This is a genomic window from Micromonospora sp. S4605, from assembly GCF_003176715.1.
In the GTDB taxonomy this organism is placed as follows: domain Bacteria; phylum Actinomycetota; class Actinomycetes; order Mycobacteriales; family Micromonosporaceae; genus Micromonospora; species Micromonospora echinaurantiaca.
On the sequence record NZ_QGSW01000234.1, the window covers coordinates 1 to 55,337 of the forward strand.

General features: G+C 74.6%; 52 protein-coding genes and 2 pseudogenes (1 of these 54 running past the window's edge). 18 read left to right on the forward strand and 36 right to left on the reverse strand.

Annotated elements, in window-relative coordinates; all coding sequences use genetic code 11:
- From DLJ47_RS20005 to DLJ47_RS20030, 6 genes and pseudogenes are all read right to left on the reverse strand, one after another.
- Nucleotides 1-228 (reverse strand): annotated as a pseudogene (locus DLJ47_RS20005) (serine/threonine protein kinase); the annotation flags it as partial.
- 336 nt (nt 229-564) lie between these two features.
- A complete protein-coding gene (locus tag DLJ47_RS20010) occupies nt 565-3,045 on the reverse strand; it encodes an ABC transporter permease (protein ID WP_109901579.1) in 2,481 nt (826 codons plus the stop codon).
- Complete coding sequence (locus DLJ47_RS20015) at nt 3,042-3,818, reverse strand: ABC transporter ATP-binding protein (protein ID WP_109901581.1); 777 nt, start codon at nt 3,816-3,818, stop codon at nt 3,042-3,044. Before DLJ47_RS20015 ends, DLJ47_RS20010 begins: the two co-directional genes overlap by 4 nt.
- 147 nt (nt 3,819-3,965) lie before the next feature.
- Nucleotides 3,966-4,631 (reverse strand): response regulator, encoded by a 666-nt coding sequence (locus tag DLJ47_RS20020; protein WP_109901583.1) that lies wholly within the window; start codon nt 4,629-4,631, stop codon nt 3,966-3,968.
- Nucleotides 4,628-5,881, reverse strand: a complete 1,254-nt coding sequence (locus tag DLJ47_RS20025) for a sensor histidine kinase (RefSeq protein ID WP_109901585.1) — start codon at nt 5,879-5,881, stop codon at nt 4,628-4,630. Before DLJ47_RS20025 ends, DLJ47_RS20020 begins: the two co-directional genes overlap by 4 nt.
- Nucleotides 5,882-5,944: 63 nt before the next feature.
- The gene (locus DLJ47_RS20030; RefSeq protein WP_109901587.1) at nt 5,945-6,625 is read right to left on the reverse strand and encodes a DUF305 domain-containing protein; all 681 of its coding nucleotides are present in this window, start codon (nt 6,623-6,625) and stop codon (nt 5,945-5,947) included.
- A 138-nt stretch (nt 6,626-6,763) separates the two neighbouring features.
- Between DLJ47_RS20030 and DLJ47_RS20035 the strand changes: the two genes are divergently transcribed.
- Entirely contained in the window at nt 6,764-8,218 is a 1,455-nt protein-coding gene (locus DLJ47_RS20035) for an LVIVD repeat-containing protein (RefSeq protein ID WP_109901589.1), read from the forward strand.
- A 72-nt stretch (nt 8,219-8,290) separates the two neighbouring features.
- Here the strand turns inward: DLJ47_RS20035 and DLJ47_RS20040 are convergent, their stop codons facing one another.
- Entirely contained in the window at nt 8,291-8,512 is a 222-nt protein-coding gene (locus DLJ47_RS20040; protein ID WP_109901591.1) for a DUF2188 domain-containing protein, read from the reverse strand.
- 103 nt (nt 8,513-8,615) lie between these two features.
- Here DLJ47_RS20040 and DLJ47_RS20045 point away from each other — a divergent pair, with 103 nt between their 5' ends.
- Nucleotides 8,616-9,614: a linear amide C-N hydrolase gene (locus DLJ47_RS20045; RefSeq protein ID WP_109901593.1), complete on the forward strand. Its 999-nt coding sequence runs from the start codon at nt 8,616-8,618 to the stop codon at nt 9,612-9,614.
- A gap of 135 nt (nt 9,615-9,749) precedes the next feature.
- On the opposite strand, the gene DLJ47_RS20050 is transcribed toward DLJ47_RS20045, so the two are convergent.
- Nucleotides 9,750-10,682 (reverse strand): PfkB family carbohydrate kinase, encoded by a 933-nt coding sequence (locus DLJ47_RS20050; RefSeq protein WP_109901595.1) that lies wholly within the window; start codon nt 10,680-10,682, stop codon nt 9,750-9,752.
- A 332-nt stretch (nt 10,683-11,014) separates the two neighbouring features.
- Here DLJ47_RS20050 and DLJ47_RS20055 point away from each other — a divergent pair, with 332 nt between their 5' ends.
- Both DLJ47_RS20055 and DLJ47_RS20060 read left to right on the forward strand, forming a co-directional pair.
- Nucleotides 11,015-11,758 (forward strand): hypothetical protein, encoded by a 744-nt coding sequence (locus tag DLJ47_RS20055; RefSeq protein ID WP_109901597.1) that lies wholly within the window; start codon nt 11,015-11,017, stop codon nt 11,756-11,758.
- The gene (locus DLJ47_RS20060) at nt 11,755-12,099 is read left to right on the forward strand and encodes a winged helix-turn-helix domain-containing protein (protein ID WP_109901599.1); all 345 of its coding nucleotides are present in this window, start codon (nt 11,755-11,757) and stop codon (nt 12,097-12,099) included. Before DLJ47_RS20055 ends, DLJ47_RS20060 begins: the two co-directional genes overlap by 4 nt.
- Before the next feature lie 65 nt (nt 12,100-12,164).
- Here DLJ47_RS20060 and DLJ47_RS20065 read toward each other — a convergent pair whose 3' ends face one another.
- The 5 genes from DLJ47_RS20065 to DLJ47_RS20085 form a co-directional block, all read right to left on the reverse strand.
- Nucleotides 12,165-13,778 carry an asparagine synthetase B family protein gene (locus DLJ47_RS20065; protein ID WP_109901601.1) on the reverse strand — a complete coding sequence of 538 codons (1,614 nt, stop codon included), beginning with the start codon at nt 13,776-13,778 and terminating at the stop codon, nt 12,165-12,167.
- A 3-nt stretch (nt 13,779-13,781) separates the two neighbouring features.
- On the reverse strand, nt 13,782-14,750 hold the full coding sequence (locus tag DLJ47_RS20070; protein WP_109901603.1) for a DUF5715 family protein: 969 nt from the start codon (nt 14,748-14,750) through the stop codon (nt 13,782-13,784).
- Nucleotides 14,751-14,907: 157 nt separating this feature from the next.
- Nucleotides 14,908-15,690 carry an isocitrate lyase/PEP mutase family protein gene (locus tag DLJ47_RS20075; protein ID WP_109901605.1) on the reverse strand — a complete coding sequence of 261 codons (783 nt, stop codon included), beginning with the start codon at nt 15,688-15,690 and terminating at the stop codon, nt 14,908-14,910.
- Entirely contained in the window at nt 15,687-16,703 is a 1,017-nt protein-coding gene (locus DLJ47_RS20080; protein WP_233257914.1) for a cytochrome P450, read from the reverse strand. The genes DLJ47_RS20075 and DLJ47_RS20080 overlap by 4 nt, the downstream gene beginning before the upstream one ends.
- Nucleotides 16,704-16,931: 228 nt before the next feature.
- Nucleotides 16,932-17,672: an ArsR/SmtB family transcription factor gene (locus DLJ47_RS20085; RefSeq protein ID WP_109901609.1), complete on the reverse strand. Its 741-nt coding sequence runs from the start codon at nt 17,670-17,672 to the stop codon at nt 16,932-16,934.
- 130 nt (nt 17,673-17,802) lie between these two features.
- Here DLJ47_RS20085 and DLJ47_RS36985 point away from each other — a divergent pair, with 130 nt between their 5' ends.
- Both DLJ47_RS36985 and DLJ47_RS36990 read left to right on the forward strand, forming a co-directional pair.
- The gene (locus DLJ47_RS36985) at nt 17,803-18,999 is read left to right on the forward strand and encodes a family 43 glycosylhydrolase (RefSeq protein ID WP_233257915.1); all 1,197 of its coding nucleotides are present in this window, start codon (nt 17,803-17,805) and stop codon (nt 18,997-18,999) included.
- Nucleotides 18,906-20,018: a hypothetical protein gene (locus tag DLJ47_RS36990; RefSeq protein WP_233257916.1), complete on the forward strand. Its 1,113-nt coding sequence runs from the start codon at nt 18,906-18,908 to the stop codon at nt 20,016-20,018. Before DLJ47_RS36985 ends, DLJ47_RS36990 begins: the two co-directional genes overlap by 94 nt.
- A 46-nt stretch (nt 20,019-20,064) precedes the next feature.
- On the opposite strand, the gene DLJ47_RS20095 is transcribed toward DLJ47_RS36990, so the two are convergent.
- The 9 genes from DLJ47_RS20095 to DLJ47_RS20135 form a co-directional block, all read right to left on the reverse strand.
- Nucleotides 20,065-21,363, reverse strand: a complete 1,299-nt coding sequence (locus DLJ47_RS20095) for an ABC transporter substrate-binding protein (RefSeq protein WP_109901611.1) — start codon at nt 21,361-21,363, stop codon at nt 20,065-20,067.
- 16 nt (nt 21,364-21,379) lie between these two features.
- Nucleotides 21,380-22,480 (reverse strand): branched-chain amino acid ABC transporter permease, encoded by a 1,101-nt coding sequence (locus DLJ47_RS20100; protein WP_109901613.1) that lies wholly within the window; start codon nt 22,478-22,480, stop codon nt 21,380-21,382.
- Complete coding sequence (locus DLJ47_RS20105) at nt 22,477-23,361, reverse strand: branched-chain amino acid ABC transporter permease (protein WP_109901615.1); 885 nt, start codon at nt 23,359-23,361, stop codon at nt 22,477-22,479. Before DLJ47_RS20105 ends, DLJ47_RS20100 begins: the two co-directional genes overlap by 4 nt.
- The gene (locus DLJ47_RS20110; RefSeq protein ID WP_109901617.1) at nt 23,358-25,250 is read right to left on the reverse strand and encodes an AMP-dependent synthetase/ligase; all 1,893 of its coding nucleotides are present in this window, start codon (nt 25,248-25,250) and stop codon (nt 23,358-23,360) included. Before DLJ47_RS20110 ends, DLJ47_RS20105 begins: the two co-directional genes overlap by 4 nt.
- A complete protein-coding gene (locus tag DLJ47_RS20115) occupies nt 25,247-26,023 on the reverse strand; it encodes an ABC transporter ATP-binding protein (protein ID WP_233257917.1) in 777 nt (258 codons plus the stop codon). Before DLJ47_RS20115 ends, DLJ47_RS20110 begins: the two co-directional genes overlap by 4 nt.
- Nucleotides 26,020-26,811, reverse strand: a complete 792-nt coding sequence (locus DLJ47_RS20120) for an ABC transporter ATP-binding protein (RefSeq protein ID WP_109901621.1) — start codon at nt 26,809-26,811, stop codon at nt 26,020-26,022. The genes DLJ47_RS20115 and DLJ47_RS20120 overlap by 4 nt, the downstream gene beginning before the upstream one ends.
- 194 nt (nt 26,812-27,005) lie before the next feature.
- Complete coding sequence (locus DLJ47_RS20125; protein WP_109901623.1) at nt 27,006-27,527, reverse strand: 2'-5' RNA ligase family protein; 522 nt, start codon at nt 27,525-27,527, stop codon at nt 27,006-27,008.
- Between the two features lie 35 nt (nt 27,528-27,562).
- Complete coding sequence (locus DLJ47_RS20130; RefSeq protein ID WP_109901625.1) at nt 27,563-28,168, reverse strand: response regulator transcription factor; 606 nt, start codon at nt 28,166-28,168, stop codon at nt 27,563-27,565.
- Nucleotides 28,165-29,319: a sensor histidine kinase gene (locus tag DLJ47_RS20135; RefSeq protein ID WP_233257918.1), complete on the reverse strand. Its 1,155-nt coding sequence runs from the start codon at nt 29,317-29,319 to the stop codon at nt 28,165-28,167. Before DLJ47_RS20135 ends, DLJ47_RS20130 begins: the two co-directional genes overlap by 4 nt.
- Nucleotides 29,320-29,452: 133 nt before the next feature.
- Between DLJ47_RS20135 and DLJ47_RS20140 the strand changes: the two genes are divergently transcribed.
- The gene (locus tag DLJ47_RS20140) at nt 29,453-30,310 is read left to right on the forward strand and encodes a DUF6010 family protein (protein WP_233257919.1); all 858 of its coding nucleotides are present in this window, start codon (nt 29,453-29,455) and stop codon (nt 30,308-30,310) included.
- A 102-nt stretch (nt 30,311-30,412) separates the two neighbouring features.
- On the forward strand, nt 30,413-32,209 hold the full coding sequence (locus DLJ47_RS20145; RefSeq protein WP_109901629.1) for a DEAD/DEAH box helicase: 1,797 nt from the start codon (nt 30,413-30,415) through the stop codon (nt 32,207-32,209).
- A 67-nt stretch (nt 32,210-32,276) separates the two neighbouring features.
- Here DLJ47_RS20145 and DLJ47_RS20150 read toward each other — a convergent pair whose 3' ends face one another.
- On the reverse strand, nt 32,277-32,747 hold the full coding sequence (locus DLJ47_RS20150) for a MarR family winged helix-turn-helix transcriptional regulator (protein ID WP_109901631.1): 471 nt from the start codon (nt 32,745-32,747) through the stop codon (nt 32,277-32,279).
- 57 nt (nt 32,748-32,804) lie between these two features.
- Between DLJ47_RS20150 and DLJ47_RS20155 the strand changes: the two genes are divergently transcribed.
- On the forward strand, nt 32,805-33,293 hold the full coding sequence (locus tag DLJ47_RS20155; protein ID WP_109901633.1) for an SgcJ/EcaC family oxidoreductase: 489 nt from the start codon (nt 32,805-32,807) through the stop codon (nt 33,291-33,293).
- Between the two features lie 68 nt (nt 33,294-33,361).
- On the opposite strand, the gene lon is transcribed toward DLJ47_RS20155, so the two are convergent.
- The 5 genes from lon to DLJ47_RS20180 form a co-directional block, all read right to left on the reverse strand.
- Nucleotides 33,362-35,698 (reverse strand): endopeptidase La, encoded by a 2,337-nt coding sequence (lon, locus tag DLJ47_RS20160; protein ID WP_109901635.1) that lies wholly within the window; start codon nt 35,696-35,698, stop codon nt 33,362-33,364.
- Nucleotides 35,699-35,736: 38 nt separating this feature from the next.
- Nucleotides 35,737-36,018, reverse strand: coding sequence for a hypothetical protein (locus tag DLJ47_RS20165; protein WP_109901637.1), 282 nt, complete (start codon nt 36,016-36,018; stop codon nt 35,737-35,739).
- Between the two features lie 52 nt (nt 36,019-36,070).
- Entirely contained in the window at nt 36,071-37,222 is a 1,152-nt protein-coding gene (locus DLJ47_RS20170) for a putative manganese transporter (RefSeq protein WP_109901639.1), read from the reverse strand.
- Nucleotides 37,223-37,292: 70 nt separating this feature from the next.
- Nucleotides 37,293-38,162 (reverse strand): manganese catalase family protein, encoded by an 870-nt coding sequence (locus DLJ47_RS20175; RefSeq protein ID WP_109901641.1) that lies wholly within the window; start codon nt 38,160-38,162, stop codon nt 37,293-37,295.
- 85 nt (nt 38,163-38,247) lie between these two features.
- Nucleotides 38,248-38,973, reverse strand: a complete 726-nt coding sequence (locus DLJ47_RS20180) for a sensor histidine kinase (RefSeq protein ID WP_146228152.1) — start codon at nt 38,971-38,973, stop codon at nt 38,248-38,250.
- 63 nt (nt 38,974-39,036) lie between these two features.
- Here DLJ47_RS20180 and DLJ47_RS20185 point away from each other — a divergent pair, with 63 nt between their 5' ends.
- Both DLJ47_RS20185 and DLJ47_RS20190 read left to right on the forward strand, forming a co-directional pair.
- Nucleotides 39,037-39,678 (forward strand): response regulator transcription factor, encoded by a 642-nt coding sequence (locus tag DLJ47_RS20185; RefSeq protein WP_109901645.1) that lies wholly within the window; start codon nt 39,037-39,039, stop codon nt 39,676-39,678.
- A gap of 137 nt (nt 39,679-39,815) precedes the next feature.
- A complete protein-coding gene (locus tag DLJ47_RS20190) occupies nt 39,816-40,160 on the forward strand; it encodes a histone-like nucleoid-structuring protein Lsr2 (RefSeq protein ID WP_109901647.1) in 345 nt (114 codons plus the stop codon).
- Nucleotides 40,161-40,318: 158 nt separating this feature from the next.
- Here DLJ47_RS20190 and DLJ47_RS36355 read toward each other — a convergent pair whose 3' ends face one another.
- Both DLJ47_RS36355 and DLJ47_RS20205 read right to left on the reverse strand, forming a co-directional pair.
- Entirely contained in the window at nt 40,319-41,608 is a 1,290-nt protein-coding gene (locus DLJ47_RS36355; RefSeq protein WP_199235921.1) for a hypothetical protein, read from the reverse strand.
- Between the two features lie 313 nt (nt 41,609-41,921).
- On the reverse strand, nt 41,922-42,791 hold the full coding sequence (locus tag DLJ47_RS20205; RefSeq protein WP_109901687.1) for a hypothetical protein: 870 nt from the start codon (nt 42,789-42,791) through the stop codon (nt 41,922-41,924).
- A 169-nt stretch (nt 42,792-42,960) separates the two neighbouring features.
- On the opposite strand from DLJ47_RS20205, the gene DLJ47_RS20210 reads away from it, so the two are divergent.
- Complete coding sequence (locus DLJ47_RS20210) at nt 42,961-43,554, forward strand: GNAT family N-acetyltransferase (protein WP_109901649.1); 594 nt, start codon at nt 42,961-42,963, stop codon at nt 43,552-43,554.
- A 51-nt stretch (nt 43,555-43,605) separates the two neighbouring features.
- On the opposite strand, the gene DLJ47_RS20215 is transcribed toward DLJ47_RS20210, so the two are convergent.
- Nucleotides 43,606-44,325, reverse strand: coding sequence for a phytanoyl-CoA dioxygenase family protein (locus tag DLJ47_RS20215; RefSeq protein WP_109901651.1), 720 nt, complete (start codon nt 44,323-44,325; stop codon nt 43,606-43,608).
- A 164-nt stretch (nt 44,326-44,489) separates the two neighbouring features.
- On the opposite strand from DLJ47_RS20215, the gene DLJ47_RS20220 reads away from it, so the two are divergent.
- Nucleotides 44,490-45,218 carry a helical backbone metal receptor gene (locus DLJ47_RS20220; RefSeq protein ID WP_109901653.1) on the forward strand — a complete coding sequence of 243 codons (729 nt, stop codon included), beginning with the start codon at nt 44,490-44,492 and terminating at the stop codon, nt 45,216-45,218.
- A gap of 11 nt (nt 45,219-45,229) precedes the next feature.
- Here the strand turns inward: DLJ47_RS20220 and DLJ47_RS20225 are convergent, their stop codons facing one another.
- A complete protein-coding gene (locus DLJ47_RS20225; RefSeq protein ID WP_199235924.1) occupies nt 45,230-46,114 on the reverse strand; it encodes a TerC family protein in 885 nt (294 codons plus the stop codon).
- Between the two features lie 230 nt (nt 46,115-46,344).
- Nucleotides 46,345-47,040, reverse strand: coding sequence for a CBS domain-containing protein (locus tag DLJ47_RS20230; protein WP_109901657.1), 696 nt, complete (start codon nt 47,038-47,040; stop codon nt 46,345-46,347).
- 214 nt (nt 47,041-47,254) lie between these two features.
- Here DLJ47_RS20230 and DLJ47_RS20235 point away from each other — a divergent pair, with 214 nt between their 5' ends.
- Nucleotides 47,255-47,812, forward strand: a complete 558-nt coding sequence (locus tag DLJ47_RS20235; protein WP_199235922.1) for a DoxX family membrane protein — start codon at nt 47,255-47,257, stop codon at nt 47,810-47,812.
- 249 nt (nt 47,813-48,061) lie between these two features.
- Complete coding sequence (locus DLJ47_RS20240) at nt 48,062-48,454, forward strand: FKBP-type peptidyl-prolyl cis-trans isomerase (RefSeq protein WP_109901661.1); 393 nt, start codon at nt 48,062-48,064, stop codon at nt 48,452-48,454.
- Between the two features lie 60 nt (nt 48,455-48,514).
- Here DLJ47_RS20240 and DLJ47_RS20245 read toward each other — a convergent pair whose 3' ends face one another.
- Nucleotides 48,515-48,865 carry an STAS domain-containing protein gene (locus DLJ47_RS20245; protein ID WP_109901663.1) on the reverse strand — a complete coding sequence of 117 codons (351 nt, stop codon included), beginning with the start codon at nt 48,863-48,865 and terminating at the stop codon, nt 48,515-48,517.
- A 162-nt stretch (nt 48,866-49,027) separates the two neighbouring features.
- Between DLJ47_RS20245 and DLJ47_RS20250 the strand changes: the two genes are divergently transcribed.
- On the forward strand, nt 49,028-50,047 hold the full coding sequence (locus DLJ47_RS20250; protein ID WP_109901665.1) for an SMP-30/gluconolactonase/LRE family protein: 1,020 nt from the start codon (nt 49,028-49,030) through the stop codon (nt 50,045-50,047).
- A 90-nt stretch (nt 50,048-50,137) separates the two neighbouring features.
- Here DLJ47_RS20250 and DLJ47_RS20255 read toward each other — a convergent pair whose 3' ends face one another.
- The gene (locus DLJ47_RS20255; RefSeq protein ID WP_109901667.1) at nt 50,138-51,400 is read right to left on the reverse strand and encodes a L,D-transpeptidase; all 1,263 of its coding nucleotides are present in this window, start codon (nt 51,398-51,400) and stop codon (nt 50,138-50,140) included.
- A 699-nt stretch (nt 51,401-52,099) separates the two neighbouring features.
- Here DLJ47_RS20255 and DLJ47_RS20260 point away from each other — a divergent pair.
- Nucleotides 52,100-53,050, forward strand: a complete 951-nt coding sequence (locus DLJ47_RS20260; protein ID WP_109901669.1) for a sugar phosphate isomerase/epimerase family protein — start codon at nt 52,100-52,102, stop codon at nt 53,048-53,050.
- A gap of 25 nt (nt 53,051-53,075) precedes the next feature.
- On the forward strand, nt 53,076-55,163 hold the full coding sequence (locus tag DLJ47_RS20265) for a PQQ-dependent sugar dehydrogenase (protein WP_109901671.1): 2,088 nt from the start codon (nt 53,076-53,078) through the stop codon (nt 55,161-55,163).
- Nucleotides 55,164-55,230: 67 nt separating this feature from the next.
- On the opposite strand, the pseudogene DLJ47_RS37775 reads toward DLJ47_RS20265, so the two are convergent.
- Nucleotides 55,231-55,337: pseudogene (locus tag DLJ47_RS37775) on the reverse strand (right-handed parallel beta-helix repeat-containing protein) (it continues 1,572 nt past the right edge of the window).

Sequence of the window (55,337 nt, forward strand, 5' to 3'; positions counted from 1 at the left end):
GGGCTGCGCGCTGGGGGTCGGGCTCACCGAGGCCGACGGGCTGCCGGTCGACCCGGCCGGTCGGAACGGCCGGTTCCCCGGGGCGACCGAACTCGCCTCGTCCTGGACCGGCAGCTCGGCCTGGCTCGGCGCGGTCGCCGGCACGGTGGTCGGCATCTCCACGGCCGGCGCGTTGGCCTCCCGGGCCGCGCCCAGCGCCGCGCCGAGCGCGGCGAGCGCGACCAGCACCGCCGCGCCGGCCCCGACCAGGGTGCCCCGCCGCCGGTCGATCCGCCGACGGAGTCACCGGCCTCGCCCACGGCCGACCCGGGTGGCGGCGGGTCGGTGCCGTGACCACGAAGGGCACGGGCGCCCCACGGGCACCGGTGTTTTCAAAACGGACTCATGATGGCAAAGACGGCGCTAGGGTCGAGGGCAGGTAGGGCTTCGGCGCGTACCGGCGGCCGGCACGCCGCGGCCCACACCCCGGCGCGGCGCCGCGGCTCCGATTGACCCGGCACCGCTGGCCGGTCCCGCCGCCCTGAGGAAGGGCGGGACCGGCCGGCGGATGTCACCCCGGGGTTGTCACTGGTCGCCGAGCGCCTCCACCACCGGCCGGGACAGCGCCCGGCGGGCCGGCAGCACCGAGGCGCCCAGCGCCGCCAGCACCGCGACGCCGAGGATGAGCCCGAGCTGCCCCAGCGGCAGCACCACGTGGAAGTCCCCGCCGATCCGGCCGAGCAGGGCCATCGCGGCGGCGCTGACGCCGGTGCCGAGACCCACGCCGAGCACCGCGCCGACCAGCGCCATCAGCACCGCCTCGACCGCCAGCATGGCTCGCATCCGACCCCGGGTCAGCCCGACCGCGCGCAGCACGGCGTTCTCCCGGGTGCGCTCCACCACCGACAGGCTCAGTGTGTTGGCCACCCCGACCAGCGCGATCACCACGGCCAGCCCGAGCAGCGCGGTGACGAACGCCAGCAGCATGTCCACCGTGCTGGTCAGCATCTCCTTGTACGCGGCCTGGTCCATCAGGTTGACCGTCGGGTAGCGGGCGAGGACCGTCTCCACGGCCGCGCGGGCCGAGCCGGCGGAGACCCCGTCGGCCGGGTCGATCTCGGCCAGGAAGCCCCGCCGGTCCGGGAAGAGCGCGGTGAAGTCGTCGTCGACCACCTCGATCACGTGACCGGCCGGCACCGACCTGCCGGCCGGCCCCGGCCCGTCGTCGGTGACCACGGCGGCGACCCGCAGCGCCCGGCCCCGCACGGTGACCGTCGAGCCGGCGGTCCAGCCGTGCGCCTGCGCCAGTTCCCGGTGCACCAGCGCCGTGCCGGGGCCGAACCCGTCGAGGTCGCCGGCGACCACCCCGGTCAGCGTCCGAGCGACCAGGGCCGGGTGGGCGGCCCGGATCTCCATCCCGGCGGAGACCGCGCTGCGCTGCTCGTGCACCACGCCGAGTTCGGGGCGGGCGCGCAGCTCGCCGGCGAGGGTCGCCGGCAGGTCGCCGCCGATCCCGGTGACCACGAGGTCCACCCCGATCTCGGCGTCCACGCTGCGCTCGATGCCGTCCTTGGTGCTGCGCGCGCCGACCACGAAGGCGGAGACCAGGCCAATCCCGATCACCAACGCGGTGGCGGTGGCGGCGATCCGCCGTGGGTTGCGGACGGCGTTCGCCACGGCCAGGCCGGCGGTCGCCCCGAACACCCGGCGGGCCGGCCAGCCGAACACCCGCACCAGCGCCGGCACCAGCGCCGGCCCGAACAGCACGAGGCCAAAGAAGGTCAGCACCCCGCCGGCCGCGACCAGCAGCACCTGCACGGCGAACGCGGCGCCGACCAGCGCGGCGATCCCGGTGGCGAAGACCACCGCGCCGGCGGCCAGCCGGAACCGGCCGGCGCCCCGGGTGGGCTGCACCGCCGCGTCGGTGAGCGCGGCGACCGGGGCGATCCGGGTGCCCCGCCAGGCCGGCAGCAGCGCCGCGCCGACCGTGATCGCGGTGCCCAGCACCAGGCTGAGCAGCACCGTCGGCGCGGTGACGGTGAGCCCGCCGGAGGCCGGCGCGTCCAGCCGGGACATCAGCTCACCCAGGCCGGCGGCCAGGCCGACGCCGAGCAGCACGCCGACCGCGGAGGCGGCCAGGCCGACCACCGCCGCCTCCAGCAGGGCGGCGCGGAACAGCTGCCCGCGGGTCGCCCCGACCAGCCGCAGCAGCGCGGTCCGCCGGGTCCGCTGGGCCAGCACGATGGCGAACGTGTTGGCGATGACGAACCCGGCCACCACCACCGCGACCCCGGCGAAGGTGAGCAGCACCATGTTGAACTGCTCCAGGCTGCGGACCGCCTCGTCGACGGCGTCGTCGAGGATCTGCTGGCGGGTCTTCACGCTCGGCCCGGCGCCGGCCGCCGCGGCGACCCGGTCGACCAGCTCCGCCTCGGCCACGCCCGGCCGGGCGGCCACCATGATTCGGCCGTACCCGCGCTCCCCGGTGACCGCGAGGGCGTCGGAGCCGACCAGGCCGATGAACGGGCCGCCGACGTCGCGCGCGGTGTCGGCCACGTCGACCGTGCCGACCAGGGTGTACGGCCGGGCCGCTCCCCCGGCCCCGCCGATCCGGACCGGGGCGCCGAGGGTGAAGCCCTCGGCGGCGACCGTCGGCGCGTCCAGCACCACCTCGCCGGGGCGGTCCGGCAGCCGGCCGGCGACCACGTCGTACGAGCGCAGGGCCGGCTCGACCGGGATGGCGGCGAGCACGGCGTAGCCGAGCACCGGCCGGCCGTCGGCGCCGAGCACCCCGCCGGAGCCGGTCAGCTCGCCGGCCGCGGCGGCCACCCCGTCGACCGCGCGCACCCGGTCGACCAGGGCCGGCGGCAGCGCCTCGGACTCGGCGTAGACGCCGAGGTCGGTGTGCCGGTCGAAGGTGCCGGCCCGCTCGTACGCCCCGGCCCGCATGCCGTCGACGAAGATCAGCGTGCCGGCGACGAACGCCACGCCGAGCACGATGGCCAGCGCGGAGAGCAGCAGGCGCAGCGCCTCGGCGCGCAGCGAGCGCAGGGTCAGCCGGATCACCGGGCCACCGCCTCGCGGGCCGGGTCGAGCCCGGCGAGCGCGTCCAGGACCCGCTCGGCGGTGGGCGCGTCGAGGTCGCGCACCAGCCGGCCGTCGGCGAGGAAGACCACCCGGTCGGCGTACCCGGCGGCCCCCGGGTCGTGGGTCACCATGACGACGGTCTGCCCGAGGGTGTCGACCGCCTCGCGGAGCAGCCGCAGCACCTCGGCGCCGGCCCGGGAGTCCAGGTTGCCGGTGGGCTCGTCGGCGAAGATCACCCAGGGCTTGGTGATCAGGGCGCGGGCCACCGCCACCCGTTGCTGCTGCCCGCCGGAGAGCTCCGCGGGCCGGTGCCGCAGCCGGTCGGTGAGCCCCACCGCGGCCACCACCTGGCGCAGCCAGCCGGGGTCGGGGCGGCGGCCGGCGATGGCCAGCGGCAGCACGATGTTTTCCTCGGCGCTCAGCGCCGGCAGCAGGTTGAACTTCTGGAACACGAAGCCGACCCGGTCCCGGCGCAGCAGGGTGAGCCGGCGGTCGTCGAGCCGGGTGAGGTCGGCCTCGCCGATGCGCACCGCACCGGCGGTGGGCCGGTCCAGGCCGGCCAGGCAGTGCATGAGGGTGGACTTGCCGGAGCCGGACGGGCCCATGATGGCGGTGAACCGGCCGGCGGCGAAGTCGACGTCGACGCCGTCCAGGGCGACGACGGCGGTTTGGCCGCTGCCGTACCGCTTGGACAGGCCGCGGGCGGTGACCGCGACGCCGGCGGCGGCGTGCGCGGGAGGTGCGACGGACACGTGGCGCTCCCCGTGGAGATCGTTGGTGGGACGTCTCCGACGCTATGGGCGGGCCGGCGGGGCGGCGTCCACCCGCGCGCTCGACCGTGCTGCGACCACGGGTGCCCCTGACCGGGCGGACCCGTACGACCCAGGTCGTACGGCGGCTCAGCCGCCGGGGATGACCAGCCCGCTCTCGTACGCCAGCACCACGGCCTGCACCCGGTCGCGGAGCTGGAGCTTGGCCAGGATCCGCCCGACGTGGGTCTTCACGGTGGCCTCGGCGACGTGCACCCGGGCGGCGATCTCGGCGTTGGACAGCCCCTGCGCCACCAGCAGCAGGATCTCCCGCTCCCGCTCGGTGAGCTGGGCCAGCTTGGGGTCCTCGGTCGGGCCAGGGCCGAGCCGGCCGGCGAACCGGTCGAGCAGCCGCCGGGTGATCGACGGGGCGACCACCGAGTCGCCCTGGGCGACCACCCGGATCGCGGCCAGCAGTTCCTCCGGCGGGACGTTCTTGAGCAGGAACCCGCTGGCCCCGGCCTGGAGGGCGGCGAACGCGTCGGCCTCGGTGTCGAAGGTGGTGAGGACCAGCACCCGGGGCGGACCGGCGGACCGCCCGGCGCAGAGCCGGCGGGTCGCCTCCACCCCGTCCATGGTCGGCATCCGGATGTCCATCACCACCACGTCGGCGGCGACCCGGTCGAGCACCCGCAGCGCGTCGGCGCCGTCGATCGCCTCGCCGACCACCTCGAGGTCGGGCTGGGAGTCCAGCACCATCCGGAACCCGGCGCGCACCAGCGCCTGGTCGTCCACGATCACCACGCGGACCGTCATGCCGCCACCACCTCCGTTCCGGCCGTCGACGGTAGCGGCAGCCGCGCCCGCACCTGCCAGCCCCCGGCCAGCCGGGGTCCGGCGGTCAGGCTGCCGTCGTACACCGCCACCCGCTCGCGCATGCCGACCAGGCCGTGGCCGCCGGACGGCGCGGGGCCGACCACGGTCCGGCCGCGCCCGTCGTCGACCACCGCGACCAGCACGGCGCCGGCTTCGTGGGCGAGGGTGACCTCGACGGCCGCGCCGACCCCGGCGTGCTTGAGCGCGTTGGTCAGCCCCTCCTGCACCACCCGGTAGACGGTCAGCTCCAGCCCGGGCGGCAACGGCGCCGGCTCGCCGGTCACCGCGTACCGCACCCGCAGGCCGGCGGCCCGGAACCGGTCCAGCAGCGCGGGCAGTTCGGTCAGCGCCAGCCGGCGGTGCTCCGGGTCGGCGGCCACCCCGGCGCCGTCGGGCTCGGCCGCCGCGCCGGGTTCGGCCGCCGCCTCCGGCCGGTCCTCCTCCCGCAGTACGCCGACCAACCGGCGCATCTCCTCCAGCGCCTGCCGGCCGGTGTCGGCGACCACCTTGACCGCGGCGCGGGCGGTCTCCGGGTCGCGGTCGAGCATGTACCGCGCCCCGTCGGCCTGCACGATCATGACGGCCATGCTGTGCGCCACCACGTCGTGCAGCTCGCGGGCGATCCGGGTGCGCTCGCCGGCCACCGCGGCTCGGGCCTCCGCCTCGCGTTCCCGCTCCAGGGTGGCGGCCCGCTCCTCCAGGCTGAGCACGTAGAGCCGGCGGGTCCGCACGTTGAGCCCGACCAGCCAGACCGCCCCGGTGACCAGCCCGAAGTAGATCGCGGTGGCCCACCAGGCGACGCCACCGTCGGTCTGCTGGTCGTTCTGCAGAGCGGCCAGCAGCACCCCGACGGCGGCGACGATCCCGGCGAGGATGCCGTCGCGGAGCCGGTCGGCGTACTTCACGACGCTGTAGAGGGCGATCAGCACCGCGATGTCGTAGGGCAGCGGACCCCAGCCGGCGACCACCTGGAGCAGCGCGAGCGCCGCCACCACGGCGGTGACCGCCGAAGGGTGGCTTCGCCGGAACAGCAGCGCCACCGCCATCGCGGCTCCGGTCAGGGTGGCCTGCCAGCCGCCGGGCTGGGCCACCACGCCGGCGACGGCGAGGAGTGCCACCACTGCGGAGACGAAGGCGTCGAAGGCGACGCTGCGCAGCGGGCGGCCGAAGATCGTGCGGTTCACGGTCACCCAGCGTACGTGCCCGGTTGGCGCGGCGGCCGCTCCGCCATGATCAGCCGGGACGGCGCCGGGTCAGGAGTCGAGGAGTTCGCGCAGCCGGTCGATCTCGACGGACTGCTCGGTGGCGACCGAGTTGGCGAACTCGGAGAGGGTCAGCTCGGAACCGACCTTGAGCAGCTCGGTGGCCATCTCGACCGCGCCCCGGTGGTGCTCGGTCATCATCCGCACGAAGAGCCGGTCGAACTCGGCGCCCCGGGCGTCGGCGAGCCGGCGCATCGCCTCGGCCGACTGCATGCCGCGCATGCTGCCGTGGTCGTGCCCCTCGACCCGCTCGGCGAGACCGCGGACCTGCAGCCAGCCGCGCAGCATGCCGATCTCCGGGCCCTGGCTGGCCCGGATCCGGTCGGCGATGGCCCGCACGTCGGGGTCGGCGGCCCGGTCCGGGGCGAGTTCGGCCATCGCCATGGCCTGCCCGTGGTGCGGGATCATCATCCGGACGAATTCGACGTCCATCGCGTTGTGCGGGCGCTCGGGGGCGCGGACCTGCTCGGCGGGCCGGACCGCCGCCGACTCGCCGGGCCGGCCCGGCACGATCACCGGCGGACCGGTCGGGGTGGGCGTGGCAGTCGCGGCGGCCGGTCGGGCCTCGCCGGGCGCCGGGTCGGCGCCGGCGCGGACCACGACCAGGACCACCAGCGGCAGCGCGAGGGCCAGTGTGACGATCGCCAGGATCCGCGCGCGCCGGTTGGTCATGGGCCACTCCCTGAGGTCGAGGTCACCGCGATGGTATCCATCGACAGACCTGACGTCATGTGACGCAGGTCACATCGACGTCTGTCGTCGGACGGTAAGGTGTGGACAATCGTCACCCCCCTTGCGAAGGGCTCGCCGATGATCAGATTCCCCTCGCCGCGGACCCGGCGGTTCAGGGTCGTCAGCCTGGCCGCGGCCGGGCTGCTCCTGGCCAGCGCCGTGACCGCACCACCGAGCAGCGCCAGCCTGGCGCCGCAGCCGGCGTCGGCCGGCACAGTGGACACCACCAACACCATCCCCGGCGTCGACGAGATCGTCAGCAGTCCCAACCTGCGACTGATCACCAACCTGCCCAAGCAGGCCCCGCTGGACGCCACCAACAGCGACCTGGCGTTCCAGGGCAGGTACGCGTTCGCCGGCAACTACAACGGCTTCGTCGTCTGGGACATCTCCCGACCCAGCGCGCCGACGGTGGTGGCGTCGGTGTTCTGCCCCGGTTCGCAGAACGACATCTCCGTCCACGACGACCTGCTCTTCCTCTCCACCGACTCACCACGCAGCGACGACTCGTGCAACAGCACGGGCCTGCCGGCGACGGAGAAGGAGTCGTGGGAGGGCATCAAGATCTTCGACATCCGCGACAAGGCCAACCCGCGCTACATCAAGTCGGTGGAGACGGCCTGCGGCTCGCACACCCACACGCTGGTGCCGGCCAAGGACAACCGCTCCGTCTACCTGTACGTCTCCTCGTACAGCCCGCGGGCGGAGTTCCCGGACTGCCAGCCCCCGCACGACTCCATCTCCATCGTCAAGGTGCCGCTGAAGAAGCCCACCGAGGCGGCGGTGGTGGCCACGCCGAACCTCTTCCCGGACGGCGGCTACGAGGGCGTGCCGGGCGAGAAGTCGGCGACCACCGGCTGCCACGACATCACGGCGTACCCGCAGAAGGACCTGGCCGCGGGCGCCTGCATGGGTGACGGCATCCTGATGGACATCCGCAACCGGGAGGCGCCCCGGGTGATCAACCGGGTGCGGGACACGACCAACTTCGCGTTCTGGCACTCGGCCACCTTCAACAACGCCGGCACCAAGGTGGTCTTCACCGACGAGCTGGGTGGCGGTGGCGCCGCGACCTGCAACGAGACCGTCGGCCCGAACCGGGGTGCGGACGCCATCTACGACATCACCGGCCGCGGTGACAACCGGACGATGGTCTTCCGCAGCTACTTCAAGATCCCCCGGACCAACGCCGACACCGAGAACTGCGTGGCGCACAACGGCTCGCTGATCCCGGTGCTCGGGCGGGACATCATGGTCCAGGCGTGGTACCAGGGCGGCGTGTCGGTGTGGGACTTCACCGACTCGGCCAACCCGAAGGAGATCGCCTTCTGGGAGCGCGGTCCGATCTCGACGGAGGCGCCGGTCGGCGGCGGTTCGTGGTCCGCGTACTACTACAACGGCCACATCTACTCCAACGACATCGCCAAGGGCTTCGACGTGTTGAAGCTGACCGACTGGCGGACCTGGACGGCGGAGCTGGTCCGGTACCGCGAGCTGAACGTGCAGACCCAGCCGCGCTACCTGGGCTGGTAACCCACGCGACAGACCGGGCCCGGTCCCCGCTCGGGGGCCGGGCCCGGTCACGTACGCGGGGCGGCGGTCGCGTCAGCCCGCCGGCGGGTACGGGTCGCCCTGGTAGGTGTACTCCGTCTCGATCTTCCCGTCGGCGGTGTGCACGACGAGTTGGCTCGGCTCGTTGCCGTGCGCCGCCTCGCGGCCCGCCTCGACGGCGCGCTGCTTGGTGTCGAAGGTGCCGACCACCTGGCTGCCCCGCTCGACCTTCCAGCCGCCACCGTTCGGTACGACGTGGTATTCGTTGCGCTTCATGCCACCTGCCTCTCGTTCGTGGCGGTTCAGGTACCCGGCCGTCGCGGGCCGAAAACCGGGGCCGGTGGACAACCATCTATCGCTGCCCTAGCGTCCAACAGATATGCGGAGGACTCTGTGGGGCGCCGGCGTCGCCCTGATGCTGGCCGTGACCGCCTGTTCCACACCCGACCCGGCCGGCCCCGCGCCGGCCGTGACCGGGACGCCCATCGCCTCCCGGCAGGATCCGGGCCAGGTCGAGCAGACCCTGACCAGCCTGCGCAAGGTCGACGACCTGCCGCTGTACGAGATGACCTACGTCGGGGCGTACGACCCGACGGTGGGCACGGACGCCAGCCCGACCACGAAGCCGTTCGGCTGCTCGCTCTTCGTCGCCGCGGGCGACCCGGGCCGGCCACTGTTCGCCCGCAACTTCGACTGGGACGCCAATCCGGCGATGGTGCTGCGCACCGACCCGCCGGACGGTTACGCGAGCATCTCCGTGGTGGACATGTCCTACCTCGGCGTCGGCGCCGACCCGGCCGGCGACCGGCGGCTGCTCAACGCCCCGCTGCTGCCCTTCGACGGCATGAACGAACGCGGCCTGGCGGTGGGGCTGGCCGCCGACGACGGCGCCCGGGCCGAGCGGGACCCGGCCAAGCCGACCGTCGGCTCGGTACGCATCCTGCGGCTGGTGCTCGACCAGGCGGCCACGGTGGACGAGGCGGTCGCCGTGTTCCAGCGGTACAACGTGGACTTCGACGGCGGGCCGCCGCTGCACTACCTGATCGCCGACGCCACCGGCGCCTCGGTGGTGATCGAGTTCACCGACGGCCGGCTGCGGGTGGAGCGGGGATCGGGCGGCTGGCAGGCGCTGACCAACGTGCCGGTCGCCGGGGTGCCGGAGCAGCGCCGCCGGGAGGACCAGCGGTACCGGGTGATCGCCGAGGCGCTCAGCCGCACCGACGGGGTGGCCGACGCGCCCGCCGCCCACGGGATCCTCACCGACGTCCGCCAGGGGCACACCCGCTGGTCGGTGACGTACGGCCTGCGCAGCGGCGAGGTCCGGCTGACCACCGCCAGCGGCGGCGCCGAGCGGCGCTACCAGCTGCCGGTGAGCTGACCCCCGTTCCCGGCGGCCGCCCGCCTCGGCGAGCTGTTCGGGGCGGGCCGGGGCGCGGGATCGGCGCGGTGGTCGACCGCGCCGCTCGACTGCGGTTGCTCGGCCACGGCGTGGCGTCGCGCTCTCGCCGCCGGATCAGCGGTCGGGGATCCGGTCGAGCTGCTCCTGGATCGCCGCCGGGGTCAGCGCCGGGCGGCCGCCCGGGTGGCCGACGGTGGCGCCGGCGGCCGCGACGGCGTACCGGGCCACCCGGTCGCGGGGCTCGTCGCGGAGCAGCCCGAGGGTGAGCGCGGCGACGAACGCGTCCCCGGCACCGGTGTCGTCCACGGTGGGCGTCTCGCTCAGCGGCACGAACACCTCCCCGTCCGGCCAGACGAACGCGTTGCCGGCTCCGGCCACCTCGACGGCCAGCAGCGACGGGCCGCGCCGCAGCAGCTTCCGCCCGGCCGCCAGGCCGCTGTCGGCGTCCGTCGGCTCGTCGCCGGTGAGGAGCGCGACCTCGCGGGCGTCCGCGCGCAGCACGTCGGCGAGCGCCAGCAGCTCGTCGGCGGCGGCCCGATCCTCGGGTGCCCCGTCGAGCACCACCAGCCGGCCGGCCGACCGGGTGGTCCGGGCCGCGGCGAGCGCCGCCGCCGGTGGCTGCTGCAACTGCACCAGCACGGCCCGGGCGCCCCGCAGCGCGCTGGCGGCCCCGGCGACGTCCTCGGGGGTGAGCAGGGTCGGCTCGGGCAGGTCCTCCAGGTAGCGCCACCGGGCCGCCCGGTCGACCAGGTCGACGATCAGCCCGGTGGGAGTGCCGGACCGGCGTACCACCGGACCGACGTCCACGCCGTCGGCGCGCGCCCGGGCGAGCAGCCGTTCCCCCACCTCGTCGTCGCCGACCACCCCGAGCAGCCCGACCCGGGCGCCGAGCTGGGCCAGCGCGACGGCCTGGTTGGCGCCCTTGCCGCCGAGCAGTTCCCGGCGTCGCCGCACGGGAGCGCTGCTTCCGGCCGGCGGCACCTCGTCCACCAGCAGCACGAGATCCCGGGCCACCTGCCCGACCACCAGCACGTCCAGTCCCGCCATGTCCGGCTACTACCCCGGCCGGCGCCGGCCACGCCCCACCGGCGGGCGTGCGAGCAGGCCGGCGTCCGCCACGCCCGTCGGCGGGCGGGCCGGCCGACGTACGCCGCGCCCGTCGACGAGCTGCGGGCCGGGATCCAGGCCGAGTTCGTCGGCCAGGCGAGCGAGCCGGCGCCCGGCCTCGCTGCCGCTTCCCTGCCGGGCCGGCCGCCGCCCGGTCCGGGGTCAGGGCAGCGCGGCCGGTCCCGGGTCGACGGTGTTGCCAGCGCGGTGCGGCGGCCGTAGACTTTGCTTTGCAGAGCTATCGCTGTCGCAAAGTCAGACAGGAGTACACCATGGAGCCCGGCGCCACCGAGCAGGCCGAAGACACCCTCGCCGCCCTTGAGCGGTTGCGCCGACGCACCCACCGGCGCGTCCACGGCGGCGCCTGGCTGCCCGCCCTCGGCGTCGCCGTGCTGCTGCTGGCCAGCGTGGCGCTCTACCGGCACCCGCTGACCTCCCCCACCGCCATCGTGGCCGAGCACCCCTGGTGGGCGGGGCTGCCCGACGAGCAGCGCAGCCCGGTCGCCTCCTACGCGTTCTGGTTCGTCGGCACGCCGCTGCTGTTCGCCGGCATCGGCCTCTGGTACCGGTGGCGTGCCCGCCGGCTCGGCGTACGGGTCGCGTGGCCGCTCGTCGCCGGCACCGGGCTCGGGGTGCTGGCCCTGCTGGCCGTGCTGGCCGCGGTGCCGACCGGTCCGGTGCCCGACGGGCTCACCGCGCCTGACGGGCCGTACTGGCCGGGGCTGCTCACCCCGCTGCTGCCGCTCGCCGCCGCGGTCGTGGTGCTCGGCCGGGCCGAGCGCAGTGCCGGCCTCACCGCGGCCGGCGTGTGGATGGCCCTGCTCACGGCCTGGCTGTGCACCTCGTTCCCGCTGGGCGCACTGCCCGGCTGGGCGGGCCGACTGGTCGGCGGGGGCAGCGGCCTCGGCGGCCAGCTCGGGCTGCGGCCCGGTCACTATCTTGTCCTGATGGCACTCCCCCTGCTCGCGGTCGCCGCCGTCCGGCTGGTGACCGGCCGCCGTCCGGACCGCGCATGACGCGGCAGCAGCCACCGCACCCCGCCACGACCTTGGACGACGTGGTCCACCAGCGGGTCCGGCTGGGCATCCTCACCGTGCTGAGCGAGGCGCACGAGTGCCGGTTCGCGGTGCTACGCGACGAGCTCGGGCTGACCGACGGCAACCTCAACCGGCACCTGCGCATCCTGGAGGAGGCCGGGCTGCTCCAGGTGACCAAGGGCTACGAGGGCCGCCGTCCGTGCACCTGGGTGCGGTTGACCCGGCAGGGCCGGGCCGCGCTGCGGGCGGAGGTCGCCGTGCTGGAGCAGCTGGTGGCCCGGATCCGCACCGCCACCAACCGGCCGGACGCCGACGGCTGAGCGCGCGGTGACGCTCAGCTCCGCGAGGCGTACCGGCGCGATCGGCTCAAGTACGACGTCCTGGCTCAGCCCGGCAGCGGGGCCTCCTCGTCGCCGCGGGTGCGGCGCGGGCCGACCAGCCGGCGCACCATCGGGGCGGCGTTCCACCTCGCCGCGCCGACCAGGTCGCGGGCGTGCTCCAGCACGGTGTAGTCCGGTCGCGCCCGGCCCGCCGCGATGGCCCGGTCCAGGTCGTTGCCGCAGCGGGTGAGCACGGTGTCGAAGTCGCGGCGGACCGGCTCCAGCAGGTGGTAGCCGAACTGGCGGTGCAGCCGGGCGAAGAGTGGCTTGTAGAGCCGGGCCCGCTCGTGCAGCCCGGACGAGTACGACATCGGGTTCTTCGGCCGCCGCCGGACGTAGTCGGGCAGCAGGTCGGCGAAGGCCCGCCGGACGATCCACTTCTCCTGGCCGTCGCGCAGCTTCAGCGCGACCGGCAGCCGCATCGCCAGCTCCACCACGTTCAGGTCGAGGAACGGCACCCGGGCCTCCACCTCGTGTCCCATGCTGGCCCGGTCGACCCGCTGCAACTCGGTCCGGCACAGGTTGCGGATCTTGTGCAGGAAGAGCCGTCGAGACGCCTCCGGGCCCACCTCGTGGTACATCGGGTAGCCGCCGAACAGCTCGTCCGACCCGTCGCCGGTGAGCACCACCTTGACGCCCAGCTCCCGCAGCCGGCGGAAGATCGGCACCGAGACGACCGCGTTGATGATGTCGCCGTACTCGGTCAGCTCGGAGATCCGGATCGCCTCCCGGATCTCGGCCAGCCGGATGTCGCGCGGGCGCAGCTCGACCACCTCGTGCGGCACGCCCAGGTCGGCCGCGAGCCGCCGGGCGTACGCCACGTCCGGGCTCTCCGGCACGCCCACGGTGACTGCGACGCAGTCCGGGTGCAGCTCGCGGACGTGCAGCAGGGCCAGCGAGCTGTCCAACCCGCCGGAGAGCACCACCCCCACGGTGAGGTCGGTGTCCACCCGGACCCGGATGCTGTCGGTGAGGGCGGCACGGACGAGCAGGGCGGCCTCGTCCGGGTCGTCCACCACCGGCAGCCCCGCACCCAGCCGGAGCAGGTCGAGGTACGGGCGCAGCCGCACCTGCCCGTCGGCGTCGGCCCAGCCGTGGTGCCCGGGTGGCACCTCGGCGATCTGCGTGCCGTGCCCGACCAGCGCCTTGACCTCGCTGGCCAGGTGCAGGCAGCCGGGGGTGCGGGTCCAGTAGAGCGGCTTCACGCCGAGCGGATCGCGGACCAGGTAGGTGCGGCCGGTGGCCCGCTCGACCACGGCGAAGGCGTACTCCCCGCGCAGCCGGGTCACCATCCGCTCGCCCCAGTGCAGGAACGCGGCCAGCACCACCTCGGTGTCGCTGAGGCTGCGGAACCGGTACCCGAGCCGCGTCAGCTCCCCGCGCAGCTCGTGGTGGTTGAAGACCTCGCCGTTGTAGCAGAGCACCCACCGCTCGTCGGCGGAGGTCCACGGCTGCACCGCCCGCTCCCGGTCCACCACCCGCAGCCGCCGGACGCCGGCGAGCAGGCCGTTCTCGTACCGGGTCTCGGTGACCTCGCCGCGCGGGGCGAGCACCGTCAGCATCCGCCGGAAGATCGCCGGGTCGGCCTCCGGGCCGAGGCTCAGCACGATGCCGCACATCGCTCAGATCCCCATCTCGGCCTCGTACGCCCGGCGCAGCCGCCGGCGGGCGCCGGGCGCGAGGCAGAGGTGCCAGGCCTGGCCCTCGTCGACCACGTTGACCTCGCCGGCCTGTTGCCGGGCCAGCAGCAGCCCGCCGAGGGTCTCCCGGACCCCGAACCGCTCGTACCAGGCCAGCTCCACGTCGACCGCCCAGCCGAGACAGTGCCCGCTGGGCACCATGGCGGCGTAGCCGAGGCGGCGCAGCCGGTACTGGTGCTCGGCGCTGCGGACCAGGCTGGTCACCCAGAGCGGCGGGGTGCCCGTCGGGGTGCTGGCGGCGAACTCGCGGGCGACGTCGTTGAGGAAGGCGACCATCTCCCGCCGGGCCCGCCGGAACAGCAGCCCGGCGGTACGCGGGGTGGCGTCCGGCCGCAGTCTGCGGCGCAGCGCCCGTACCCCCCGCCCGAGGAGGGTGGCCGGCTGCTCCTGGTAGCGGAAGCGGAGCAGGTCCCGCCGGCGCAGCCACTCCAGGTCCACCAGTTCGGGGCTGGCGTTGACCTGCGCGTCGGTGAGGTAGGTGGGCGCGTCCCGCCACCACATCACGTCGATGCGGGAGAGCAGGTAGATCCGGACCAGGGCGGTCAGGTCGGCGGCGGAGCTGCGCTCGTTCGGCTGGTAGCGGGCCATCTCCAGCAGCAGCGTCTCGCGGGCGCCGACGAAGCCCTGCGGGGTGGCGTCGAGCACCGCCGCGAGAGCCGGTTCGCGCAGCCGGGCGTCGATCAGCACCTGCCGGGCCGCGGTGGAGGGCGCCGTGGCCAGCGCGCCGACCTCGACCAGCAGCTCGGCCACGGCGGCGCGGTAGGCGTCCAGGTCGGGGCCGGGCGACGGGCTCCGGCGCAACGGGCCGACCGGTGGCCGGCGGCGGGCCGGTGCGGTCGACGCGGCGGGCGGACCGGGCTGGTGTCCCGGGCTTCGGCTCGGCACTCGCATGGGTCGGTCCTCTCTCCCGTCACGACAACGGTCGGCAACCTCTGCCGCACACCGTAATCGGCCGGACCGGGTCAAGCCCGAACAATCCTCCTATCTTCCTCCGAAGGGATACGAGCAGGTCAGGACGGCTGCCAGGCGACCGCCGGGGGACGAACCGCTACCCGGCGGACGGCGCGACCAGCCGCTGTGTCTCGGCGTACGAGGGCAGCCCCGGCGGGACGCCCGCGCCGTCGAGCACGGCGAGGGCGCCGGCCAGCGCGGCCCGGAACAGCAGGGAGCCGGTGCTCACCCGGGCCACCCCGAGCGGGCCCAGCTCGGCCGGACCCGGGCCGCCGGGTGACAGCAGCACGTTGAGCGGGGCGTCGATCGCGGCGGCCAGCCGGGCGATCAGGTCGGGGTCGGCGACGCCCGGCACGAAGACGCCGTCAGCACCGGCGTCCTGGTAGGCACGGGCCCGGCGCAGCGTCTCCGGCAGCGGGTCGGGCGTGCCCAGCCACCAGGTGTCGGTGCGGGCGTTGACGAACAGGCCCGGCACGGTGGCCTTGACCGCGGCCACCTTGGCGGCGGTCAGCTCGGCTGGGGCGAGGCCGCCGTCGGCCCGGCCGTCCTCGACGTTGATCCCGACCACCCCGAGCCCGGCCAGCTCGGCGGCCAGCTCGGCGACCTCGGCCGGGTCGTCGCTGAACCCGGCCTCCACGTCGACGGTGAGCAACACCGGGAGCCGGCCCAGCAGCCGGGCCAGCCGCAGCGTCTCCGCCCGGGTGGCGGCCTCGCCGTCGGGCAGGCCGGCGGCCGCGGCGACGCCGAGGCTGGTGGTCCCGATCGCCCGGTGCCCACGGGCGGCGAGCGCGGCGGCGCTGGCGTGGTCCCAGGCGTTGGGCAGCAGCAGCGGCCGGTCCGCGTGGTGCAGGGCGTGGAAGGCGGCGAAGCGGTCGGTCATCGGGGGTGTACCTCCAGTCGGGTCGGCACGCGCAGCAGCGCGTGCGGTTCGTGGTGGACCGGCGCGGGCACCGGCCGGCAGCGGCGGCGCAGCACGTCCACCACGGCGGTGGCCAGCGCCAGCGCGTGCCGCTCCCCCGGGCAGCCGCGCGGCCCGGCGCCGAAGGTCAGCGCCGCGTGCGGACGGCCGGGCAGCAGGTGGTCCGGGTCGGCGAACACCGCCGGGTCCCGGTTGGCGGCGTCGAAACGCAGCAGCACCGGGCTGCCCGACGCGAGCTCCCGCCCACCGAGCCGGACCGGGGCGGTGGTGATCCGCCGGGTGCCGCGTACCGGCGGGTCGAGCCGGAGCACCTCGGCGAGCAGGTCGCCGGTGGGCACGTCGGCCGGCCAGGCCAGCACGTGCCGGGCGGCGGCGCCGATCAGGCCGGCGGTGGCGTCGGCGGCCTGGACCAGCAGGCCGATCCGGTTCGCCCGGACCTCCGGCGGATCCGGTGGGGTCAGCGGCAGCAGCGCGGCCACGGCCCGGTCCGCGCGCCGCACCGTGGCCGGGTCGGCGCCGGGATGGTAGGCGGCCGCGACCGCGGTCACCGCCGGCACGGCGGCGTCCGGGTCGGCCAGGCCCAGCCGCTCGGCCAGCACCCGCAGCGGTACGCGGCGGGCGAGCACGGCCATCACATCCAGCCGGTCGGCGGCCCGGTCGAGCGCCTCCTCGGTACGCCGGGCGGCCACCTCACCCAGCTCGTCGTGGTCGAGTTCGGCCAGCATGGCGGTGCCGGCCGCGCGGCGGCCCGGGTGGGTCTCGGGAGCGCTGAACCGGCTCACCGTGCCGCGCAGCCAGGCGAGGGTCCCAAGCCGGCCGGGTGGGGCGACCGGCACCTGACAGGCCGGATCGAGCAGCGCTGCGCGGACGTCGGCGTGCCGGGTCACCGTCCAGCCGGTGGCCGGGTCGAGGACGGGCGGGCCGCACGGCGGCGTGCCGGCGGCAGGGGCGAGGAGGTGCGTCACGACGGTCACCCGACCGACGGTAGGGCCGGATCGGTTCGGTCCGGACCGAAGTACCCGGGGTTGATCCACCCGACCTCCGCGATGTCGCGGCATCGACGACGCCCTGAGGGCCCGATGTGCGGGAACGGAGTGGACCACGCGGGGCCGACCCGCGACGTCGCGGTGTCGACGACGGACCCGATGTCCGGGAACCAGAGTGGATCACGCGGCGGCCGGTCCGTGCCCGCCGGGGCCGGGTCAGGCGCGGCCGCCGCCGGTGTCCGGGGCGGCGACCGGGGCGAGGTCGGCGACGGTCAGGCCGAGCGCGCCGGCCAGGGCGGGCCCGCCGGCCGGGGTCAACCGGACGGCCCGGCCGGTGCCCCGGGTGAGCCAGCCGAGGTCGAACAGCCGGCCGCAGAGCGCCGCGCCGAGCGCACCGGCCAGGTGCGGGCGTCGCTCGGTCCAGTCCAGGCAGTCGCGCAGCAGCGGACGCCGGCCGAGGGCGGCCATCGGCACGTCGAGCCCGCCGAGCCAGTCCCGCCCGGCCGGGGTCAGGGTGAGCCCGGCCCGCTCGTCCAGCAGCCCCCGGGTCAGCATGGTGTCGCGCAGCAGCACGCCGAGCCGGCCGGCCAGGTGGTCGTAGCAGGTGCGGGCGTACGCCAGCGCCGCGTCGGCGCGCACGGCACGCAACGAGCGGGCGGGCCGCGCGGCGCCCGGGGTGTGGCCGGCCAGGTCCTCGACCAGCTGGGCCACCGACGGCCCGGCCAGCCGCAGGTAGCGGTGCCGCCCCTGGCGCTCCTCGACCAGCAGCCCGCCGGCGACCAGCCGGTCCAGGTGCTCGCTCGCGGTCGACGGGGCGACCGCGGCGGCGCGGGCCAGCTCGCCCGCCGTCCAGGCCCGGCCGTCGAGCAGGGCGAGGCAGAAGCTGGCCCGGGTGCGGTCGGCGAGCAGGCCGGCGAGGCGGGCCAGCGCCGCGCCGTCGGTGCTGGTGGCGCTCATCGGCCCATGCTGACACGGGCACGCTTCGGCGGCCACCGACCGGTCACCGACTCTTTACAACGTTGTATCCATCGTTGTAGAAACGGACGGAGCGACCCTCGTCGACATTCCCCCACCCGAGGCAGGTCTGATGGGACAACTCCGTCGTGGCGGCGCGCTCGCCGCCGTACTCGGTCTGCTGCTGGCGGCGACGGCGTCCGCGCCGGCCGTCGCCGCAGCCGACGCCGACTACCGCAACCCGGTCTCGGCCGGGTTCGCCGACACCTTCGCCGACCCGGTCGTCCTGCGCGGTGACGACGGCTACTGGTACGCCTACGGCACCACCGACCCGCTGCGCGAGGGCGAGCGCCAGTTCCACCGGGTGCCCACCGCCCGCTCCACCGACCTGGTCCACTGGCAGTACGTCGGGGACGCCTTCGGCGCCGACCAGCGGCCCCCGTACGCGGCGCCCGGCGCCGGCTTCTGGGCCCCCGACGTGCGCCGGATCGGCGACCGCTACGTGATGTACGTGACGGTCACCGACACCACCGTCTCCCCGGAGGGCAGCGACTTCGCGATCGGCGCGGCGACCGCGCCCACCCCGACCGGCCCGTGGACCTTCGCCGACGAGCCGGTGGTGGCCCCCCGCCCCGGCGGCGGCGGAGGCTGGCTGTGGACCATCGACCCGTCCCAGTTCACCGACGTCGACGGGACCAGCTACCTCTACTACGGCAGCTACTACGGGGGCATCTCGGTCACCGAGCTCTCCCCCGACGGGCTGCGCGCGGTCGGCCAGCCGACCCTGGTGGCGATCGACAACAAGTTCGAGGGCGGCTACGTGCTGCGCCACGACGGCTGGTACTACCTGTTCGCCTCGACGGCGAACTGCTGCGCCGGCCCGGCCACCGGCTACTCCGTCCACGTCGGCCGGTCGCGGAGCCCGCGCGGCCCGTTCGTGGACCGCGACGGCATCCCGCTGACCGCGTCCCGGGCCGGCGGCACGCCGGTGCTCACCCAGAACGGCAACCGGTGGATCGGCACCGGCCACAACGGCTTCCTCACCGACCTGTCCGGCCAGGACTGGATCGTCTACCACGCGCTCGACCGGGCCGACCCGTACCTGGACGAGCCGTTCGGCATCAACGAGCGGCCGATGCTGCTGGACCGGCTCGACTGGATCGACGGCTGGCCGACGGTCAACGCCGGTGCCGGCCCGTCCGACGGCGACCGGCCCGCGCCGGTGACCACCGGCCGGTGGACGAGCGGTTCGACGCCGGCCTGGCCGGCTGGCGGGGCACCGGCGACTGGCGGGTCGCCGACGGTCGGCTCACTGGCAGCGGCGCGCTGACCAGCCGTACCACCGTCGGCGGTGACCTGCGGGCAGAGACCGACCTGCGGCTGACCGGCGCCGACGCGGCCGGGCTGACCCTGGGCGGCCGGGTCGAGGTGCGGGTCGACGCGGCGGCCGGCCGGCTGGTGGCCGGCGACGGCGGTCGCACCGCCAGCGCGGCTCTGCCGGCGAACTACCGCCCGGCCGACCGGCACAACCTGGCCGTCGAGGTACGCGGTCGACAGCTGGTGGCCGAGCTGAGCCCGGCCCGGCTCGGCGACCACCTGGCCACCGTCGCGCTGCGGCTGGACCGCCCGGTGCCCGGGCGGCTCGGGCTGACCGCCACCGGCGGCGCCGCCGAGTTCGACAACGTCAGCGTGGCCCGGCTGCACCGGCCGGCCCGCCACGCCGTGCCGGAGCCACGGGCCGGCGCCCTGCTGGCCGGGTGGTCCGACGAGTTCACCGACGGCCTCGACCCGGCCTGGAGCTGGGTGCGGCCGGACCCGGCGGCCACCGTGTCCGGCGGGGCGCTGCGCTGGCCGACACAGGCCGCCGACCTGGTCGGCACCGGCAACACCGCGAGCGTGCTGCTGCGCGACGCGCCGGCCGGCGACTACGTGGTGGAGACGAAGGTGACCCTCGACCTGGGCGAGGAGACCGTGCGCAACTACCAGCAGGCCGGCCTGGTCGCCTACGTCGACGACGACCGGTTCGCCCGGCTGGCCCAGGTGGCGATCTGGAACACCCGGCAGGTGGAGTACGGCTACGAACTGCCCTTCGCCGGCCAGCCGGTGTACGGCGGCAACATCGTCGGCACCCCGGCCACCACCACCTGGCTGCGGCTGGCGCACCGGGTCGACCCGGTCACCGGCGAGCACGAGTTCCGGGCCGGCTCCAGCCGGGACGGCGAGCACTGGACGTGGGGCGGGGTGTGGACCTTCCCCGCCGACACCACGCCCCGGATCGGCCTGGTCGCCCACGGCGGCGCGCAGCCGCCGGTCACCGCCGCCTTCGACTACCTGCGCTTCCACCGCTGACCCGGCGGTCGGGCCCCCGCCGGCGCGGGGGCCCGACCCGGTCGGCTCAGAGCTTCTCGTAGCAGGGCCGGTCCAGGTTGTACGCCCCGGCGGTCGGCCCGGTGAACAGCTCGCGGACCTGGCTCACCCCGGTCGGGCTGGCCTTGTCCGGCTTGTAGACAGCGGTGACCCGGACCGCGCCCTCGTTCGCCCCGGCGGCGTAGTTGCCGGCGGTCGCCGGCAGCATCCCCTCGTAGTCCACCGAGGTCAGCGACTTGACCGCCTTGAGCAGGCCGGCCCGGGTCAGGTCGCCGTCGGCCACCGCCTTGGTCAGCGCCGCCTTCATCGGGTACGACCACACCCAGCCGGAGGTATAGCCGTCGTTCGGGGTGACCCCGGGCAACGCCTCGCGCAGCGCCCGGTGCCCGGGGGTGTCGGTGCTCCAGGTGTTCCACGGCGCGGTCTGCTCGTAGCGGGCCAGCAGCGCCGGTGCGGCCGGGCTCTGCAGCAGCGCCGGGTTCCAGGTCGGGCTGGTGCCGATGAACCGGCCGGCGAAGCCGCGGGCCACCGCCTGCCCGACGATGGTCGCCGCGTCCGCCGGGCCCATGGTGAGCACCACCAGGTCCGGCTTGCCGGCGAGGACGGCCTGGATGGCCCCGGCCTGCTTGTCCGCGCCGGAGTCGGTCTTGACGTCGGTGAAGGTCATTCCGAGCGTCTGCGCGGCCAGCTTCACCCCGGCCGCGGCGTCGTCGCCGTAGTCGCCGGCCAGATGCACCGCCATCACCGACTTCGGGGCGTACGCCTCGCGGGCGTAGTCGAGCGCGTTCATCGACTCGACGCAGTAGTTCGCGCCGGACTCGATGATGACGTCCTCGAAGGCGTAGCCGGAGGTCCACGCGGCCGGGGCGGCGATCACGTTGCTCGCCTTCATGTCGCCCAAGATGGCGCCGGTGGTGGGTGAGCCGAGGCTCTGCGCCAGCGCCAGCACGTTCGGTTTGATCTCCTGGTAGACCTGGTTGTGGGTCTGCGGGTTGTACTTGTTGTCCCGTACGTACCGGGTCACGTCCACCTCGTAGTCGCCGATCCCGCCGGCGGTGTTGACCCGCTTCCAGAACGCCTTCTGCGCGTCGGTGATCGGCACCGCGAGGGCCCGGAACGGCCCCTCGGTGAGGTCGGAGATGATGCCGAGGTAGATGCAGCCCTTGTTGCGGTCGACCGCCTCCGGGCACGGCTCGGCGGTGACGCCGACGTCGGTGCGCAATCCGGATTCGTCAGTTGTGCTGTCCCCGCCACGGCACGCGGTGAGCGTGCCGGCCAGCAGGATCAGGGCCACCCCGAGGGCGGTCCGCGACGTCCGTAGTGCCATGGCTTCCTCGCTCGGGTCAGTAGGAGAACGGCCACGCCTTCCAGTAGGCGCGGGCCCGGACCCAGAGCCCGAACAGCCCGCGCGGTTCGAAGATCAGGAAGACGATGATGAGTACGCCGTAGAGGATCGTCTCCACCTGGAAGACGTTCGGCACCTCGTTCGGCTGGGTGCTGATGAACGGCACCCACGCCTGCAGTTCCCGGGTGAGCCGGGGCAGCAGGGTGATGAAGAACGCCCCGGCGACGGCGCCGGAGATGGTGCCCGCGCCGCCGATCAGCACCATGGCGATGTACTGCACGGACAGCAGCAGGCTGAACGAACTCGGGTCGAAGAAGCCGGTGATGGTGTAGAGCAGCGCCCCGGCACAGCCGGCGTACGCCGACGACACCGCGAACGCCAGGGTCTTGTACCGGGGCAGGTTCACCCCGATCACCCCGGCGGCGATGTCCCGGTCCCGGATGGCGGTGAACGCTCGCCCGATCCGGGAGCGGGCCAGGTTCCGGGCGGCCACCGCGAAGACCACGAGCAGCCCGAGCATCAGCCAGTACAGCTTCTGGTCGCGGGTGGCGGCGGCGTCGGTCACCGCGAGCGGGTAACCGAGGAACTCCAGGGTGGCGGCCGGCCGGCCGACCCCGGCGCCGCCGGTCAGCGCCGACCACTCGTTGAACACGTGCTGGCCGATGAAGACCAGGCCGAGGGTGACGATGGCGAGGTAGAGCCCGCGCAGCCGGGTGGCCAGCGGGGCGACCAGCACGCCGGCCAGCGCGGCCACCAGGCCGGCGGCGGGCAGCCAGACCGCGATGTCGGTGACCCCGAGGCCGATCACCCGGCCGTCCGGGTCGCCGCTGATCGCCGCCGCGGTGTACGCGCCGATGCCGAGGAAGAACGCGTGGCCGAGGGAGACCTGGCCGGCGTACCCGGTGACCAGGCCGAGCCCGATCGCGCCGATCGCCGCCACGCAGCAGACCGCGAGCAGTTGCAGCAGGTCGTCGGTGAGCAGGAAGGGCAGCGCGACCGCCAGCAGCAGCAGCGCGCCGGTCCACCACCGCTTGGCCGGCGTGTCCAGCAGCGCCAGGTCCTGCGCGTACGCGGTGCGCAGCAGCGGTCTACCCCTCATACCCGCTCCACCTCTCGGGTGCCGAACAGCCCGTACGGGCGGACCAGCAGCACGACCAGCATCAGCACGTACGGGGTGATCACCGAGACGTTGCCGCCGAGCCAGGCGAGGTCGTTGGCGTAGGTGGCGGTGAGTTCCTGAAGCACGCCGACGGCCAGCCCGCCGACCACCGCCCCGGGCAGCGAGTCGAGTCCACCCAGGATGATCACCGGGAGCGCGGTCAGGGCGATCAGCCAGAGCGCGGCGTCCACGCTGGCCCCGGCGGCGGCGAAGGTGCCGGCCACCGCGGCCAGCCCGCCGGCCAGCGCCCAGCTGACCGCGAAGACCGCGCCGACCGACACGCCGTGCGCCAGCGCCGCCTCCTGGTCCAACGCGGCGGCCCGCATCGCCAGCCCGGTACGGGTGAACCGGAAGAACGCGAACAGGCCGGCGACCAGCAGCCCGGTGGCCGCCACCGCGGCCAGGTGCCGCTGTTGCAGCTCGACCGGGCCCAGCGACAGGGTGCGCAGCCCCCACGGGTCGCCGACGTGCCGCACGTCCAGGCCGATGAAGGCGTTGACCACCACCCGGACAGCGACGTCCACGCCGAGGGTGATGATGGCGACCACGAACGCCGGCCGGCCCACCATCGGCCGGACGGCGGCGCGCTCGACGCCGAGCGCGAGCAGGCCGGTGCCGACCGCCGCGAGCGGCACCGCCGCCCAGAAGCCGACGGCCGGGGCGAGGTAGGTGACCGCCACGACGCCGGCCAGCATGAACGCGGGCTGGGCGAAACTGATCACCCGGGTGGCCTTGTAGATGATCACGAAGCCGAGGGCGAGCAGGGCGTAGACGCTGCCGGTGCCCAGCCCGCGCAGCACGCTCTCGGTCAGCTCGGTCACCGGTCACCGCCCGGGGCGTACAGCTCGTCGACCAGGTCGGCGAAGGCCCGGGTGACCGCTTCCCGGCGGACCTTCTGGGTCGCGGTCAGCTCGCCGTCGTCCTGGTCGAGTTCCTTGGGCAGCAGCCGGAACCGCTTGATCTGCTCGACCCGCGGGTGCCGGGCGTTGACCTCGTCCACCACGGCGCGGATCAGCTCGACCACCTCCGGCTTCGTGCTCAGGTCGCGGTAGGTGGTGTACGCCAGCCGGCGCCGCTGCGCCCACTGCCCGACCGTGTCGGCCTCGATGCCGATCAGCGCCACCAGGTAGGGCCGGCGGTCGCCGATCAGCACGGCCTCCTTGACGTACGGCGACGCCTTCAGCTCGTTCTCGATGCCGGCCGGGCCGATGTTCTTGCCACCCGCGGTGATCATGATGTCCTTGGCCCGGCCGGTGATCCGCACGTGCGTGCCGTCCACCCACTCGCCGATGTCGCCGGTGTGCAGCCAGCCGTCCGGCTCCAGCACCGCCGCGGTGGCGGCCGGGTCGTCCAGGTAGCCGGCGAAGACCCCGGGATGCCGGGTGAGGATCTCCCCGGTGGCCTCGTCGATGCGCAGCTCGACGCCGTGCTGCGGCTCGCCGACCGTGCCCAGCTTCACCCGGCCGGGCCGGTTGCCGGTGGCGATGGCGGAGTTCTCCGTCATCCCGTACACCTCGTGCATCGGCACCCCGATGCCCATGAAGAAGCGGAGCACCTCGGGGGCGATCGGGGCGGCGCCGGAGGCGGCGTAGCGCACCCGGCGTACCCCGATCCGCTCGCGCAGCGCCCGGTAGCAGAACAGCCAGCCCACCGCGTACGCCAGCCGGCTGGCCGGGGTGTGCCGGCCGCCGGTGGCCACCAGGGTGGCGCCGATCCGGTCGGCGACCCGCAGCCAGAACCGGGCCACCGCCCGTTTGAGCGGGGACGCCGACGCCACCCGGATGGTGACCGTGGCGAGGATCTTCTCCCAGATCCGGGGCACCCCGAACAGGATGGTCGGCTGCACCTCGCGCAGGTTGGCCGGCACGGTGGCGACCGACTCGGCGAAGTTCACCTGCACCCCGGCGCCGGCGCTGCTCCAGGTGGTGAAGACCCGCTCGGCGACGTGGCAGAGCGGCAGGTAGGACAGGAGCAGGTCGTCCGGGCCGGGCGGGGGGTCGGCCAGGCCGCCGCCCTCGGTGACCGTCCGCACCGCGAAGTCCACGTTGGCGACGGTGAGCATGGCGCCCTTCGGCCGGCCGGTGGTGCCGGACGTGTAGATCAGGGTGGCCAGGTCGGTGTCGGTGGCGGCGGCCATCAGCTCGGCGACCGCGCCGGGGTGGGCGACCCGGTGGGCGACGCCGAGGGCCAGGAAGTCGTCCCAGTACAGCAGCCCCGGATGCCGGTAGCGGCCCCGGACGCCGCGCGGTTCGAGGTAGACCACGCGGTCCAGGTCGGGGCAGTCGTCGAGCACCGCGAGGGCCTTGTCGACCTGCTCCTGGTCCTCGGCGACGAGCACCCGGGCGCCCGAGTGGGCCAGCAGGTAGCCGATCTCGGCGGCCGGGTTGGTCGGGTAGAGCCCGACGGTGACGCCCCGGACAGCGACGGTGGCCACGTCCGTCCAGAGCCACTCGCGCCGGTTCTCGGCCAGCACCGCGACCCGCTCCCCCGGGCCCACCCCGAGGGCCAGCAGGCCGTGCGCCACGGTCTGCGCCGTGTCCCAGTACGCCGCCCAGGTCACCTCCTGCCAGATACCGCGGACCTTCTCCCGCAGCGCCACCCGCTCCGGGGTGGCCCGGGCGCGCTCGCGTACCCGGGCGGCGATGGTCGGGACGGCGGCGTCGGCGGCGCCGGTGGCGGGCGCCCCGGTCGGCGCGCTGGTGGTGCTCACGTCGTGGTCACCTCCCCCAGGTAGGCGCGGATCACGTCGGGGTGGTGCTGGATCTCGGCCGGGGTGCCGGTGGCCACCGGTTGTCCGAAGTCGACCACCAGCACCCGGTCGGCGAGGTCCATCACCAGGCCCATGTCGTGCTCGACCAGCACCACCGGGATGCCCAGCTCCTCCCGGACGTCGAGGATGTAGCGGGCCATGTCCTCGGTCTCCTCGAGGTTCATCCCGCCGACCGGCTCGTCGAGCAGCAGCAGCTTCGGCTCCATGGCCAGCGCGCGGCCCAGCTCCACCCGCTTCTGCACCCCGTACGGCAGCAGCCCGACCGGCATCCGCCGCCACTGCTCCAGCTCCAGGAAGTCGACGATCTCCTCCACCGCGGCCCGGGCGGCCAGTTCGGCGCGCCGGGCCCGGCCGCGCCAGAGCACCGCCGCCAGCGGCCCGTACCGGATGTGGTGGTGCCGACCGAGCAGCAGGTTCTCCAGCACGGTGAGGTTGGCGAAGAGCTCGACGTTCTGGAAGGTGCGGGCCAGCCCGAGCGCGGCGATCTGGTGTGGGCGGCGGCCGACCAGGTCGACGCCGTCGAAGACCACCTGACCGGACTGTGGCCGGTAGACCCCGGAGAGCACGTTGAAGATCGACGTCTTGCCGGCGCCGTTCGGCCCGATCACGGCGAACAGCTCCTGCCGGCCGACGGTGAAGCTCACCCCGTCGATCGCCCGGACGCCGGCGAAGCTCAGCCGCACGTCGGTGAAGCGCAGGATCTCGTCGCTCACGACAACCACCGCTTCCGTCGCCGGTAGTGCTTGACCTCCCGGAACGACCGCCGGCCGCTGTCGGCGCCGGCGTGCAGGCCCAGGTAGAACTCGCGCACGTCGTCGTCGGCGAGCAGCTGCCCGGCCGGCTTGTCGAGCACCACCCGGCCGGTCTCCAGCACGTAGCCGTGCGCGGCGACCGAGAGCGCCATGGCGGCGTTCTGCTCGACCAGCAGCACGCCGGTGCCGGCGGCGTTGATCCGCACGATCAGCTCGCGGACCTGCTCGACCAGGCGCGGGGCGAGGCCGAGGCTGGGCTCGTCCAGCAGCAGGTAGCGGGGGCCGGCCATCAGCGCACGGCCCATCGCCAGCATCTGCTGCTCGCCGCCGGAGAGGTAGCCGGCGGTGCGCCGGCGCCGCTCGGCCAGCACCGGGAAGAGCGCGTACACCTCGTCGAGGCGGCCCGGGATCCGGCGTGGGTCGGTGTGCCCGCCGAGGCGCAGGTTCTCCTCCACCGTCAGCTCGCCGAAGATCCGCCGCCCCTCCATCACCTGCGCGACGCCGCGGCGCACGATCGCGGCCGGGCGCAGCCGGTGCAACGGCTGGCCGTCCAGGGTGACCTCGCCGCGGACCACCTCGCCGTCGTGGATGTCGAGCAGCCCGGTGATGGCCCGCAGCAGGGTGGTCTTGCCGGCGCCGTTGGCGCCGAGCAGCGCGACGATCCCGCCCGGCGGGACGGTGATGCTCAGGCCGCGGAGCACCAGCATCACGTCGTCGTAGACGACCTCGAGGTTGCGCACCTGCAGCATGGCCGGCGCTCCTGGGGCTCGAGTGTGGCGTGCGCCACAAGTTACCGAGCATTAAACCGCGCGGAACGTCGCCGCAAAAGATCGGAACGGTTGGATCCGCCGGCTCGGCCGCGGACGGTCGGCCCGACCGCCCGGGCGACGGCGCCGTCCGGTCGCGCCGGGCGGTGCGCCGCCGGGGACGCCCGGCGCGGCGATCAGCCGGTCGGCGTGCCGAGCGGGTGGACGCTGCGGGTCGCGCCGTCGTAGCTGCGCGCGGCGACGAACTCCCCAGCCGGCTGGGCGTCGCCGAGCACCGCCCGGGCCAGGCCGGCGTCGGCGTCGCGGAACCGCAGCGCCAGGCTCAGGTGCGGGCGCCACCGCCGGGGCGCGTGCCACGGGTTGCGTCCGTCGGCGTCGGCCAGGACGCGCCACACCGCCGCGTGCAGCGCGGTCAGCTCGGCGCCGGGGTGGACCAGCCAGACCAGCGGCGCGCTGCCGTCCAGGACCGTGACCTCGCCGAGCCGGGCCGGCAGCGGCAGCGCCGCGTCGACCAGCGCGGTCAGCCGGGCCACCGCGCCCGGCGGGAACTCGTCGGCCGCGGCCAGGGTCAGGTGCGGCCGGTTGGTCGGGTGGGTGTTACGCGCCAGGCTGGGCAGCCCCGCCGCGGCCAGCCGGGCCCAGGCGGCACGGACCGCGGCGTCCAACCCCGCCGAGCAGACCAGTTCGACCGTACGCACCAGCGTCAGGCTAGTCGGCGGGGTGACCGGTCGGGTCAGAGCCAGCCGTTGTCGCGGGCGGTGCGCACCGCCGCCGCCCGGTCGGCGGCACCCAGCTTCTGCACCGCGGCGGCGAGGTGGTTGCGGACGGTGCCGGCGGACAGGTGCACCCGCCGGGCGATCACCGCGACCGGGGCGCCGAGTTCGGCCAGCCGCAGCGTCTCCAGCTCCCGGGGGGTCAACGGGCACTCGGGCAGGGTGAGCGCGTCGGCGGCCAGCGACGGGTCGACGTACCGGCCGCCGGCGTGCACCCGGCGGATCACGTCGGCGAGCGCGCCGCCCGGTGAGCCCTTGGGCAGGAAGCCCCGCGCCCCGGCGGTGAGCGCCTGGCGCAGGTGCGCCGGCCGGCCGTGGCCGGTCAGCAGCACCACCGCGCAGTCGGGCCGCACCCGGGTCAGCTCGGCGGCGACCTGGATGCCGGTGAGCCCGGGCATCTCCAGGTCCACCACTGCCACGTCCGGCCGGTGGGCCAGCGCGGCGGTGACCGCGGTCGGCCCGTCGGCGGCCTGCCCCACCACCTCAAGGTCGGGCTCCAGCCCGAGCAGGGCGGCGACCGCCACCCGGACCAGCTCCTCGTCGTCGGCGAGCAGGACGCGGATCATGAGGCGACCGGCACGGTGGCCTCCAGGGTGAACACCGCACCCTCCCGGTGGACCCGCAGCCGGCCGCCGGCCGCGCCGAGCCGGTCGGTCAGCCCTCGCAGGCCGTTGCTGCGCCCGTCCGGGCCCCGGTCGGTGGCGCCGTCGTTGGTCACCGTCATCCTGGCCACGCCGCCCTCCTGGACGATCTCGATCCGGCACCAGCCGGCCCGGCTGTGCCGCAACACGTTGGTGCTCGCCTCGCGCAGCACCGCCGCCAGCTCGCCCGCCGTCGCCGCCGGCAGGCCGGCCGGTGGGGACGGCACGGAGCACCGTACGCCGCACGAGCGCAGTACGCCGGCCACGGCGGCGAGCTGCTCACCCAGGTCGACGGTGCGGTAGCCGTGCACGGTCTCGCGTACCTCGGCCAGCGCGGCGGCGGCCAGCCGCTGCACCTCGGCGGCCTCCCTGCCGGCCCGCCCCGGATCGCTCGGGGCGAGCCGGGCGGCCAGCTCGGCCTTCAACGCGATCACCGTGAGGTTGTGCCCGAGCACGTCGTGCACCTCCCGGGCGAGCCGCAGCCGCTCCTCGGCCGCGACCAGCCGGGCCTGCGCGGCCTGGCCCTGCCGGGCCTCGACGAGCAGGTCCCAGAACCAGACCTGGAACCAGTTCACCACCGCGATGCCGGCCCCCACCCCGCCGGTCACCGCGAGGTGGCGGCCCAGCGAGCCGCCGGTCCAGCCGGCCACGCCGGCGGCGACCGCGACGGCCAGCGCCGCCACCGTCAGCGCGGCCGGGGGGCGGACCAGAAGCGGCGCCATGCCGACCAGCGAGGCGCCGAGCCACGCCCAGGTGGGCCAGTCGCCGGCGGCGACCGGACCGACGACGGGGACGCTCAGCACCGCCACCACGGCCAGGCACACCTGGAACCGGCGGCGCCGCCGCTGCGCCAGCCACGGCGTGGCCGCCGCGTACAGCACGGCGGACTGGGCGGCGGCGAAGGCGAGCACACCGGCCGCGCCGAGCGCCGCGCGCACCGGGTCGGGTTCCCGCAGCACGCCGACCACCGGCAGCAGCAGGCTGGCCCAGCCGCTGGTGGCCAGCGACACCAGGGTCGCGTAGCGGGCGCGGCGCAGCCGCCGGTCCGCCCGGGGTACCGCCGCCTGCTGCGTCACGCCGCAGATCCTAGGGCGGCTCGCCGTCCGGTTCACCCGTGCGGATCGCACGGTCCGGCCGTGCGACCCGCCCGGAAATCCGGTGCCGCACGCGGCTGTCGTGCGGACCACCGCCGCCGGCAGGGTCGAGGGCATGAGACAGACGCTGACGAACGACCCGGTGGTCTCCGCGCCGCCGGCCGCCGCGCACCCGGCCGGCGGCGTACGACACCTGCTGCGGCACCTCGGCGAGATGGCGCTGGCGATGGTCGCCGGGATGGTGCTGCTCGGCCCGCTGTGGACGGTGGCCGGCGCCCCGCTCGGGCTCACCGCCGCGCTGGCCCGGCCGGACGTCGCCGCGCTGGTGATGGCGACCGACATGACCGTCGGCATGACCGTCTGGATGCGGTACCGCCGGCACTCCTGGGCTGCCAGCGGTGAGATGGCGGCCGCCATGTACCTGCCGTTCCTGCTGCTGCTCGGGCCGTACTGGGCGGGGCTGCTCGGGGGCGACGCCCTGCTGCTCGGCGGGCACCTGCTGATGGTGCCCGCGATGGTGCTGGTGGCGGTGCGGCACCGGCACGCCGCGCCGGTCCCGGTACGGCGGCACCCGGCCGTCGTCGCGCTGGCCCGCCGGTGGCCCACCCTGCTCGCCCTGCTGCTGACGGTCAAGCTGTGGGCCGAACCGGACGTGCCGAGCCCGTGGCTGATGCTGGTGCTGCCCGGCTTGTACCTGGTGATCGGCGCGGCCCGGCGCCGGCTCCGCGGTCCCGGCGGGCTCGGCCGGCAGCTGGTCGGGCTGGCCGCCTGGTCGGCGCTGGTACTGGTGGCGGTGGTGGTCGACGGCCGCACGGCGGCCTGGCTGGTGGCCGCCGGGTGGCTCGCCCACGCCGGCTGGGACCTGCTGCACCACCGCCGCGACGAGGTGGTGCCCCGGGCCTACGCCGAGGGGTGCGGCGTGTTCGACGCGGTGGTCGGCGTCACCGTCGTGCTGGCGATCCTGACCGGCTGAGCCGCCGGGCCGGGCCGGCCGGCGGTACGGGGGCGGCCGGCCCGGCCCGGTGTTGTGCCGGTCGCCGCACCGCCCGCCCGGCGGTGATGAAAGGCTTGTCACATGAGTTCCGCACCCGTACCGCCCGAACCACCCACCCGTCCCGCCGCCGACCCGGACGCCGGGGCGGGTGCCTTCGCGGACCTCGGCCTGCGTGCCGAGCTGCTGAACGCGCTGACCGCGCTCGGCTACGAGGAGCCGACCCCGATCCAGCGGGAGGCGATCCCGCCGCTGCTGACCGGGCGGGACCTGCTGGGCCAGGCGGCCACCGGCACCGGCAAGACGGCCGCGTTCGCGCTGCCGCTGCTGCAGCGGATGCCGCCGGAGCGCGCCGGCGGCGATCCGACGGCGCTGGTGCTGGTGCCTACCCGGGAACTCGCCGTGCAGGTGTCCGAGGCGTTCCACCGCTACGGCAAGGACCTGGGCACCCGGGTGCTGCCGATCTACGGCGGGCAGCCGATCGGCCGGCAGCTGCGCGCGCTGGACGCCGGAGTGGACGTGGTGGTGGCCACCCCCGGCCGGGCGCTGGACCACATCGCCCGGGGCACCCTGCGGCTGGGCGGGCTGGCCACCGTGGTGCTGGACGAGGCCGACGAGATGCTCGACATGGGCTTCGCGGAGGACATCGAGGCGATCCTGGAACACGCGCCGGAGCAGCGGCAGACGGTGCTCTTCTCGGCGACCATGCCGGCCCGCATCGACGGGATGGCCCGGCAGCACCTCACCGACCCGGTGCGCATCCTGATCGCCCGGGAGCAGCCGGTGGCCGGCGAGGCGCCCCGGGTGCGGCAGAGCGCGTACATCGTCGCCCGGGCGCACAAGCCGGCGGCGCTGGGCCGGGTGCTGGACGTCGAGTCGCCCACCGCGGCGATCGTGTTCTGCCGCAGCCGGGAGGAGGTCGACCGGCTCACCGAGACGATGAACGGGCGCGGTTACCGGGCCGAGGCGCTGCACGGCGGGATGAGCCAGGAGCAGCGCGACCGGGTGATGGGCCGGCTGCGGGCGGGCACCGCCGACCTGCTGGTGGCCACCGACGTGGCGGCCCGGGGCCTGGACGTCGAGCAGCTCACCCACGTGGTCAACTACGACGTGCCGTCGGCGCCGGAGTCGTACGTGCACCGGATCGGCCGGGTGGGCCGGGCCGGCCGGGAGGGGGTGGCGATCACCCTCGCCGAGCCGCGCGAGCACCGGATGCTCAAGACCATCGAGCGGGTGACCGGGCAGCGGATCACCATCGACAAGATCCCGACGGTGGCCGACCTGCGCACCCGGCGGCTGGAGCTGACCCAGGCCGCGCTGCGGGAGAGCCTGCTGGAGGACGACCTCGACCCGTTCCGGGCCATCGTCGAGTCGTTGACCGACGAGTTCGACCTGGTCGAGGTGGCGCTCGCCGCGGTGCGGCTGGCGCACGAGGCGACCTCGCCGGGCGCGGCCGATGAGGAGGAGATCCCGCAGGTCCCGGTGCGTGGCCCGCGGGAGGGGCGGCCGGAGGCCGGCGGCCGGGGCGAGCGGCGCGGCGGCGCCCGGCCGCGCACCGGCGGCACCACCCAGGTCTTCATCGGGCTTGGCCGGCGCGCCGGGGTACGCCCGCAGGACCTGGTCGGGGCGATCACCGGCGAGACCCGGGTCAGCGGCCGGGACATCGGCTCGATCGAGATCGCCGACCGGTTCTCCCTCGTCGAGGTCCCGTACGCGGTGGCCGACGAGGTGATCGCCGGGTTGCGCGGCAGCACCATCAAGGGGCGGAAGGCGACGGTGCGCCGCGACCGCGACGGGGACGAGCGCCGTTTCGACGGTGCCGACCGGCGTGACCGCCGGGAGTTCGCCGACGACCGACGGGAGCGCCGGGACCGTCGCTGAGGCACGCGCACCGATGCCCCGGCCACCGGCGGCATCGGTGCGTCCGGCGGTCAGGCCGCCGCCGGCCTCACGACCGCTGCCGCGAGCCGGCGGCCAGCCGCTCGGCGTGCTCCTGCTGCACGGCGCGGGCGGTGGCCAGGAAGTCGACGATGGTGGCCAGTTGGTCGCCGTCGTAGCGGGCGAGGGCGCGCAGGCCCGCCTCGCCGACCGGCCGGTAGATCTCCCGCTCGGCGGCGTGGGCCGACTCGGTGGCGGCCACCAGGACCCGACGCCGGTTCTCCGGGTCCCGGGTGCGGGCCACCAGCCCTGCCCGCTCCAGCCGGTCGATGACCGTCGTGATGGCCGCCGGGCTGAGCCGTAACGCGGCGGTCAGCTCCCCCGCGGTCAGCGGTCCGCGGCCCAGCACGACGTCCAGGGCCCGCAGGTCGGTGCGGTTGATGCCGAGTCGCACCGCCGCCGCCTCGTCGAACGCGTCGAAGCTCTGTTGCAGCAGCCGGATCTGCCGGGCCACCTCGCGAGACACATCACTTTTCGACATTCGAATCTTTCTGCTAGCGTTCGTTTCGACGATCGAACATTAGCAGGAGGTTCTCCCGTGACCGACGACGACCGCACCGAGATCCGGCAGCTCTTCGACCGGCTGCTGGCCGCCTGGACGGCGAACGACGCGATCGCCTACGGCGCCTGCTTCACCGCGGACTCGGACTACGTCTCCTACGACGGCACCAGGGCCGCCGGCCGAGCACCCATGCAGGCGGCCCACGACCAGCTCTTCCGGGGAGTGCTCGCCGGCTCCGCGCTGGTCGGCGAGGTGGAGTCGATCCGCCCGGTGACCGACGACGTGGCGATCGTGCACGGGACCGGGTCGGTGCTGATGCCGTGGCGGTCCCGACTGCCCCGGCGCCGACTGTCCCGACAGACCCTGGTCGCGGTCCGCACCGCCGAGGGGTGGCGGTTCACCGCTCTGCACAACGGTCGGGTCCGCCCGGTCCGGATTCCCGCCCCCGGGTCGGCGCCCGCCCGACTCGCCCAGGCGATGGCCCGCGGCGCGCGCACGCTCGGGCTCGGCCGGCCGGTGGCCTGACCGGCCCGGACGCACGGATCGGGGGCGCGGGCGGTCCGCCCGCGCCCCCGATCGGGCCGGTCGCCTGGTCAGGCGGCGGCGAGCGCCGGTCCGTCCAGCGACTCCGGGGCGAGCTCGGCCGGGCGCAGCGCCAGGGCGAGCACGTCGGCCACGTCGGCCAGGGTGTGGATGGTCAGCGCCTCGCGGACCTCGGCCGGCAGGTCGTCCAGGTCCGGCTCGTTGCGCTTCGGGATGATCACCTCGGTCAGGCCGGCCCGGTGCGCGGCGAGCAGCTTCTGCTTCACCCCGCCGATGGGCAGCACCCGGCCGGAGAGGGTCACCTCGCCGGTCATCCCGAACTCGGGCCGCACCGGTCGCCCGGTCACCAGGGAGGCCAGCGCGGTCACCATGGTGATGCCGGCGCTGGGACCGTCCTTGGGTACCGCGCCCGCCGGGAAGTGGACGTGGATCCGACGTCCGGCCAGGGCGTTCGGGTCGATGCCGAAGCGTCGCCCGTTCGACCGCAGGTACGACAGCGCGATGTGCGCGGACTCCTTCATCACGTCGCCGAGCTGGCCGGTCAGGGTCAACCCCGGCTCGCCCTCCATGCTGGTCGCCTCGATGAAGAGCACGTCCCCACCGGCGCCGGTCACCGCCAGGCCGGTCGCCACGCCGGGCACGGCCGTCCGCTCCGCCGACTCCGGCGTGAACTTGGGCCGACCCAGGTAGCGGGCCAGGTTGTCGGTGTCCACCCGGACCGGAGACGGGTCGTCGGCCAGCGCGACCGTCACCTTGCGCAGGATCTTCGCCAGGGCCCGCTCCAGCTGCCGGACGCCGGCCTCGCGGGTGTACTCCCCCGCGATCCGGGCCAGCGCCTCGTCGGCCACGGTCACCTCGTCGGAGGTCAGCCCGGCCCGCTCCCGCTGCCGGGGCAGCAGGTGGTCGCGGGCGATGGCGACCTTCTCGTCCTCGGTGTACCCGTCCAGGGTGACCAGCTCCATCCGGTCCAGCAGCGGGCCGGGGATGGCCTCCACCACGTTCGCGGTGGCCAGGAAGAGCACGTCGGACAGGTCGAGGTCGACCTCCAGGTAGTGGTCCCGGAAGGTGTGGTTCTGCGCCGGGTCGAGCACCTCCAGCAGCGCGGCGGCCGGGTCGCCGGAGTAGCCGGCGGCCAGCTTGTCCACCTCGTCGAGGAGCACCACCGGGTTCATCGAACCGGCCTCGCGCAGCGCGCGGACGATCCGGCCCGGCAGCGCGCCGACGTAGGTGCGCCGGTGACCGCGGATCTCCGCCTCGTCCCGCACGCCGCCCAGGCTGACCCGGACGAAGTTGCGGCCCAGCGCCCGGGCGACGGACTCGCCGAGGCTGGTCTTGCCGACGCCGGGCGGGCCGGCGAGGGCGAGCACCGCGCCGGAGCCGCGCCCGCCGACCACACCGAGGTTGCGCTCGGCCCGGCGGTTGCGCACCGCGAGGTACTCCAGGATGCGGTCCTTCACGTCGGGCAGGCCGGCGTGGTCGGCGTCGAGCACCGCGCGGGCCGCGGCCAGGTCGGTGTTGTCCTGGGTACGCGTGTTCCACGGCATCTCCAGGACGGTGTCCAGCCAGGTTCGGATCCAGCCCGCCTCCGGGGAGGCGTCGCTGGCCCGCTCCAGCTTGCCGACCTCGCGCAGCGCCGCCTCGCGGACCTTCTCCGGCAGGTCGGCGGCCTCGACCCGGGCCCGGTAGTCGGCCGAGCCGTCGGGCTCGTCCTCGCCGAGCTCCTTGCGGATCGCGGCGAGCTGCTGGCGCAGCAGGAACTCCCGCTGCGACTTCTCCAGCCCCTCGCGGACATCGTTGTTGATCTGCTCGGTGACCTCCTGCTCGGCCAGGTGCTCCTTCACCCAGCCGACCAGCAGCTCCAGCCGGGCGGTGACGTCCGGCGCGGCGAGCAGCTCGCTCTTCTGGTCCAGGCTCAGCCAGGGCGCGTACCCGGCGGAGTCGGCCAGCTCGGAGAGGTCGGTCATCCGCTCCATCGCGTCGATGACCTGCCAGGCGCCCCGCTGCTGGAGCACCGAGGTCATCAGGGCGCGGTACTCGCGGGCGAGTTCCCGGGCCCGGCCGGCGGGAGCGGGTTCGGACAGTTCGGTCGCCTCGACCCAGAGGGCGGCGCCGGGCCCGGGCACGCCCGAGCCGATCCGCGCCCGGGACAGGCCGCGGATGACGGCGGCCGGCTCGCCGCTGGGCAGCCGGCCGACCTTCTCGATGGTGGCCACCGCGCCGACCGGGCCGTACTCGCCGTCGAGGCGGGGCACGGCCAGCAGCTGGCGGTCGCCGGTGGCGCGGGCCGCGTCGACCGCGGCCTGGGTGGTCGGGTCGAGGGTCACCGGGATGACCATGCCGGGCAGCAGCACGGCGTCGGTCAGGGGAAGTACCGGAAGAGTTGCCATCGAACACCTGCTATCGCGTTGTCTTGAGCCTGTCTCGCTCAAGTAACAAAGCGTTCCCCTTGTTCCGATGTGTGACCCAGACCACGTCCGGCCGCCGGCCGGGCCGGCACGCGCAGCAGCACCCGCACCAGCCCACCGCCACCGGCGACGGCGACCGCGAGCGGGATCGCCAGGCTGGTCAGGGCCAGTGCGGCGACGGTCGGGCCGGGCAGCCCGGCGAACCAGGCCAGCCCGGTCAGCGCGATGAAGACCAGCAGCTTGACCCGGGTCCGGGCGACCGGCACCAGGGCGGTCTGCGAAGTGGGCGCGGTGGCGGGCACGGTACTCCCCTTTCCGGTTCGTCGCGCGGGCTTCGTCGCGCGGGTTCGTCGCTCAGAGCAGGAGCAGCAGGGCGGCGCCGACGGCGGCCGCGGGAATGGTGGTGATCACGGTGGCCAGCGCGGCGGAGTGCCGGCGCATCGCGGCGAGCGGGATCAGGGCGTCGCCGTCCTGGCTGATCGCGTTGGCCACCAGGGTGGGCAGCGGCAGGCCGCCGCTGACGTAGAGACCGGTGAAGACGATCTGCACGGCGCAGCCCGGGATGAGTCCGATCGCCGCGCCGACCAGGACGCCGAGGAGCCCGGTGAGCGCCAGTTCGGACCCGTCGAAGCCGGTGCTGGTGGTGATCACGTGCCAGGCGAGGTACGCCACCGCCACCCAGACGGTCACGAAGGACGCCTCGTGCGCGCTGTGCCGCAGGGTCTCCCGGAACGACCGGGCCTGTGCCGTCTCCAGGGTGTCGTCGGCCAGCCGCCCCCGCCCGGCGGCGAAGATCAGCATGGCGGTCAGCGTGCCGAGCACCCCCAGCGCCAGGTACGGGTCGACGCCGCCGAGCCGGTCGGTCAGCACCCCCGGATCGACCAGCTGGAACACCACCGGCACCGACACCAGGAACGCCGGCGTGGTCAGCCCCCAGAACGCGGTGGACGCCGGCACCCGGGGCAGCAGCCCGCCGAGCAGCCGACGCGCACCGACCAGGTCGGGTCCGCCCGCCGCGGCCAGGCCGGCCGGTACGCCGGCGGGTGCGGCGGCCAGGCCGGCGGGCGCGGCGGCCGACCCGCCGGCGGGTACGCGCCGGCGCCGCACGGCGCGGGCCGGGTCGATGCCGAGCGCGTCGACGACGTAGCCGGTGACCAGGCCGACCGCGAAGAGCAGCAGGTGGATCTGGAGCGCGAACAGCGGGTTCCAGGCGATCACCACCCAGGACGAGTCACCCATGGTGGCCGCCAGCGCGGCGATCACGGTGCCGAAGGAGACCTTCCCCCGGGCGTAGAGCGGCATCAGGATGATCGCCCCACCACAGCCCGGGCTGACCCCGAGCAGCGCGCCGACCAGCGGGCCGAGCCGGCGACGGCGGGTCAGCCCGTCGGTGACCCGGTCGCCGTAGCGCCAGCGCAGCCAGCCGAAGAACGCGACCATCACGGCGACATACACGCCCACCTGCATGAACGCGTCCGCCAGCGGGCGGAGTACGAGTTCGGTCACGGCACACCTCCTCCGGGTACGGGCACCGCCGGACCGCCCGCCACACGCGGACGGTCCGGCGGTGCGGCTGTCAGGTGACCTTGCTCTTGACCTTGTTGACCATGCCGCCGGCGATACCCGGGTTGGTGCCGTACAGCCGCGGGTCGCCGGGCGGGAGCACCGGCTCGGGCGCGTGCGCGCGCGGGCTGTGGTCGTAGCGGAACTCGCCCTTGCCGTCCGGCGCGGGCCCGGACGCCCAGCGACCCTCGGCCGCGTCCGGACCCGGCGAGAAGTCCAGGTACGTGTAGCTGAACTGCTCGGTGAGCTCCTTGGAGTCGGGGAAGGCGTCCGGCACCGGCATCTCCTCCAGGCCGTCCTCCTTGAGCTGCTCGATGGCGGCCAGCCACATGTTCTGGTGCATGGTGTCGCGGGCCAGCAGGAAGCGCAGCATCTGCTTGACGCCCGGGTCGTCGGTCATGTTGAACAGCCGGGCCACCTGGAGCCGGCCCTGCGCCTCGGCGGTCACGTTGAGCTGGAAGTCGGCCATCAGGTTGCCGCTGGCGGTGATGAAGTTGCCGTTCCACGGCACGCCGGCGCTGTCCACCGGCAGCGCGCCGCCGCCGCCGTGGATAAAGTGCGCCGGGTTGGACCCGCCGTAGATCGCCCCCACCATCGGGTTGTCGTCGGCGGCCTCCTGCAACGACAGCGGCGCGTTCTCCAGCAGCCGCGTGATCATGGTGGCGATCATCTCGACGTGGCCCATCTCCTCGGTGCCGACGTCGAGGAAGAGATCCTTGTACTTGCCGGGCAGGCGGCAGTTCCAGCCCTGGTAGAGGTACTGGTTGGCGACGGTCATCTCGCCCCACTTGCCGCCCAGGACTTCCTGGAGCCGGCGGGCGAACGCGGCGTCCGGGCCATCCGGCTTGGCCTCGAACTGCAGGTCCTTCATGTGGCTGAACACGGGTCCTCCTCGGTGCCACTGGTTCGGTACCGAGGACAGTTCCCGCCCGGCTGACCCACCCGGGCCAACCGGCGGCCCAACCGGGTCAGCCCGTGGGGCGGGGCAGCAGCACCTCCAGCGCCACACCGCGCGGACGCAGCCGGTGCGCCCGTACCGTGCCGCCGTCGACGGCCAGCAGCCGCCGGACGATCCACAGCCCCAGGCCGGACATCCCGACGGCCGGCGCGGGCCGGCGCAGGGCCGCCAGCAACGCGTCGTCCACCCGCCCCTCGTCGGTGACCAGGATGCTCAACCCGGCCCGGCGCACCGAGGCGTGGATGCCGATCCGCCCGTCGGCCGGCCCGTGCCGCAGCGCGTTCTGCACCAGGTTCGCCAGCACCTGCCGGGTGCGGCCGGCCGGCACCGGGCAGCCGCCGGCCCGGCGGGTGACCCGCACCCGTCGCCGGTGCCGGGGCACCAGGACGGCGACCCCACGGAGGATCTCCACCAGCGGCACGGTGGTCGGCTCGGGTTGCCCGGCGAGGGCCAGCGCGCCGGTGCTGGCCGCCGCGTCCCGGAGCAGGTCCTGCAGATGCGCGGCCTGGTCCCGGGCGAGTTCGCTGATCGCCCGCCGGTCGTCGCCGGTCAGCCCGGCGCGGTCGTCGGCGAGCGCCCGGGTCAGCGAGGTGAGGGTGCTGACCGGGGTACGGAACTCGTGGCAGAGCACCCGCAGCAGCAGCTCCGGGTCGCCCGGGGCGGGTGGGCCGGCCGGACCCACGCCGCCCCGCCGGAACCCGCGTAGCAACCCCTGGAAACCGTGCCGTCCGCGCATCGGTCCGCCTCCCCTCGTCCGGCCGCGCCGCATGATCGGTACCCGCTGGGGAAGGGACCAGACATGCCGAACCGCCCCACCCTCCGGCTGGCCGTGGTCGACGACCACCCGCTGTTCGTCCGGGGGCTGGAGCTGCTGCTGCCCGCGGCGACCGACAAGCGGGCCGAGGTGGTGGGCTCCACCGGCGACGCCGCCTCGGCCGCCTCGCTGGTCAGCCGGTGCCTGCCCGACCTGGCCCTGGTCGACCTGCACATGCCACCGCCGGGCGGCATCCGCGCGGTGGCCGCGATCCGCCGGACCAGCCCCCGGGTCCGGGTGGTGGCGATGTCCGGCGGCGACGAACCGAAGCCCGCGCTGGACGCGCTGCGCGCCGGCGCCGAGGGTTTCCTGCCCAAGAGCGCCGAGCCGGAGGAGCTGCTGCCGCCGCTGCTGGCCATCCTCGACGGGTGGGCGGTGCTGCCGGGCGAACTGCTGCGAGCGCTGCTACGGCCGGCCCGTGCCGCCCCGGTCGACCTCGACCAGGAGGAGCGACGGCTGCTGCGGGCGATCGCTGCCGGCCGGAGCACGCTGGAGATCGCCGACGAGCTGCACGTCTCGGAACGGACGGTCAAGCGGATGACGGCGGCACTGCTGCGCAAACTCCGGGTGTCCAGCCGGGCGGAGGCCGCCGCGCTGGCCGGCCACGCCGGTCTGCTCGGCGGGTGAACGAACCGCTTTCCCGGTCGCCGCGATTTGCGCCGGGAAACGACCCGCCGAAATGAAAACAGCGGAATTGTTGCGGGTGCGCCGCGGGATGCGTCAAACTTTGACCACACCCCGCCGCACACAGGGAGTAATCGGCAATGGCAAGAAAAGTAATCACGGTGCTGACCGACGATCTCGACGGCGGAAAGGCCGACCGGACGGTCGAGTTCGGTCTCGACGGCGTGGCGTACACCATCGACCTCTCCGACGAGAACGCGGGAGTCCTCCGTAAGGCACTGGACCCGTACCTCGCCGCCGGCCGGCGGATCGGTCGGGGCACCGCCGAGACCGGACGGGCACCCCGCCGGGCCGGCGGAACCGGCGCGGGAATGGATCGCGAGCAGAATCGCGCCATCCGGGAATGGGCCGTCAAGAACGGTTTCCAGATTTCCGAGCGGGGCCGGATCCCGGTCGAGGTCGTCGAGGCGTACAAGAACCGCTGAGCGGACGGGACGCGGGTCCCGCGGGCGGGGTCGGGCTGGCGGACAGCCCGGCCCCGCCGCTCGCTGTCGGGCCCGGGTCGCCCGGGCGCGCGCCGGGACCGCCGCGTCGGGGCGGTGCGGAGGCGTCCGCCTGCGCACCGCCCCGATCGCCCTTTCCGTCAGCTGACCTCGATGCGTACCGCGTCGAAGGCCGGGGTCTGGTTGGCCCGCTCCATCATCGGGATCCGGTGCGACCCGTCACCGGCCCACACCGCGCACTGGGCGATGCCGGACTCGGGCAGCCCCGGAATCTGGATGGTCACCTCGTCCGGCTCGGCGCCGCCGCGGCTGTCCTCGGTGGCGACGAAGAACGCGGGCACCTCCTGGGGCGCCGGCGGCTGGTCGAGGCTGTCCAGCATCCGGCAGGCGGTGTGGAAGTGGCCCCGGACCAGCCCCTGCTCGTTGAGCAGCGAGCTCTCCACGTAGTAGCCGCCCTGGCCGGCGGCGAGGAAGCGGTCCCGGACCAGGTTCCGGGTGGAGACCCGGAGGGTGAACGGCTGGTTGGCGCCCACCTGCTCGGGGAAGTCGGTGATCAGCAGCGACGGGTTGTTCGCCGCGGCGCCGACCTCGCCGAACGCGGTGCTCACGCAGCGGTTGCCGTTCTGGAAGCCGTCGTGCGGCTGGAGCTGGCTCTCGTCGCAGTCGTTCGCCAGCACGCCGAGCCCGGCACCCGGGCCGCCGTTGTCGCCGCCGCCGCCGTCGTTACCGCCACCGTCGTTACCGCCACCGCCGTTGTTGCCGCCACCGTTGTTGCCGCCGCCGTTGTTGCCGCCGCCGTTGTTGCCGCCACCGTTGCCGGTCGGCTGCACCTGGCACTCGGCGAGCTGGCGCAGCCCCTGCGGACGCGGCCCGAACCGGTCGATCGCCGTGGTGATCCGGTCCAGCGTCGCCCGCCGCTTGCCGGCCAGCGGCTGCAGGATCGCGTTGCGGATGAAGGCCTCGCCCCGGTCGCCCTCGGCGGCGAGCCGGCGGTCGGCCTCGGCGATCTGGGTCTGCAGCAGGTTCAGGTTGCGCTCCACCTCGGCGCGGGCCCGACGGGGCACCTCCGGGAGCTGGCCGGCCACATCGGGACAGGCGACCGCGGAACCGCCATTGGGCGCCTCGCCCTCGCGGACGTCCTGACACTCCTCGACCGTCTGCTGGCCGTCGCCCCAGTGGTTGCGCACCCACCGGCCGTTCTGCCAGGTGCGCGTGGTGCCGTCCCGCCCGCTCGGCGCGGTCGCCCCGGGGCTGGGCGCCACGCAGGCCGCGGCCGCCGGCCGGGTCCGGTTCGACCGCCGGTCCTCGGCCGACGAGATCTGGGTCACGGCGACGACGCCGCCGAAGACCGCGAGCGTGCCGACGACGGCCAGCAACCGCTTGCTCCGCGCGTTACCGGATGACCGGCGCGCCCGTGTGGACCTGCGCATCGAATTGCACTCCTTCTCGATCCGGTACTTGATTCGTGACCTCGGCGGACCGACGGAATTGAGGTGGCACGCCCCGACGGAAACCGTCCGGACGGACCGGTGGCATGTCGACGACCGACGATGCCCTTTCCGCACCGTCTCCCGCGTCCGGTGACGCGGATGGGGAGATCCTGTCCATTCCCGCAGGAGTACGAAGCGGCAGCCGCCACGGTTCAATGCGGATCGGACAAAAATTCGCGGCTGGTCACGACGGCCGCACCGCAGATACGGTCGGCGCCGGAACGCACCCGGACGCGCCCGGTGGAAGCAGGAATCAGTCCACGCAGAGGTGGTCGAAGGCGAAGCCGTTCACCAGTTCGTCGCGCCGCGCCCGCAGGCCGCGGATCTCGGCGCGCAACTCGTCCCGCGAGACCAGCGCCGGCGCGTCGCCGTCCAGCCCGGCCAACCGCTCGCCGACGGCGACCGCCGCCAGGTCCTCGGCGAGCCGGGCGGCGTCCACGCCGCAGGAGAATCGGTGCTCCCAGACCGACACCCGCTCCACCAGGCAGGCGCCGGGGCGCACCTCGACCCAGCTCCAGCCCTCGGCCGGCCCGTCCTTCCAGGTCACGTGCAGCCCGCGCACGATCGGGTCGGCCAGCCGACGGCCCACGTACGCCTCCACGGCCGCGGCCCGGGCCAGCGCGCCGAGATCGTTGACGGGCCCGGTGCGGCCGTCCGGCAGCCGGCCGAGGATGTCCCGGAAGCCGACCGCCGTCTCCCCCGGCAGGCCGCCCTCGGCGTACCCGCGCGCGTCGATCACGTACGCCACGATCCGCCGGCCGTGGTCGGCGGCCCGCAGTGTCGGCGACTCGATCCGCAGCACCTCCAGGCCGACGGCCGCGCCGACCGCGTTCTTCATCCGCTCGGTGCGCTGGGCCGCGGAGCCGGCCGGCGCGGGCGGGCCGATCTCGACGGCGAACAGCGGCCGGCCGCTGTCGCCGGCGCAGACCACGAAGTCCACGCCCGTCCGGATGGCGGTGCTCCACTGGTGGCCGGTGATGCCCGGCGGACGGCGCTGCACCAGGTCACCCATCCGGCGGTCGGCGTGCACGACCTGCCCGGCCCGGGTGAGCACCGGGGCGCGGCCGTCGTCGGTGGGGATCGCGCGCAGCCAGGAGGTGTGGTCACTACCGGTGCTCGTCATCGCCTGATCCATCCGTCGTCCGTGGGCCGGCCCGAGTCTAGGCCGTCGATCATGGTCGTCGCCTCGTCGGTGCGGCCGACCCGTCGGCCCTGCCGACGGGGCAGCGCGGGCCGGCCGGGAACGGGCAAAACCGGTTGAGCCGTGCGGGGTGCCCGGCTGGGATGGGCCGGTGACCGTATTCCTCACCACCGGGCGGCTGGTGCTGCGCGAGTTCACCGAGGCCGACGCGGACCTGCTGGTCGAACTGGACGGCGACGCCGAGGTGATGCGCTATCTGACCGGCGGCCACCCCACCCCGCCGGAGGTGGTCCGCGACCGGACCCTGCCGGCGATCCTCGCGCTCTACCGGCGGCCGCCGGGCCTCGGCTTCTGGGCGGCCGTGGACCGGGCCGACGGCGGCTTCCTCGGCTGGTTCGAGTTCCGCCCGACCCGGGACGGCGACGTCCGCGAGGTGGAACTCGGCTACCGGCTGCGCCGCCCGGCGTGGGGCGCCGGCCGGGCCACTGAGGGCTGCCGGGCCCTGGTCGACAAGGGCTTCACCGAGTTGGGCGTGCAGCGGGTCACGGCGAACACCATGGCGGTCAACTCGGCCTCGCGCCGGGTGATGGAGAAGGTGGGTCTGCGGCACGTGCGCACCTACCACGGGGACTGGCCGGAGGCGATTCCCGGCTCCGAGCACGGCGAGGTCGAGTACGCCCTGACCCGCGACCAGTGGCGTGCCGACCGCGGCCGCGTCGGCCCGGCGGCCGGCCGGACCACCTGAGCTGCCGCGGCGCCCCGGTCCGCTGGTCGGACCGGGGCGGCCCGGCCGGGGTCACTCGGCGCCCATCACCAAACCCTCGATGGTGTGCTTCTGCCGGATGGGCACCAGGGTGTCCACCACCGGACACGGCAGGTGGGCGCGGACCAACTCGGGCAGGCTGGCCCAGTAGCCCCTGGTGACCGCCATGTCGTGGTGGCTCGCGTTGCCGGCGCCGGGCGCGTCCACGCCGAGCACCAGCACCGGACGGGCCAACGACGACACGTTCGGGGTGCCGCGGTGGATGGTGAGTGCCGACCGCGCGGAGATGTCGCCGCGCCGCGGGTACTTGCGCACCGCACGCCGCTCGTAGCGCGGGAAATCGCGGTGCCACGGCTGCATGGCCGCACCGGGGAACGGGATGTCGAAACCCAGCTCGACGATCTCGTAGTCGGGGCCGAGGACCGCCCGGCAGACCGCCACCACCCAGGGGTGGGTGACCAGGTCGACGAAGCCGCGCAGCTGTTCCGGGTGGATCTCGACGTACCAGCGCTCCGGGCCTCGTCCGACCGCGCCGTCCGGCCGGGAGCGCGCCTCGCGGAAGGCCGCGTCGATGTCCTCCCCGACCTGGTCCACCCAGTCCACCGAGAACGCGCCCGGGCACGCCGTGATGCCGTCGCGGTAGAGGTCGCCGAGCGCCTCGACGGGCACGTCGTCGTCGGGGAACCGGTCGGTGCCGACGCGGGTGTCGGACTGCCCGGCGCGCGGCGCGGGTGGACCGGAGTGGGGCCTCATCGGGATCCTCCTGGTGGGGTCGCCGCGAGTATTCCAACGTTGTAGAGCACTGACAAGTGGGCCCGGGCCGGTAGGTGCTCGGGCGTCCCGGCCGGCGCCGGCACGGACCCCGACCGGCGGGTCCGGCATGATCGGCCACGACGGGCACACGAGGGGGTACGCGGATGCGGGTGGTGTCGCTGGTGCCGTCGCTGACCGAGGCGGTCGCCGCCACCCTGCCCGGGCTGCTGGTCGGCGCCACCGACTGGTGCACCCACCCGGCGGGGCTGGACGTGGCCCGGGTCGGCGGCAGCAAGTACCCGGACCTGGACCGGGTGCTCGCCCTGCGGCCGGACGTGGTGCTGCTCAACGTCGAGGAGAACCGCCGCGCCGACGCGGACGCGCTGACCGCGGCCGGGGTGCCGGTGCGGATCACCTACCCGCGCACGGTGGACGCGGCGCTGGCCGAACTGGCCGCGCTGCTGGCCGAGCTGGGCGCCCCGACCGAACCCGACTGGCTGCTCGCCGCCCGCCGGGCCTGGGCGGAGCCGCCCGCGCTCCCCACCCCCCGGGCCGTGGTGCCGGTCTGGCGCAAACCGTGGGTGGTGCTCGGCGCCGACACCTTCGCCGGCGACGTGCTGCGCCGGCTCGGCGTACACAACGTCTACGCCGGCCACGCCGAGCGTTATCCCCGCCCCGCCCTGGCCGAGTTGCGCGCACACCCGCTCGACCTGGTGGTGCTGCCGGACGAGCCGTACCGGTTCACCGAGCGGGACGGGCCGGAGGCGTTCCCCGGCGTCCCCTGCGCCCTGCTCTCCGGGCGGCACCTGACCTGGTACGGCCCGTCGCTGGCCGAGGCTCCGGCGGTACTGGCCGGGCAGCTGGCCCGCCCGGTGACCCACCCGCCCGGCTGAGCAGCGGCCTCCTAGCCTCCCGGGTGGCGGCGCTCGCGGCGGGCGGTGACGACACTCCAGCCGATCGAGATCGACAGGATCAGCACCACCACGGCCAGGGTGATCCAGACCGGCAGCTTCCCGACCGGGGTCTCAGACAGGATCAGCTTCAGCCCGGCGAAGGCCAGCAGCACTGCCAACCCGTACCGCAGGTAGCCGAAGTGGCGCAGCAGGCCGGCCAGGCAGAAGTAGAGGCTGCGCAGGCCCAGCACGGCGAAGGCGGTGGCGGTCCAGACGACGAAGGTGTTGGTGGTGATGGCCAGGATCGCGGCCACCGAGTCGATCGCGAAGATCACGTCGGTGGCCTCGATGGCGACCAGCGACACCAGCAGCAGGGTGGCGTGCCGCCGGCCGCGTACCCGCACGAGGAAGCGGTTGCCGTGGAAGCGGGGCTCGGTCGGCACCAGTCGGCGGAACACCCGCACCGCGATGTTGTGGTCCGGGTCGACGTCCGGCTCGCCGCGCACCGCGAGCCGCCAGCCGGTCCAGATCAGGAAGCCGCCCAGGACGAACCCGACCCAGGCCAGCCGGTGCAGCAGCTCCGCGCCGGCGAAGATGAAGACCAGCCGGAAACCGAGCGCCCCGATCACGCCCCAGAACAGCGCCTTGTGCTGGTAGCCGGCGGGCACCCGGAAGTAGCCGAAGAGCAGCGCGAAGACGAAGACGTTGTCCACCGACAACGCCTTCTCCAGCAGGTAGCCCGAGTAGTAGGCCAGCGCCGGCTCACCGCCGCGCCAGAGCCAGATCAGCAGGCCGAAGGCGAGCCCGGCGGTGATCCAGACCGCGCTCCAGGCCAGCGCCTCGCGCAGTTCGATGACGTGGTCGCCGCGGTGGGAGAACATGTCCACCGCGAGCATGACGGCGAGCACCCCGGCGACCGCCAGCCAGGCCCACGGCGGTGCCGTGAACGTCGCCTCGTCCACCCGGCGCCCTCCGCATCCGTGCCGGCGGCTCTGTGCACGCGTGACGCGCGGCGGCGGCACCGGAGACGCGTCGTACCGAGCCTAGGCGAGCAGCCCGGCGCCCGACGGTGGTCCGGCGAAGTCCGCGGGCCCCGCCCGGGCGGGGCCCGCGGCCCGGGAACCGGTCAGGCCACCGGGGTGACCTGGCCGTCCACCTCGACCAGGGCGTGGTCGTCCACGTCGTACGCGATCAGGTTCGTCACCCGCACCACGCCGCTGACCTGACCGGCCAGCCGCCCGGCCAGCTCCACGGCGGTACGCCGGTCGAGCCGGCCGTCCAGGGTCACCTCGCCGTCGCGGACCCGCACGGTGACCAGGCCGTCCCGGATCGCGAGGACCCGGCGCAGCACCTCCTGGACGACGTCCTCGCGGATCTCGGCGTCCGTGCGCAGGTGCACCCGCAGCAGGTCGCCCCGGGTGACGATGCCGACCAGCCGGCCCAGGTCGTCGAGCACCGGCAGCCGCTTGACCTGCTCGCGGTCCAACAACCGGGCGGCGGCGGGCAAACTCACGCCCGGGTACGTGGTCACCGGCGGCGCGGTCATCAGGTCCCGGGCCAGCAGCGCGTCGGCCTTCTCCCGTGCGCTGCGCCGGCGCCGGCCGGCGAACACCCGCCGCTCGTCCGGGTGCCCGGCGCGTTCGATCTTGTGCAGCAGATCCGCCTCGGACACCACGCCGAGCACCCGGCGGAAGCGGTCCACCACCGGCACGGCGCTGATGCCGCGCCGGACCAGCACGTCGACGATCGCCCGGTACGGGGTTTCCTCGTCCACCGTCGCGACGTCCCGGGTCATCACGTCGCCCACCTGCCATGTCCTCATCACGACCTCCTCGCCGCTGTCACCTGCGACGCTACGGCCGCCTCCGGCGCCGGGTCAGGGTCGCGGGACCGGTACCCACCCGGCCGAGCGGACCGGTGCGACCGGGGTCCAAAGTCCCGGTCGGTTCGGGCCCGGTCGGCCCTGACCCGAAGCCCGGGCCGGGGCGTCCAATGGAGATGCCACCGGGAAGCGCGGTGCGAAGCACGGAAGGGACGTGGAGACAATGACCGCGACGATCAAGCGGACCACCGTGGAGACCACCGCTCCGGTGACCGAGACCCGCCGGGAGCGGGCCACCCGCTACCTGCTCGCCGGCCTCCGGCTGGCGCTGGGCTGGGTCTTCCTCTGGGCCTTCCTGGACAAGCTGTTCGGTCTGGGCCTGGCCACCGAGGCGAAGAACGCCTGGCTCGACGGGGGCAGCCCGACCAAGGGCTTCCTCACCTTCGGCGCCACCGGCCCGTTCCAGGACTTCTACCAGGGCATCGCTGGCGCGGCCTGGGCCGACTGGCTCTTCATGATCGGTCTGGCCGCCATCGGCACCGCGCTCATCCTCGGCATCGGGGTGCGCGTCGCCGCCGCGGCGGGCGGGCTGCTCCTGGTCATGATGTGGACGGCCGTGCTGCCCCCCGAGAACAACCCCTTCATGGACGACCACCTCATCTACGCCGCGGTGCTCGCGGTGCTCGCCCTGGTCAACGCCGGCGACACCTGGGGCCTCGGCCGGATGTGGGCCCGGCTCCCGATCGTCCAGCGGTACGGCTGGCTCCGGTAGCCGTGACCCGGTAACCCTCTCCCCTCGGCGGGCGTCACCACCGGTGACGCCCGCCGATCCGTGCGCCCGCCGCCGATCCGCATGCCGCGGACAGGGCTACGCGGCTGAGCGGCGGCTCGGCCCGGCTGACCGGCGGGGCGGCGCGGGTGTGGTGCGGCGGCATGCGGGTCCGCCGGGCATCGGCGGGCCGCTATCCGGCAGGATCGGCGGTGACCGGACATCACGACCAGTACGGCAGGAGACTCGCGAATGAACCAGGCAGCAGGCGCCCGCCCGGGCAAGCCCGAGGTGGGTCCGATCGAGGGCGCGCCGCCGGCCGACCTCGTGATCGAGGACATCACCGTCGGCGAGGGCCCGGAGGCCCGGCCGGGTCAGCTGGCCAACGTGCACTACGTAGGGGTGGCGCACTCCACCGGCCGTGAGTTCGACGCGTCGTGGAACCGCGGTGAGGCGTTCGAGTTCCCGCTCGGCGGCGGACGGGTCATCGCCGGCTGGGACCAGGGCGTGGTCGGGATGCGGGTCGGCGGGCGTCGCCGGCTGACCATCCCGCCGCACCTGGGCTACGGCGACCGGGGCGCCGGCGGCGTCATCAAGCCGGGCGAGACGCTCGTCTTCGTCGTCGACCTGCTCGGCGTCCGCTGATCGGCTGAACCCGCGCGGCCGGGGCGGTGACACCCGTCGCCGACCCCGGCCGCGACTCGCTCAGCAGGCCACCAGCTCGCGGTCGGGACACGGGTCGACGATCGGGATGACCCGGTGCAGCCCGGTGGCGCGCAGCACCCGGCGGACCGTCGGGTCGGGACCGACCAGCACCAGCTCGCCGCCCCGGGCCCGGATCCGCAGGTGCGCGGCGACCAGCGCGCGCACCCCGGCGGCCGAGAGCACGCGTACGCCGGAGAGGTCGACCCGCAGCACCGAGCGGGCCGGGGCGGACCAGAGGGCGGACCGCAACGCGCCGACGGTGGCGATGTCGACCTCGCCGGTCACCCGCACCTCCACCATGTGATCAGCCGCGCTGATCTGCACGTGGAGGCGGTCGTCGCGTTGTCCCATGCCGTCGAATCTAGCCGGCACCCCTGACAGTTCCGACCTGCCGCAGGCCGAATCCGGGTACGCCCAGGGTTCGACCCCGAGGCTGCCGGGATCCCCCTCAGGGATGAGCTTGCCGGCCGGTCGGGGGCGGCGCGGACGGCATCGGCGGACGAGAATGGCCGGATGGTCGTCCCCCGCCCCCGCGCGCCCTGGCTGATCCGTCCGGTCCGCGAGCCGGCCACCGTGCCGCCGCCGCTGGACGGGCCGTGGGCCCCGACCGACACCCGGCTCGACGCCGCCGAGCTGCTGCCCCTGCCCGCCGGGGCCACCGGCCCGGAGGACGTGCTGGTCGACCCGGCCGGGCGGCTGGTCAGCGGCGCCGAGGACGGCCGGATCTGGTGGTGGCCGGTCGACGCGCCGCCGGGCACCCGCCCCCGGCTGCTCGCCGAGACCGGCGGCCGGCCGCTCGGCATCGAGCTGGACCCGCGCGACGGCAGCCTGGTGGTCTGCGACGCGTACCGGGGGCTGCTGCGGGTCACCCCGGACGGAACAGTAGGGGAGCTGACCGGCATCGGGGCGCGTCCGCACCTGGCCGACAACGCCGCCGTCGCCCGCGACGGCACCGTCTACTTCACCGACTCGTCGTACCGCTTTCCGGTCTCGCACTGGAAGCGGGACCTGCTGGAGCATCGGCCCAACGGTCGGGTGCTGGCCTACCACCCGGGCACCGGGCGCACCGAGGTGGTCCGGGACGGGCTGTACTTCCCCAACGGGATCGCGCTGACCCCGGACGAGTCGGCGCTGATGCTGGTGGAGACCGCCACCCACCGGCTGGTCCGGCTCACCCTGCCGGACGCCGAGGTCACCGTGCTGGCCGACCTGCCGGCGTACCCGGACAACCTGACCGGGGTCGGCGACGGGACGTACTGGATCGCACTGCCCAGCCCCCGGCTGGCGGCGATGGAGCGGCTGCTGCCCCACCCGCGGCTGCGCCAGCTGGTCGCGGTACTGCCGGCCGCGGTGCAGCCGAAGCCGCTGCGCTACGGCCTGGTCGCGCTGGTCGACGGCGCCGGGCGGGTGCTGCGTACGCTGCACGGCCCGCGCGGCGGGTACCACATGGTCACCGGTGTCCGGCAGCACGGCGACCAGCTCTGGCTGGGCAGCCTCACCGCGACCGGGGTGGCCCGGGTTCCGCTGCACTGAGACCGAGCCGCTCCCCGGCGCGCCGATCGGCGCGTCGGGGACCGCGCGACCGGCCCGCCACGGTGGCGGGCCGGTCGGCGTACCCCTGGATCAGCCGCCGGTCACCGACGGCACCGGCGCCGGCGAACCACCGGCCACCGCACCCGGGTGTGGCACCTGGGCGGGCGCCGGCCGCAGCCCGGCCGGTACGGGCAGTGCGCTGCCCTTGACGAACTCGTCCCAGCCGACGTTCCACGCGGTCCAGCCGTTGCCCTCGGTCAACTCGACCTCGGTGCCCTTGATGGTGACCAGGTCACCGACCTGGGTGACGCGCATCAACCAGTCCGCGGCCTCGTTCGAGACGTTGGTGCAGCCGTGCGAGACGTTGGTGTTGCCCTGGTCCCCCACCGACCACGGCGCCGCGTGGATGAACTCGCCGCCCCAGGTGAGCCGCTGCGCGTCCTCGACGTCGACCACGTAGGGGTCGGCCGAACCCCGGGTGTCGAACGTGGTGAACTCGTGCTTCTCCATGATCACCATCTTGCCGCTGGACGTCGGCGTGCTCGGCTTGCCCATGCTGACCGGGATCTTGCGAACGACCTTGCCGTCACGCGCCACCGACATCTGCTTGGTGGCGTTGTCGATCTCCAGCGACACCTGGCGGCCGATCTTCGAGGTGGCCCGCCGGTCCTCGTCGCCGACGTGCTCCTTGCCGATCGGCAGACCCTCCAGCCCCGCCCGGACACTGATCGTGGTGCCCGGCCGCCAGAAATCGGGCGCCCGGTAATAGACCTGGCTACCGTCGGACACCCAGGACCAGGCACCCGGCTGCGGTGGGTTCGTCTTCACGAACAGGCGCCGCTGCACATCCGCTCTGGCCTCTTTCGGAATGGGCGGGTCGAACGCGACGGTTACCGGCATCGCGGTGCCGTACGTCCGATTACCGGCGAAATACAAGGTGCTGGTGATCGCCGGTTTCGACGATTTCGGCATGGTGGTGAAGGTGGTCTTCCGGGTGGTGGTGGCACCCGAGTCGCCGGTGGCGGTCACCTCCGCGGTGTACGTCCGCTTCGGCTGCAACGGCGTGCTCGGCACCCAGCCCGAGCCGTCCTCCCGCGGCTCCGCCTTGACGTCCTTGCCCTTGTCGTCGGTGATCCGCACCGCGGTGACCCGACCACCCTTGACGGTGGTGCCCACCTCGGCACTGATCGGGACGTCCCGGGCCCGGTCGGTGGGTGTCAGGCTCACCTCCGGCGGGGCCGATCGGCCGTTGGCCGACTCGGCGCCCTTGCGGTCCGCGGTGCAGCCACCCAGGACCAACGGTGTGGCCGCGATGCTCACCGCCAGCAGCGTCAATCGCCGCCTCAACTCCATGATGCGTCCCCCCGTTTACGGCTTCCCTTCGTCACATTCTCGCCGTCGGTAGCCGCCGGCCGCGCAATTTCGACGGATTCGGAAAGCAATTTGCGGCCCATTTCCCGGCGTGTGCCCGATAGCCGGTAATTGGGCTGGGAGCCGGTTCGCGCGCCGGATACGCCCGTTCGGCTACCCGTGGCCGGGCTGTCCCCTGCATCCTCGACCGGGACCCCGCCGCCCACTTCGCCACCGCCGTCGGGTCTGCCCGATCTGCACCGCCCGGGCGGGTTGCCTCGGGCCGGCGCGGACCAGTCGCCCGACAGCGTGATGACTTACCGGCATATTGATGACTCTGAGGTATCACGCCTGTGGGGGCGGTGCCCGCCCGGCCACGACACGCCCGTCCCGGCCGCCGCGTGCACGCGGACCAGCGCCGTCTTTTGTCGGAGCGAGCAGAAGTTTCGTCAGTCCCGGCGAAGCTTTGCCTTCGCTCATCGATAAGGGTACGGTGGCCAATCAGATACAAAGTTGTCCATAGGTCGATCCGTTGCCCCCGCCTTCCGGGCGGCAACCCCGCCCCGACGGACGGGCGGCGCCGCCGCGTGCTGACCGCGACCACCGCGCCGGGCCCACGCCCGGCCGGTCCGGCGTGCCCGGCGGACGGCCGGTCGGCCCGAACGGCCGGGTCCGCAACGCCCGGCAGGAAGGACCAGCACCATGGACGAACTCGCCTCCCGACCACCGGCGTCCGGCCCGGAGTCGGTCAGCCGTCGCGGCGTGCTGCGCGCCGCCACCGTCTCGGCCGCCGCGGTCGGCGCCGCCGGGTTGCTCGGCACGCCCGCCGCGGCCCACTCCGGCCCGGCGCACGGCCGAGGCCGGGTCCCGACCGACCGGATCAGCATCCAGCTGTACACGCTGCGCGACCAGCTCGCCGCCGACCTGCCCGGCACGCTCGCCGCGCTGCGGCGGATCGGCTACCGCCGGGTCGAGCACGCCGGCTACGTCGGACGGACGGCCGCCGAGTTCCGGGCCGCCCTCGACGACGCCGGACTGCGGGCCACCTCCGGGCACGTCGGCATCCCGCAGCCGTTCGACCCGGACGCGTGGGAGCAGGTGCTCGCCGACACCAACACGGTGGGCTGCCGGTACCTGGTCCACCCCTGGTTCGGGCTGGACGCCGAGGGCCGGCCGATCCGCGACCCCCAGCGCTACCGGGCACTGGCCCGGGACCTGAACCGCGCCGGGCGGCTGGCCGAGCGGGCCGGGCTGCGGTTCGGCTACCACAACCACCAGCTGGAGTTCGTGCCGTTGACCGACGGGCGGACCGGGTTCGAGATCCTGGCCGCCGAGACCGACCCCCGGCTGGTCCACTTCGAACTGGACCTGTTCTGGACCTGGCGCGGCACCCGGGACCCGGTCGACGTGATCCGCGCGCACCACGGCCGGATCCGCCAGGTGCACGTCAAGGACATGGACCACAACGCCAGCTTCGCCGACCTCGGCGACGGCCTGATCGACTTCGGCCGGATCTTCGGGAACGCCCGGGAGGCCGGGATCGAGGAGTACATCGTGGAGCGCGACGACGCGGGCACCCCGCCGCGCGCCCCCGCCGACGCCCTCGACACCGCCCGGGTCGGCTACGCCTACCTCTCCTCACTCCGTTACTGAGCCACGACCTCGGGGGACCGCCCAGATGAGAAGAGCCGCACTCCTGCCCGCCCTGGTGCTGGTGGCCGCCGGCCTCACCGCGCCGGCCGCGCCGGTCGCCGCCGCGCCCGCCGCCGCGCCTCCGGACAGCAGCTTCCAGAAGGTCACACTCAACGACTACCCGGGCGAGCCGATGAGCCTCGCCGTCCTGCCCGATCTGCGGGTGCTGCACACCTCCCGGACCGGCGAGGTCCGCATCCACGATCCGCGTACCGGGCTGAACACGCTCGCCGCCGACGTGCCCGTGTACGAGCACGACGAGGAGGGCCTGCAGGGCATCGCCATCGACCCGGACTTCACCCGCAACAAGTGGGTCTACCTGTACTACTCCCCGCCGATGGACACCCCCGTCGACGATCCGGCGACCCCGGACGTCAACGAGGGCGACGCACCGCTGGTCGGCACCGAAGCGGACTGGCAGCGGTTCCGCGGGGTGCTGCGGCTGTCCCGGTTCAAGCTGGACGGGATGCGGCTCGATCTGCGTACCGAGCAGAAGATCATCGACGTGCCCACCGACCGGGGGATCTGCTGCCACGTCGGCGGGCAGATCGACTTCGACAGCGCGGGCAACCTGTACCTGTCCACCGGCGACGACACCAACCCGTTCTTCTCCGACGGCTACACCCCGATCGACGAGCGCGCCGACCGGAACCCGGCCTTCGACGCCCAGCGCACCTCGGCGAACACCAACGACCTGCGCGGCAAGCTGCTGCGGATCCGGGTCAAGCCGGGTGGCGGCTACCGCGTCCCGCCGGGGAACCTGTTCCGGCCGGGCACCCCGAAGACCCGGCCCGAGATCTACGCGATGGGGCTGCGCAACCCGTTCCGGTTCGCCGTCGACCGGCGCACCGACGACGTCTACCTCGCCGACTACTCCCCGGACGCCGGTTCGGCGGACCCGGACCGGGGGCCGGCCGGACACGGCCGCTGGATGCTGGTGGACAAGCCGGCCAACTACGGCTGGCCGTACTGCGTCACGCCGACCATGCCGTACCGCGACTACGACTTCGCCACCGGCACCCCCGGCGGATACTTCGACTGCCGGCGGCCGGTGAACGACTCGCCGCACAACACCGGGCAGCGCCGGCTGCCGCCGGTCGAGGCGCCGCAGGTCTGGTACCCGTCCGCGCCCTCCGGCGAGTTCCCGCAGCTCGGCACCGGCGGGATCGGCCCGATGGCCGGCCCGGCGTACGACTACGACGGGCGCAGCACCTCGCGGGTGAGGTGGCCCGCCTACTACGACGGCGTTCCGCTGTTCTACGAGTGGACCCGCGACTACGTCAAGGAGTTCCGGCTCGACCGGGCCGGCGAGGTCGCCGACATCCGGCCGGTGGTGCCCTCGCTGGTGGTGGACAACCCGATGGACCTGGAGTTCGGCCCCGACGGCGCGCTCTACGTGCTGGAGTACGGCGACGGGTACTTCGCGGAGAACCCGGACGCCCAACTGTCCCGGATCGACTTCGTGCGGGGCAACCGGACCCCGATCCCGAAGATCAGCGCGGACCCGACCGCCGGGCAGGCGCCGCTCACTGTCACCTTCTCCAGCGCCGGGACGGTCGACCCGGACGGTGACCCGCTGCGCTACGCCTGGGACTTCGACGCCGACGGCTCGGTCGACTCCACCGAGCCGAACCCGAGCTGGACGTACCAGAGCAACGGCTCGTACCAGCCGACGCTGAAGGTCACCGACCGCACCGGCCGGTCCGCCGCGGCCACCCTGCCGCTGTTGATCGGGCCGCGGGCGCCGATCGTCGAGTTCGTCAGCCCGGTCGCCGGTCAGCCGTTCGAGTTCGGGCAGACCGTCGCGTTCCAGGTGAAGGTCACCGACGACCGGCCGGTGGACTGCTCGCGGGTGCGGGTCACCTACATCCTCGGGCACGACGAGCACGGGCATCCGCTGTCGACCGCCTCGGGCTGCACCGGCAGCATCGCCACCTTCGTCGACGGTGGACACGGCGGCGCGCCCAACCTGTCGGCGGTCTTCGTCGCCGAGTACACCGACGCGCCGACCGAGCCGGACGTACCGCCGCAGACCGGCACCGCCACGGTGGTGCTGTACCCGTCGGCGTCCTGACGGCCGAGCCGGCGGCGGGCCCGGGCGACCGGGTCCGCCGCCGGCCGCCGGTGGGCGCCCGGCGGCATCACCCCTCGTCGTCGTGGCCGTAGTTGCGTTCCCACCGGCCACCGACCGGCGGGGTGTCCGCGCGGACGGCGGCGTCGACGTTGCCGGCCAGGTCGTTGTCCACCA

What these genes read in the sequence shown, in the direction of transcription:
- DLJ47_RS20020 (WP_109901583.1), bottom strand. Translation starts at nt 4,631, where the DNA reads ATGACGGTCCGCGTGGTGATCGTGGACGACCAGGCGCTGGTGCGCGCC.
- DLJ47_RS20030 (WP_109901587.1), bottom strand. Translation starts at nt 6,625, where the DNA reads ATGACCAACCGGCGCGCGCGGATCCTGGCGATCGTCACACTGGCCCTC.
- DLJ47_RS20035 (WP_109901589.1), top strand. Translation starts at nt 6,764, where the DNA reads ATGATCAGATTCCCCTCGCCGCGGACCCGGCGGTTCAGGGTCGTCAGC.
- DLJ47_RS20040 (WP_109901591.1), bottom strand. Translation starts at nt 8,512, where the DNA reads ATGAAGCGCAACGAATACCACGTCGTACCGAACGGTGGCGGCTGGAAG.
- DLJ47_RS20045 (WP_109901593.1), top strand. Translation starts at nt 8,616, where the DNA reads ATGCGGAGGACTCTGTGGGGCGCCGGCGTCGCCCTGATGCTGGCCGTG.
- DLJ47_RS20050 (WP_109901595.1), bottom strand. Translation starts at nt 10,682, where the DNA reads ATGGCGGGACTGGACGTGCTGGTGGTCGGGCAGGTGGCCCGGGATCTC.
- DLJ47_RS20055 (WP_109901597.1), top strand. Translation starts at nt 11,015, where the DNA reads ATGGAGCCCGGCGCCACCGAGCAGGCCGAAGACACCCTCGCCGCCCTT.
- DLJ47_RS20060 (WP_109901599.1), top strand. Translation starts at nt 11,755, where the DNA reads ATGACGCGGCAGCAGCCACCGCACCCCGCCACGACCTTGGACGACGTG.
- DLJ47_RS20065 (WP_109901601.1), bottom strand. Translation starts at nt 13,778, where the DNA reads ATGTGCGGCATCGTGCTGAGCCTCGGCCCGGAGGCCGACCCGGCGATC.
- DLJ47_RS20070 (WP_109901603.1), bottom strand. Translation starts at nt 14,750, where the DNA reads ATGCGAGTGCCGAGCCGAAGCCCGGGACACCAGCCCGGTCCGCCCGCC.
- DLJ47_RS20075 (WP_109901605.1), bottom strand. Translation starts at nt 15,690, where the DNA reads ATGACCGACCGCTTCGCCGCCTTCCACGCCCTGCACCACGCGGACCGG.
- DLJ47_RS20085 (WP_109901609.1), bottom strand. Translation starts at nt 17,672, where the DNA reads ATGAGCGCCACCAGCACCGACGGCGCGGCGCTGGCCCGCCTCGCCGGC.
- DLJ47_RS36985 (WP_233257915.1), top strand. Translation starts at nt 17,803, where the DNA reads ATGGGACAACTCCGTCGTGGCGGCGCGCTCGCCGCCGTACTCGGTCTG.
- DLJ47_RS20095 (WP_109901611.1), bottom strand. Translation starts at nt 21,363, where the DNA reads ATGGCACTACGGACGTCGCGGACCGCCCTCGGGGTGGCCCTGATCCTG.
- DLJ47_RS20100 (WP_109901613.1), bottom strand. Translation starts at nt 22,480, where the DNA reads ATGAGGGGTAGACCGCTGCTGCGCACCGCGTACGCGCAGGACCTGGCG.
- DLJ47_RS20120 (WP_109901621.1), bottom strand. Translation starts at nt 26,811, where the DNA reads ATGCTGCAGGTGCGCAACCTCGAGGTCGTCTACGACGACGTGATGCTG.
- DLJ47_RS20130 (WP_109901625.1), bottom strand. Translation starts at nt 28,168, where the DNA reads ATGATCCGCGTCCTGCTCGCCGACGACGAGGAGCTGGTCCGGGTGGCG.
- DLJ47_RS20140 (WP_233257919.1), top strand. Translation starts at nt 29,453, where the DNA reads ATGAGACAGACGCTGACGAACGACCCGGTGGTCTCCGCGCCGCCGGCC.
- DLJ47_RS20145 (WP_109901629.1), top strand. Translation starts at nt 30,413, where the DNA reads ATGAGTTCCGCACCCGTACCGCCCGAACCACCCACCCGTCCCGCCGCC.
- DLJ47_RS20150 (WP_109901631.1), bottom strand. Translation starts at nt 32,747, where the DNA reads ATGTCGAAAAGTGATGTGTCTCGCGAGGTGGCCCGGCAGATCCGGCTG.
- lon (WP_109901635.1), bottom strand. Translation starts at nt 35,698, where the DNA reads ATGGCAACTCTTCCGGTACTTCCCCTGACCGACGCCGTGCTGCTGCCC.
- DLJ47_RS20180 (WP_146228152.1), bottom strand. Translation starts at nt 38,973, where the DNA reads ATGCGCGGACGGCACGGTTTCCAGGGGTTGCTACGCGGGTTCCGGCGG.
- DLJ47_RS20185 (WP_109901645.1), top strand. Translation starts at nt 39,037, where the DNA reads ATGCCGAACCGCCCCACCCTCCGGCTGGCCGTGGTCGACGACCACCCG.
- DLJ47_RS20190 (WP_109901647.1), top strand. Translation starts at nt 39,816, where the DNA reads ATGGCAAGAAAAGTAATCACGGTGCTGACCGACGATCTCGACGGCGGA.
- DLJ47_RS36355 (WP_199235921.1), bottom strand. Translation starts at nt 41,608, where the DNA reads ATGCGCAGGTCCACACGGGCGCGCCGGTCATCCGGTAACGCGCGGAGC.
- DLJ47_RS20205 (WP_109901687.1), bottom strand. Translation starts at nt 42,791, where the DNA reads ATGACGAGCACCGGTAGTGACCACACCTCCTGGCTGCGCGCGATCCCC.
- DLJ47_RS20215 (WP_109901651.1), bottom strand. Translation starts at nt 44,325, where the DNA reads ATGAGGCCCCACTCCGGTCCACCCGCGCCGCGCGCCGGGCAGTCCGAC.
- DLJ47_RS20220 (WP_109901653.1), top strand. Translation starts at nt 44,490, where the DNA reads ATGCGGGTGGTGTCGCTGGTGCCGTCGCTGACCGAGGCGGTCGCCGCC.
- DLJ47_RS20225 (WP_199235924.1), bottom strand. Translation starts at nt 46,114, where the DNA reads ATGCTCGCGGTGGACATGTTCTCCCACCGCGGCGACCACGTCATCGAA.
- DLJ47_RS20230 (WP_109901657.1), bottom strand. Translation starts at nt 47,040, where the DNA reads ATGAGGACATGGCAGGTGGGCGACGTGATGACCCGGGACGTCGCGACG.
- DLJ47_RS20240 (WP_109901661.1), top strand. Translation starts at nt 48,062, where the DNA reads ATGAACCAGGCAGCAGGCGCCCGCCCGGGCAAGCCCGAGGTGGGTCCG.
- DLJ47_RS20245 (WP_109901663.1), bottom strand. Translation starts at nt 48,865, where the DNA reads ATGGGACAACGCGACGACCGCCTCCACGTGCAGATCAGCGCGGCTGAT.
- DLJ47_RS20250 (WP_109901665.1), top strand. Translation starts at nt 49,028, where the DNA reads ATGGTCGTCCCCCGCCCCCGCGCGCCCTGGCTGATCCGTCCGGTCCGC.
- DLJ47_RS20255 (WP_109901667.1), bottom strand. Translation starts at nt 51,400, where the DNA reads ATGGAGTTGAGGCGGCGATTGACGCTGCTGGCGGTGAGCATCGCGGCC.
- DLJ47_RS20260 (WP_109901669.1), top strand. Translation starts at nt 52,100, where the DNA reads ATGGACGAACTCGCCTCCCGACCACCGGCGTCCGGCCCGGAGTCGGTC.
- DLJ47_RS20265 (WP_109901671.1), top strand. Translation starts at nt 53,076, where the DNA reads ATGAGAAGAGCCGCACTCCTGCCCGCCCTGGTGCTGGTGGCCGCCGGC.